This is a genomic window from Streptomyces pseudoechinosporeus (assembly GCF_054783935.1).
Genome location: NZ_BAAGPS010000035.1, coordinates 236,401 through 283,127, shown reverse-complemented (window position 1 = coordinate 283,127; position 46,727 = coordinate 236,401). Strand labels below are relative to the sequence as shown.

42 protein-coding genes (1 of these 42 running past the window's edge) are annotated in these 46,727 nt (G+C 67.6%); 18 read left to right on the top strand and 24 right to left on the bottom strand.

Annotation, left to right across the window (positions count from 1 at the left end):
- Positions 1 to 250: 250 nt before the first annotated feature.
- The 5 genes from ACYVO6_RS32380 to ACYVO6_RS32360 all read right to left on the bottom strand — a co-directional run bounded on the left by ACYVO6_RS32380 (position 251) and on the right by ACYVO6_RS32360 (position 8,397).
- Complete coding sequence (locus ACYVO6_RS32380; RefSeq protein WP_461067402.1) at positions 251 to 1,177, bottom strand: anti-sigma factor; 927 nt, start codon at positions 1,175 to 1,177, stop codon at positions 251 to 253.
- Complete coding sequence (sigM, locus tag ACYVO6_RS32375) at positions 1,174 to 1,890, bottom strand: RNA polymerase sigma factor SigM (RefSeq protein ID WP_461067400.1); 717 nt, start codon at positions 1,888 to 1,890, stop codon at positions 1,174 to 1,176. The genes ACYVO6_RS32380 and sigM overlap by 4 nt, the downstream gene beginning before the upstream one ends.
- 14 nt (positions 1,891 to 1,904) lie before the next feature.
- Positions 1,905 to 3,608, bottom strand: a complete 1,704-nt coding sequence (locus tag ACYVO6_RS32370; RefSeq protein ID WP_461067398.1) for a protein kinase family protein — start codon at positions 3,606 to 3,608, stop codon at positions 1,905 to 1,907.
- A 117-nt stretch (positions 3,609 to 3,725) separates the two neighbouring features.
- A complete protein-coding gene (gene murJ, locus ACYVO6_RS32365) occupies positions 3,726 to 5,954 on the bottom strand; it encodes a murein biosynthesis integral membrane protein MurJ (RefSeq protein ID WP_461067396.1) in 2,229 nt (742 codons plus the stop codon).
- Positions 5,955 to 6,000: 46 nt separating this feature from the next.
- Entirely contained in the window at positions 6,001 to 8,397 is a 2,397-nt protein-coding gene (locus tag ACYVO6_RS32360) for a DUF6049 family protein (protein WP_461067394.1), read from the bottom strand.
- 234 nt (positions 8,398 to 8,631) lie between these two features.
- Here ACYVO6_RS32360 and ACYVO6_RS32355 point away from each other — a divergent pair, with 234 nt between their 5' ends.
- On the top strand, positions 8,632 to 10,098 hold the full coding sequence (locus tag ACYVO6_RS32355) for a CCA tRNA nucleotidyltransferase (protein WP_461067392.1): 1,467 nt from the start codon (positions 8,632 to 8,634) through the stop codon (positions 10,096 to 10,098).
- 115 nt (positions 10,099 to 10,213) lie between these two features.
- Here the strand turns inward: ACYVO6_RS32355 and ACYVO6_RS32350 are convergent, their stop codons facing one another.
- The 4 genes from ACYVO6_RS32350 to ACYVO6_RS32335 all read right to left on the bottom strand — a co-directional run bounded on the left by ACYVO6_RS32350 (position 10,214) and on the right by ACYVO6_RS32335 (position 13,973).
- Entirely contained in the window at positions 10,214 to 10,705 is a 492-nt protein-coding gene (locus ACYVO6_RS32350; RefSeq protein WP_461067390.1) for an LppU/SCO3897 family protein, read from the bottom strand.
- A gap of 101 nt (positions 10,706 to 10,806) precedes the next feature.
- Positions 10,807 to 12,087: an MFS transporter gene (locus ACYVO6_RS32345; protein ID WP_461067388.1), complete on the bottom strand. Its 1,281-nt coding sequence runs from the start codon at positions 12,085 to 12,087 to the stop codon at positions 10,807 to 10,809.
- A gap of 77 nt (positions 12,088 to 12,164) precedes the next feature.
- Positions 12,165 to 13,247: an inositol-3-phosphate synthase gene (locus ACYVO6_RS32340; RefSeq protein ID WP_461067386.1), complete on the bottom strand. Its 1,083-nt coding sequence runs from the start codon at positions 13,245 to 13,247 to the stop codon at positions 12,165 to 12,167.
- A 42-nt stretch (positions 13,248 to 13,289) separates the two neighbouring features.
- Positions 13,290 to 13,973, bottom strand: coding sequence for a PadR family transcriptional regulator (locus ACYVO6_RS32335; protein ID WP_461067384.1), 684 nt, complete (start codon positions 13,971 to 13,973; stop codon positions 13,290 to 13,292).
- A 375-nt stretch (positions 13,974 to 14,348) separates the two neighbouring features.
- On the opposite strand from ACYVO6_RS32335, the gene ACYVO6_RS32330 reads away from it, so the two are divergent.
- From ACYVO6_RS32330 to ACYVO6_RS32320, 3 genes are all read left to right on the top strand, one after another.
- Positions 14,349 to 17,078 (top strand): transglycosylase domain-containing protein, encoded by a 2,730-nt coding sequence (locus ACYVO6_RS32330; protein WP_461067382.1) that lies wholly within the window; start codon positions 14,349 to 14,351, stop codon positions 17,076 to 17,078.
- Positions 17,079 to 17,249: 171 nt separating this feature from the next.
- Positions 17,250 to 18,764 (top strand): glycosyltransferase family 87 protein, encoded by a 1,515-nt coding sequence (locus ACYVO6_RS32325; RefSeq protein WP_461067380.1) that lies wholly within the window; start codon positions 17,250 to 17,252, stop codon positions 18,762 to 18,764.
- Positions 18,765 to 18,951: 187 nt separating this feature from the next.
- Entirely contained in the window at positions 18,952 to 20,100 is a 1,149-nt protein-coding gene (locus ACYVO6_RS32320) for a restriction endonuclease (RefSeq protein ID WP_461067378.1), read from the top strand.
- Positions 20,101 to 20,256: 156 nt separating this feature from the next.
- Here the strand turns inward: ACYVO6_RS32320 and ACYVO6_RS32315 are convergent, their stop codons facing one another.
- The 3 genes from ACYVO6_RS32315 to ACYVO6_RS32305 form a co-directional block, all read right to left on the bottom strand.
- Positions 20,257 to 21,288, bottom strand: coding sequence for an alanine racemase (locus ACYVO6_RS32315; protein WP_461067376.1), 1,032 nt, complete (start codon positions 21,286 to 21,288; stop codon positions 20,257 to 20,259).
- 65 nt (positions 21,289 to 21,353) lie between these two features.
- A complete protein-coding gene (femX, locus tag ACYVO6_RS32310; RefSeq protein WP_328770340.1) occupies positions 21,354 to 22,475 on the bottom strand; it encodes a peptidoglycan bridge formation glycyltransferase FemX in 1,122 nt (373 codons plus the stop codon).
- A 208-nt stretch (positions 22,476 to 22,683) separates the two neighbouring features.
- On the bottom strand, positions 22,684 to 22,986 hold the full coding sequence (locus ACYVO6_RS32305) for a hypothetical protein (protein ID WP_461067374.1): 303 nt from the start codon (positions 22,984 to 22,986) through the stop codon (positions 22,684 to 22,686).
- A gap of 275 nt (positions 22,987 to 23,261) precedes the next feature.
- On the opposite strand from ACYVO6_RS32305, the gene rpsF reads away from it, so the two are divergent.
- From rpsF to rplI, 4 genes are all read left to right on the top strand, one after another.
- Positions 23,262 to 23,552 carry a 30S ribosomal protein S6 gene (gene rpsF / locus ACYVO6_RS32300; RefSeq protein ID WP_033321285.1) on the top strand — a complete coding sequence of 97 codons (291 nt, stop codon included), beginning with the start codon at positions 23,262 to 23,264 and terminating at the stop codon, positions 23,550 to 23,552.
- Between the two features lie 78 nt (positions 23,553 to 23,630).
- Positions 23,631 to 24,230, top strand: a complete 600-nt coding sequence (locus tag ACYVO6_RS32295) for a single-stranded DNA-binding protein (protein WP_461067371.1) — start codon at positions 23,631 to 23,633, stop codon at positions 24,228 to 24,230.
- A gap of 45 nt (positions 24,231 to 24,275) precedes the next feature.
- Positions 24,276 to 24,512 (top strand): 30S ribosomal protein S18, encoded by a 237-nt coding sequence (gene rpsR, locus ACYVO6_RS32290; RefSeq protein WP_003949403.1) that lies wholly within the window; start codon positions 24,276 to 24,278, stop codon positions 24,510 to 24,512.
- A gap of 18 nt (positions 24,513 to 24,530) precedes the next feature.
- The gene (rplI, locus tag ACYVO6_RS32285; RefSeq protein ID WP_033321283.1) at positions 24,531 to 24,977 is read left to right on the top strand and encodes a 50S ribosomal protein L9; all 447 of its coding nucleotides are present in this window, start codon (positions 24,531 to 24,533) and stop codon (positions 24,975 to 24,977) included.
- Positions 24,978 to 25,189: 212 nt separating this feature from the next.
- Here the strand turns inward: rplI and ACYVO6_RS32280 are convergent, their stop codons facing one another.
- Positions 25,190 to 26,527 (bottom strand): MATE family efflux transporter, encoded by a 1,338-nt coding sequence (locus ACYVO6_RS32280; RefSeq protein ID WP_461067369.1) that lies wholly within the window; start codon positions 26,525 to 26,527, stop codon positions 25,190 to 25,192.
- A gap of 459 nt (positions 26,528 to 26,986) precedes the next feature.
- Between ACYVO6_RS32280 and dnaB the strand changes: the two genes are divergently transcribed.
- From dnaB to ACYVO6_RS32265, 3 genes are all read left to right on the top strand, one after another.
- Positions 26,987 to 28,459, top strand: a complete 1,473-nt coding sequence (gene dnaB / locus ACYVO6_RS32275) for a replicative DNA helicase (protein WP_461067367.1) — start codon at positions 26,987 to 26,989, stop codon at positions 28,457 to 28,459.
- A gap of 312 nt (positions 28,460 to 28,771) precedes the next feature.
- Positions 28,772 to 29,371 carry a class I SAM-dependent methyltransferase gene (locus ACYVO6_RS32270; protein WP_461067365.1) on the top strand — a complete coding sequence of 200 codons (600 nt, stop codon included), beginning with the start codon at positions 28,772 to 28,774 and terminating at the stop codon, positions 29,369 to 29,371.
- A gap of 178 nt (positions 29,372 to 29,549) precedes the next feature.
- Complete coding sequence (locus ACYVO6_RS32265; RefSeq protein ID WP_461067363.1) at positions 29,550 to 30,935, top strand: serine hydrolase domain-containing protein; 1,386 nt, start codon at positions 29,550 to 29,552, stop codon at positions 30,933 to 30,935.
- Between the two features lie 107 nt (positions 30,936 to 31,042).
- Here ACYVO6_RS32265 and ACYVO6_RS32260 read toward each other — a convergent pair whose 3' ends face one another.
- The 3 genes from ACYVO6_RS32260 to ACYVO6_RS32250 form a co-directional block, all read right to left on the bottom strand.
- Positions 31,043 to 31,498, bottom strand: coding sequence for a GNAT family N-acetyltransferase (locus ACYVO6_RS32260; protein ID WP_461067361.1), 456 nt, complete (start codon positions 31,496 to 31,498; stop codon positions 31,043 to 31,045).
- Between the two features lie 330 nt (positions 31,499 to 31,828).
- Positions 31,829 to 32,695, bottom strand: coding sequence for a GNAT family N-acetyltransferase (locus ACYVO6_RS32255; protein WP_461067359.1), 867 nt, complete (start codon positions 32,693 to 32,695; stop codon positions 31,829 to 31,831).
- Positions 32,696 to 32,700: 5 nt separating this feature from the next.
- The gene (locus ACYVO6_RS32250; RefSeq protein WP_461067357.1) at positions 32,701 to 33,237 is read right to left on the bottom strand and encodes a DUF2269 domain-containing protein; all 537 of its coding nucleotides are present in this window, start codon (positions 33,235 to 33,237) and stop codon (positions 32,701 to 32,703) included.
- Between the two features lie 76 nt (positions 33,238 to 33,313).
- On the opposite strand from ACYVO6_RS32250, the gene ACYVO6_RS32245 reads away from it, so the two are divergent.
- Positions 33,314 to 33,946 (top strand): HAD family hydrolase, encoded by a 633-nt coding sequence (locus ACYVO6_RS32245; RefSeq protein WP_461067355.1) that lies wholly within the window; start codon positions 33,314 to 33,316, stop codon positions 33,944 to 33,946.
- Between the two features lie 427 nt (positions 33,947 to 34,373).
- On the top strand, positions 34,374 to 35,849 hold the full coding sequence (locus ACYVO6_RS32240) for a globin domain-containing protein (protein WP_461067353.1): 1,476 nt from the start codon (positions 34,374 to 34,376) through the stop codon (positions 35,847 to 35,849).
- 28 nt (positions 35,850 to 35,877) lie between these two features.
- Here the strand turns inward: ACYVO6_RS32240 and ACYVO6_RS32235 are convergent, their stop codons facing one another.
- The 5 genes from ACYVO6_RS32235 to ACYVO6_RS32215 all read right to left on the bottom strand — a co-directional run bounded on the left by ACYVO6_RS32235 (position 35,878) and on the right by ACYVO6_RS32215 (position 39,591).
- Entirely contained in the window at positions 35,878 to 36,360 is a 483-nt protein-coding gene (locus ACYVO6_RS32235; protein ID WP_461067351.1) for an NUDIX domain-containing protein, read from the bottom strand.
- Positions 36,361 to 36,402: 42 nt separating this feature from the next.
- The gene (locus ACYVO6_RS32230) at positions 36,403 to 37,308 is read right to left on the bottom strand and encodes a LysR family transcriptional regulator (RefSeq protein WP_461067349.1); all 906 of its coding nucleotides are present in this window, start codon (positions 37,306 to 37,308) and stop codon (positions 36,403 to 36,405) included.
- A gap of 217 nt (positions 37,309 to 37,525) precedes the next feature.
- Complete coding sequence (locus ACYVO6_RS32225) at positions 37,526 to 38,665, bottom strand: cystathionine gamma-lyase (RefSeq protein WP_461067347.1); 1,140 nt, start codon at positions 38,663 to 38,665, stop codon at positions 37,526 to 37,528.
- Entirely contained in the window at positions 38,662 to 39,204 is a 543-nt protein-coding gene (locus ACYVO6_RS32220; RefSeq protein ID WP_461067345.1) for a low molecular weight protein-tyrosine-phosphatase, read from the bottom strand. Before ACYVO6_RS32220 ends, ACYVO6_RS32225 begins: the two co-directional genes overlap by 4 nt.
- Before the next feature lie 9 nt (positions 39,205 to 39,213).
- Positions 39,214 to 39,591, bottom strand: a complete 378-nt coding sequence (locus ACYVO6_RS32215; protein ID WP_461067343.1) for a phage holin family protein — start codon at positions 39,589 to 39,591, stop codon at positions 39,214 to 39,216.
- Positions 39,592 to 39,639: 48 nt separating this feature from the next.
- Here ACYVO6_RS32215 and ACYVO6_RS32210 point away from each other — a divergent pair, with 48 nt between their 5' ends.
- From ACYVO6_RS32210 to ACYVO6_RS32195, 4 genes are all read left to right on the top strand, one after another.
- Positions 39,640 to 39,957 (top strand): cupin domain-containing protein, encoded by a 318-nt coding sequence (locus tag ACYVO6_RS32210; RefSeq protein WP_033321271.1) that lies wholly within the window; start codon positions 39,640 to 39,642, stop codon positions 39,955 to 39,957.
- Between the two features lie 160 nt (positions 39,958 to 40,117).
- Positions 40,118 to 40,330, top strand: coding sequence for a DUF5326 family protein (locus tag ACYVO6_RS32205; RefSeq protein ID WP_461067341.1), 213 nt, complete (start codon positions 40,118 to 40,120; stop codon positions 40,328 to 40,330).
- A gap of 345 nt (positions 40,331 to 40,675) precedes the next feature.
- Positions 40,676 to 41,389: an IclR family transcriptional regulator gene (locus ACYVO6_RS32200; RefSeq protein ID WP_461067428.1), complete on the top strand. Its 714-nt coding sequence runs from the start codon at positions 40,676 to 40,678 to the stop codon at positions 41,387 to 41,389.
- A 99-nt stretch (positions 41,390 to 41,488) separates the two neighbouring features.
- A complete protein-coding gene (locus tag ACYVO6_RS32195; protein ID WP_461067339.1) occupies positions 41,489 to 41,929 on the top strand; it encodes an SsgA family sporulation/cell division regulator in 441 nt (146 codons plus the stop codon).
- A 30-nt stretch (positions 41,930 to 41,959) separates the two neighbouring features.
- Here the strand turns inward: ACYVO6_RS32195 and ACYVO6_RS32190 are convergent, their stop codons facing one another.
- Positions 41,960 to 43,390 carry a YibE/F family protein gene (locus tag ACYVO6_RS32190; protein WP_461067337.1) on the bottom strand — a complete coding sequence of 477 codons (1,431 nt, stop codon included), beginning with the start codon at positions 43,388 to 43,390 and terminating at the stop codon, positions 41,960 to 41,962.
- 221 nt (positions 43,391 to 43,611) lie between these two features.
- Between ACYVO6_RS32190 and thiC the strand changes: the two genes are divergently transcribed.
- Entirely contained in the window at positions 43,612 to 45,432 is a 1,821-nt protein-coding gene (thiC, locus tag ACYVO6_RS32185; RefSeq protein ID WP_461067335.1) for a phosphomethylpyrimidine synthase ThiC, read from the top strand.
- Positions 45,433 to 45,579: 147 nt separating this feature from the next.
- Here the strand turns inward: thiC and ACYVO6_RS32180 are convergent, their stop codons facing one another.
- Together ACYVO6_RS32180 and ACYVO6_RS32175 are read right to left on the bottom strand one after the other, a co-directional pair.
- Positions 45,580 to 46,449, bottom strand: coding sequence for a hypothetical protein (locus tag ACYVO6_RS32180; RefSeq protein WP_461067333.1), 870 nt, complete (start codon positions 46,447 to 46,449; stop codon positions 45,580 to 45,582).
- 183 nt (positions 46,450 to 46,632) lie between these two features.
- Positions 46,633 to 46,727, bottom strand: partial view of a metallophosphoesterase gene (locus ACYVO6_RS32175; protein WP_461067331.1) — the end only. Its footprint extends 1,030 nt past the window's final position; 95 of the gene's 1,125 nt are visible here — the last part of the coding sequence; its start codon lies off the right edge, out of view; it ends in the stop codon at positions 46,633 to 46,635.

The following is a 46,727-nucleotide window of genomic DNA, read 5'->3' as shown; positions in this document are numbered from 1 at the left end:
GTACAGCGCCGCCGTGTAGCCGGCGGGCCCGGAGCCGATGATGATCACGTTACGGACGTCGCTCACGGCTTGATTCCTCGTCTCTGAAGACTGCTTCGTACGACCGGTGGGAGCTTTTCTCGGAGCTCTCACTCCACCCAACGGATCCTAAGGGGCGTGCATTCCCACTGTGTCTGGGCACACGGCGACGCGTGACCGCACGGCGACAGCACGGATGCCATTGGATGCCATGGACCGGAGGGGAGGTCGCTCAGCGTCGCTCGTAGGACTGCCGCAGCAGCACCTTGCCCGCCGAGTCCGGGGACTTGGCCACGCAGGCGGAGTCGACGACGTAGGCCGTGACCCGTGCGGCGTTGGAGGTGTCGGGCAGCACCACGAGATAGACGTTCGTGCCTTCGTACATGCCTGTCTTGAAGGCGAGAGCGGCTTCGTTGCGACCGATGCCCTGCTGGATGCACTCGGGCACCGCGGCTTTGGGTTCCTTCAGAGTGCTCGGCTCGTCGGGGTCGGACTGGGAACCCCAGGGCGACTTGTCGTTGCGACTGCCGCTGTCCTCGCCCTCGCTCGTGGCGAGGAGATCCGCGACCTGACTCTCCAGCTTCCCTTCGGTGAAGGTGTTCACGGAGTCGGCGCGATCCTGCTCTGGAGTGGTGCCCGGGGTGTCGTCGCCCATCGACTGAAGGAGCACGCCACCCAGCCCGAGCGCGGCTGCCGTGAACATGGCGCCGAGGAGGACGGCGCCGCGACGGCCCGAGCGTGTGCGCTTCGTACGACCCGGTCCGGTGGCGGCACGAGGGCGTCCTGCCGGGCGGTCGGCTGCGGGCGATGTTTCACGTGAAACACGCGCGCCGTCGTTCTCGCCTGCTATGGGGTGGGAGGCACCTGCGGGCTCCCGGGCGTCCGCGGTATCGGCGTCTGGCTCCGTGGCATTGAGCAGTGCCTCCGCGGCGAGAGCGGCATCGATACGCTCCGCGACGTCGGCAGGCATGCGCGATGGGCCCGGCAGAGTGCCGAGCATGCCGCGGATCTCTTCCAGCGATGCGTACACGTCGGCACAGAGCGCGCAGTCCTCCACGTGCCGACGCACATCTGTCATACGCGAGGGCGGGAGCAGACCTTCGGTGAGGTCGGAGATCTCCGTGACTTCCGGGTGCCCGGCCGTGTCGGTCGATGTCACGCTCGCCCACCTCCGCCCTTCACAGCAGTTGAATCGCTTGGCCCTGCATCCTGTACTCCCGCTGCGGGTGGGACGGATGTCCCCTGCGTGCGGTTCCGTCCCTCGCCCGACTTCTTGCTGTCCTCGCCACTTCCGGCGTCCGTACGCAGGTGTCTGAGCAGCGGGAGGAGCCTGGCTCTGCCGCGTGCGCAACGGCTCTTGACCGTGCCGGTCGGCACGTCGAGCACGCGGGCGGCCTCCGCCACCGGGTAGCCCTGCATATCCACCAGGACGAGGGCGGCCCGCTGATCGGGCGGCAAGGTGCCGAGGGCTTCGAGAAGCTCGCGGTGCAGATCGTTGCGCTCGGCCGGCGCGGATGCCGACTCGTGGGGCTCCAGGAGTTGCTCAAGACGTTCCGTGTCGTCGACAGGAGACGTCTTCCGTGAGGCCGTCTTGCGCGCGCGGTCTAGGCAGGCGTTCACCGTGATGCGGTGCAGCCACGTCGTGACAGCTGACTGGCCGCGAAAGGTGTGGGCGGCGCGATAGGCGGAGACAAGAGCGTCCTGGACCGCGTCCGCGGCCTCCTCACGGTCTCCCAGAGTCCGCAGCGCCACTGCCCACAGCCGGTCGCGGTGGCGCCGCACAAGCTCACCGAAGGCGTCGGGGTCACCCTCGACATGGCGGGCGAGGAGATTCTGATCGCTCGCCCCGTCGTATCCGGCACCGTCTGCCATCGGACCCCCTCCCCTCAGCTGGTCAACTTGATGTCCGCTACCCGGCCACGGTAGTTACCGTCGTCGGTCAGCGGCAGTTCGGTCAGCCAGACCAGAACGTAGCGGGACTTGAGGGGTTCGCCGGGCTTGAGCGTCACGCTCGTACCAGAGCCTTCGGCGACCTTGTTGTAGGCGTCGAAGGAGGTAGGCTCCGAGCTCGCGTCACTGGAGGCGGCACGTAGCTCGACAGACGTGTCTCCTACGAAGGTGACGGTCACCTTCCCGATCTGCTGGACCTTGCCGAGATCGAGGATGACGCCGAGGCCCGGCTTCAGCCGTCCGAAGTCAGCGCTCCTGTAGAAGTCTGTCTGCCAGTAGGTGCCGGGAGTGCTGTCGTAGACCTTGTCTATGTCGCCTGGCTTTTCCGAGCCGTCGGGGCCGAACGGGTCGAAGTCCCGAGCACCACTAATGGTGATCGGTTTGACCGGGTTGGTCTTGCCGCTGCTCTTGTCGTTGTCGTCCGTCGTCTGCGTCTTGTTGGTGTCGTCGGGCTTACCACGCTCCATGAGGGCGTCCGCCAACTGCCAACTGCCAAGGCCCAGCGCGGCGATGAGCAACGCGGACACGGCCCACTTGAGGGCCTTGCCGGTACGGCTCTGCAATGGGGGCGGCGGGGTCGGCACCGGCTGGGTGGCACCCGGGTGGGCCGCGGGGCGGCCGTAGCTGCCCTGCTGGTACGTGGTGCGCTGGTAGTCCGGCGGCCTGGTGAACGCGGGCTCCGGCGGGCGGATGCGGGGCATCTCGCCGATCGCCTTCACCAACTCCTCCGGCGTGGTGCACGGCGGTTCCTGGCGGGACGCCGTCGCGCCGTCGTTGACGAGCGCGCGCATCGCGAGTTCCGCCAGGCCGCGGTGCACTCCGGCCCGCACCTGGTCGGGCGCGATGAGCCCGACGCCCTTCGGTAGCCCGGAGAGGCCGTACGCGTCGTTCTCGTACGGCCAGCGCTGGGTGAGGGCGGCGTACAGCAGCGCGCCGATCCCTTCCGTGTCGGTGCGCTGCGGGGTGTCAGAACTGATGCCGCGCAGCGCGGCGTTCACGGCGAGCCCACGGATGCGCCACTGGCCGGACGAGGAACGCAGCACGGCGCCCGGAGTCAGCCGCAGATGCGCCAGTCCTTCGCGGTGCGCGGCCGCCATCGCCTGGGAGACCTGACTGACCATCTGGTACGCGTCGTGCACCTCCAGCGGGCCGGCGGCCAGAAGCGTCGTCAGCTCCGTGGAATCCGGCAGCCACTCGTGCACCACGTAGACCAGGTCGTTCTCCTCGACCGCGTCCAGCACTTGGACGAAGCGGGGATCGCCCAGGAGGGCGGAGGAACGGGCCGCCGCCAGGACGGAGCGCGCTCGCGGATGGTCGGCGGGCAGCAGATGCACGCCGACGGCGCGACGCAGCTTCTCGTCCACGGCACGCCAACTGCTGAAACCGTCCAGACGGGTGACGCACTCTTCGAGACGGTAACGTCTGGCGAGCTTATGGCCGCTGTGCAACTCGGGCGGTGAGGTCCTGCCGGGGCTCTCGTCCCCGCCGCTCCCCTGTGCCTCTTCGCTCTCCGAGCTTTCCGTGTCCCGCTCCCGGTTCTGGGCCACCCCGTCGGCCGTGGACTGGTCCGCCTTGGCGGTCAGCGGCTCGTCACCGCTGTTGTCTGCCACGTCGACGGCAGCCGTGCTCCGTTCCGCCACCGTCGTTCCTGCCTCCCCATCCATTGCCCGCTGTCCGACGCCAAAGCCAATTGTGCCCACAGTCCGCCGCTATGCACGACACGCGGTCCCGGACGACGGTTGTGCGCGTACCCCGCCTCAGCGCCCGAGACGCCCGCGGACCATGCCGACCATTCCGTTCAGTTCCTCGATGCGCATACGCCGAGCCGCGACGAAGAAGACGCCGAGCAGGGCGATGCCCCCGCCGAGGAGAGCGGCCAGGGATCCGAGAACGCCCTGCCCCAGCCCCTGGGTGATTCCGTAACAGGCCGCGGCGGCGAGCAACGCCGCCGGTACCGAGGCGATGCCGAGGCGGGCGTACGTACGCAGGACGCGAGCTCCGTCCAGGTCGCCGCCCAGCCGTTTGCGCAGCCGCTGCCAGGCCACGCCCACGCCGATCGCGTACGCGAGACCGTAGGAGGCGGCCATACCTGCCACCGCCCAGAGAGGTGGCAGGAGAAGGTAGCAGAGCGCCGAGGCCGCTGCGTTGACGGCGGCCACAATGACCGTGTTGTAGAAGGGAGTCCGGGTGTCCTCGTACGCGTAGAAGGCGCGCAGCACGACGTACTGCACGGAGTAGGGGATGAGGCCGAGCCCGAAGGCCATCAGCATGTAACCCATCTTCGTGGCCGCGTCGGTGCCGGAGGAGCCGAAGATCAGGGTGCACATCGGGATACCGAGTGCGACAAAGCCGAAGGCGATGGGCACGATCGCGACGGCCGTGGTGCGCAGGCCCTGGGAGATGTCGTCGCGGACGGCGCCCGCATCGTTCTCGGCGGCCGAGCGCGAGAGTCTCGGCAACAGGGCAGCCATCAGCGAGACGGTGATGATGGCCTGCGGGAGACCCCAGATGAGCTGGGCGTTGGCGTAGGCGCTGAAGCCGGTACCGGCGGTCCCCGTGTCTGTGACCGCTGCGGTGGCCAGCTGGGCGACAACGACGGCGCCCGCCTGGTTCGCGAGGACGAACAGGATCGTCCACTTGGCGAGCATCGCGGCCTTGCCGAGGCCGTGGCCCTTCCAGTCGAAGCGCAGCCGCAGCCGGAACCCGGTCTCGCGCAGGTACGGGATCATCGCGAGGGCCTGGACGACAAGACCGAGCAGGACACCGATACCGAGCAGCCGCTGGCCCTCCGGCGGGATGTTCCCGACGGCCATCCCGGAGTTCGCCGAAGTGCCGTACACCCAGATGAACATGCCGAGCGTCACGATGATGACGATGTTGTTGAGGACCGGAGTCCACATCATCGCGCCGAAGCTGCCGCGGGCGTTGAGGATCTGGCCCATCACCACGTGGATGCCCATGAAGAAGATCGTGGGCAGGAAGTACTGGGTGAAGGTGATGGCGACCTCGTTGGCCGCGGGGGTGGTGGCGACGGAGTTCGACAGCATGCGGACCAGGAGCGGTGCGGCGAACATCGCGAGCAGGGTCAGCGCGCCGAGCGCCACCATGACGAGGGTCAGCAGACGGTTCGCATAGGCTTCACCGCCGTCCTCGTCCTCCTTCATGGCACGCACGAGCTGCGGTACGAAGACGGAGTTGAGGCCGCCTCCCACCGTCAGGATGTAGATCATCGTCGGCAGCTGGTACGCGACCTGGAAGGTGTCGCCCAGGAGGGCGGTGCCCAGCGCGGCGACGATCAGCGCGGACCGGATGAAGCCGGTGAGACGGGACACCATCGTGCCCGCCGCCATGACCGCGCTCGACTTCAGCAGACTCGACGCACGGCCCCCGGACTTCTTCGGCGCGGGCGCGGGCGCCGATGCGGGCGCAGACGGCGGAGACTGAGGAGCCGCGGGAGCCGGCTCATGTGTGGGCGACGGCACACCGGGCGAGCCCGCGGGTGGGTACGCGCCGCCCTGCTGCTGGTCACGGAAGAGATACGCGAAGGCATCCGGCTCGTGGCGTTGCTCCCCGGCCTGCGTCACCAGGTCGTCCACGCCCACGAACTGGGTCGTACGGGCGTCGTCACCGTAGGGAAGATGCTGCGACAGGCCCTCCGGCTCCGGCGCCGGGGTCTGCGCCCACACACGTGGATCGGGAGCGTACGGCGACTGAGGCGGCTGGGCGTAGAGCTGCTGCGGCGGCGGGTATGTGCCGGGCGGCGGCGGGGGATGCGCGGCGCGGTCGTAGAGCGCCTCGCCGACCGGGTCCTGTGCGGCGAGATCCCGAACCCCGTAGGGATCCTGTCCGTAGGCGTCCTGGACGTACATGTCGGCAGGGGGCTGTGGCGGCACCTGGCCGGGCTCCGGCGGCCCCTGCGGCGGGTCGTCGGGGTAGCCGGAGCCCCCCGCGCCCTCACCGCGGTCACCGTCGTACGGCGCGTTCATGGTTACCCCACCTCATCGTCCCCGGGCCCACCGGCCACGACATCGCTCAACGGTCCACTCTCTCACCCGTGCTGGATGGGTCGATGCTCTCCGGTGCGGTGTCCGGTGGAGGGTCACTCGGCTGCTCCGGGTCGTCTGCACCGGATTCCACTGGCGACGCCAACCCCGACTCCGCTTCGGACGCCGTCCCCGACTCCGAGTGGAACGCCTCTTCCCGACCGTCCTCGGCGTCGTCCTCAGGGGCGTCGTCCAGCCCCTCCTCGGCCTGCCGGGCGGCCGCGCGCTTGCGCTGGGTGTACATCCGGAATCCGGCGAGTACGAGCAGCAGGACACCACCGGCGATGACGAGCATCACCGTGGGAGTGATCTCGGTGACGTTCACGTCGAACCTGATGGAGTCGCCGTACAGCTGGCCGTCCTCCGTGTAGAGCTGGGCGGTCACCGCGTACTGGCCGTTGGCCCGGCCGTTGGCGGTGAACTTCACCGACTGGCTGTGCCCGCCCGACACCTCCACCCGCTGTTCCCAGTAGGCACGCTCACCGATACGCAGGCGCGACGGCTGCTCCGACGTCAGGCGCAGCACCAGATGGTCGACGCCCTGGACAAGGTTGTTCTGCACGGTGATCGGAATCGTGGCGCTGCGGCCCGACAACTTCGCCTCGGACTTCTCGATCAGTGCGACCTGCTCGGTGAGCTGGTCGATATACGCATCCACACCTCTGCGGTACACGACCTCGTCGACTTCGTGGCCGCGCCAGGACGTGGACATCGCCCGGTTCAGGGCCCGCCCGAAGGGGGTGATCACCCGGTCCTCCTCGGTGAGGATCACCCGGAATTTGTTGATCTTCCGCTGAGTCTCCTCGATTTGCTCGAAGGCTTCCCGCCGCAGCTCCTGCTTGCGCAGCGAGGGGGGGTACGCCGAGGGGACCCGCGTGGTGGCGCCGGGGTCGGGCTTGGCCTCGGTGGCCGCGGACAGGTCCGCCGACTGCGACCAGTTCCCGCCCTGGAGGGCCGTGAGCGCCTGCGCCATCGTCTGGGCCTGGCTGGCGGACGGCATGCGCTGCGGGGCGACCACGATGCTGCGCTGCTTCCCCGGCTGCTGAAGGGTGATCATCAGGGTCTGAGCGAGGAATTCCTGCACGGCGAGCGTGGAGTTGCCCGCCACCGCCATGTCGCCCTGGAACGCCGTCGACAGGCGGGCGTCCGCGACCACGGCCGTGGTGCCGCCGCCGATGGGGCGGGCAGCACTGGGCGTGTACGACAGGTCGCCGGTCTCCTCCAGGCTGTCGCTGCGGGAGATCACCGTGTCGGCGCCGGCGGAGGTGGCGACCTTGACGATCGACGGGTCGATCGCACCGTTCACGGGCCAGGCGTAGTCCGTGTTGGGCGTCACATGGAGGATGGACTCCACCGTGGTGGCGGCCACCTCCGTGGCGTCCTTGAGGTGGCTCAGCGACCCGGCGACCTTCGTGCCCTTGTGTGCCAGCGACGCCAGATCCGGGTCGGCGAAGGGGAGGGCGACGACCTCCTTGCCCTCGACCGCCTTCTCCAGCTCGGCGAGCCACTGCTCGGCGACCGCCTTGTGGGTGCCCGCCGTGGTGGTTTCGGTGCCGGTCTGGATCTCGTAGCCGCTCGTCATCGCGACCACGGAGGCCAGGAGGTCCGGATCGATCACCCATGTGACGTCGAGCTCCTTGCCAAGCGTGAGGAGCTGCTGCAGTCGGCCGCCGGGCGAGAGCTCCGCGGCCAGGCGGTCATCCTCGAAGACGGGAGTCTGCTGCTCGTTCGAACCTGTCTCGGCCGTCATATGGGGGGTGGAGATCAAGGGCCAGAGGAACGTCGTCCTGGTCTTCGTCTCCGCCGCCTCGGGCTGCCACGGCAGGAAGGTCCGCTCAATGCCGAGAATCCGCTCGTACGGCTGGGCGGCGGTCTCCCCGGTGAGCGTGACCCCGAGCTGGTAGACGCCATCGGCACCGAGGTCCAGGTCGTCGACGGGGACGGAGATGCTGAAGCTCTGCGGGACACCCGGCGTCAGCTCGGCGAAATCCTGCACGTATGAGCCGCCGACTTCGGTGCCCGCGTACGGGTTGCTCTTCGCGGCCGTGTCGATCGACGAGCGGCCGTTCATCGTCGGTCCCACGCGCAGACCGACTTGGGCATCCGTGACTGACTGCTTGCCCTTGTTGTTGATCCGGCCCGAGACAGTGAGCGTGTCCCCTTCCGAGGGGACGCTGGGGCTGAGCGAGTCCAGGGAGACGTCGACCGTGCTGGAGCCGGTGGCGTCGACCACGGCGGTGCGCTCGGTGGCACCCGCGGTGGGCGAGGCGGGCAGCTGGAGCAGGCCGGCCAGCAAAGGCGCTCCGGCGAGCAGTACTCCGGTGCGCCGAAGCCACCGGCGGGCAGCTGAGGCACTCGTCCCCTGGAAGTCTGCCGCCTCGGCCACGCGCTCGCCCGTCCCTCGTCGTCGTCAGTGGTCGTCGGAATGTGCGTCCACGCATGGTAACGATGCGCGCTGAGGGGAAGTGCCGCGGTCCGCCCCACAAGATCGGGGGGGGCGGACCGGGCTGTCGCCTATGTGCACGTATTGAGGGAGGCGCCCCACCAAGCATGGGGGAAGCACCGGTACACGATTAATGGAGGCGCTCGCCGTCGCCCACGCCACGTACCCTTTTCTGTTGTGCCGAACGCCAACGAAGACAATCCCAATGCCCTGAGCCAGGTGCAGCACCGCGCGGTGAGCGAACTGCTGCGGGTGTCCCCCGTCGCCGACGATCTCGCCCGTCGTTTCCAGGAGGCCGGATTCTCCCTCGCCCTGGTCGGCGGCTCGGTCCGGGACGCCCTCCTGGGTCGGCTCGGAAACGACCTGGACTTCACGACCGACGCCCGCCCCGAGGACGTACTGAAGATCGTGCGGCCCTGGGCGGACGCCGTGTGGGAGGTCGGAATCGCCTTCGGGACGGTCGGGGCGCAGAAGGAAGCCCGTGTCGGGGACGCTGTTCAGCGCTTCGACATCGAGGTGACGACGTACCGCTCGGAGGCGTACGACCGGACCTCGCGCAAGCCCGAGGTGTCGTACGGCGACTCCATCGAGGAAGACCTCGTACGCCGCGATTTCACGGTCAACGCGATGGCCGTGGCGCTGCCGGAGAAGGAGTTCATCGACCCGCACGACGGGCGCCGCGACCTGGCGGAGCGTGCGCTGCGGACCCCGGGCACGCCCGAGGCGTCCTTCTCTGACGATCCGCTGCGGATGATGCGGACCGCTCGCTTCGCCGCGCAGCTCGACTTCGAGGTGGCACCGGACGTCGTCGCCGCGATGAAGGCCATGGCCGAGCGCATCGAGATCGTCTCCGCCGAGCGTGTCCGGGACGAGCTGAACAAGCTGATCCTCTCCGCGCACCCGCGCAAGGGGCTGACGCTGCTCGTCGACACCGGACTCGCCGCGCATGTGCTGCCCGAGTTGCCCGCACTGCGTCTGGAGCGGGACGAGCACCACCGGCACAAGGACGTCTACGACCACTCGCTGATCGTGCTCGAGCAGGCGATGGGGCTGGAGGAGGACGGTCCCGACCTCACCCTCCGCCTTGCCGCGCTGCTGCACGACATCGGCAAGCCGCGCACGCGCCGCTTCGAGAAGGACGGCCGGGTCTCCTTCCACCATCACGAGGTGGTGGGCGCCAAGATGACCAAGAAGCGCATGACGGCCCTCAAGTACTCCAACGACCTCGTGAAGGACGTCTCACGACTGGTCGAGTTGCACCTGCGTTTCCACGGCTACGGCACCGGCGAGTGGACGGACTCCGCAGTCCGCCGCTACGTACGCGACGCGGGCCCGCTCCTCAACCGTCTCCACAAGCTGACCCGCTCCGACTGCACCACGCGCAACAAGCGCAAGGCCACCGCACTCTCCCGCGCGTACGACGGTCTGGAGGATCGCATCGCCCAGCTCCAGGAGCAGGAGGAGCTGGACGCCATCCGGCCCGACCTCGACGGCAACCAGATCATGGAGATCCTGGGCGTCGGGCCTGGGCCGGTCATCGGGCAGGCGTACAAGTTCCTGCTGGAGCTGCGCCTGGAAGAGGGGCCGATGGAGCATGACGCGGCGGTGTCGGCACTCAAGGAGTGGTGGGCCGCGCAGAGCTGAGTCGTGAAACGGGGCCATGTTTCACGTGAAACATGGCCCCGCACCGACTCGATCCGGATACGCCGAGGGCCGTTGTTTCACGTGAAACAACGGCCCTCGCGCGTCAGATGAGCTTCTACTTGGCGGAGTACTCCGACAGGCAGAGCGTGAAGTCGCTGCTGCCGCCGGTCTCGGTGTACTCGGCGTACTTAGTGCGGTCGCATCCGGAGTTGTCGGTCTTCTTCTGCTCGACCTTGTACGCGGCCTTGGAGTCGCCGCAATCCACGACCTCGAGCTCCGGGTCGGTACTGCTGTCCGGGTTGCCGATGCTCATGCAGTCGCCGACCTCGGCGGCCTGCGCGTCGTCCTGGCTCGCGATGAAGCCGATGCCCGCGGCGATGAGGGCGGCAACGACGATCCCGATGCGCAGGTAGAACTTGACTCCGCGCTTCTGCTGCTGGGGCGGAAGCGGGGCGTACGGCGCGTTCGGCTGCTGCGGGTAGCCGGGCTGGCCGGGGAACTGAGGCTGACCCTGGGGTGCCGTCTGGCCCTGGGCGAACGGGTTCTGGCCCTGAGGCGGTTGCCCCTGAGCGTACGGATTCTGGCCCTGGGGCGGCGGAGTGGTCACTTGAGGGTCCCCCTAGAACGTTAGGAGCGCGTAGCGCGAAATAAGACCCACGTAAGCTATCGGCCTTCACTGACAACTCAATGCTCCAGAGACGCTCTGTGTCACTGATGTGACACTCGACGCCGTTCAAAGCGGGCCATAGACGCAGCAACTGCCGCGTAGATAACGGCCACCGTGACCACCAGCGGGACTGAGCGGCCGTCAGGAGGCAGCATCAGGGCGGCCACTCCGGCGGCGCCGACGAAGGCGACGTTGAACAGCACGTCGTACACGGAGAAGATCCGGCCGCGGAAGCCGTCGTCGACGGACGACTGGACCACGGTGTCGGTGGCGATCTTCGCACCCTGGGTGGTGAGGCCGAGGACGAAGGCCGAGATCAGTACGGGCACTTCGGTGAACGACAGACCGAGCGCGGGTTCCAGGATCGCGGCGGATCCGGCGCAGACGACGATCCAGCCACCCGGTCCGAGCTTCCCGGCTGCCGTCGGAGTCACCACCGCCGCCACGAAGAAACCCGCCCCGGAGATCGCCACAGCCAGCCCCAGCAGAGCGAGACCGTCCTCTCCGGAGCCGGACGACCAGGCGTACCGGCAGAGCATCAGCACCATGACCGTCAGGGCGCCGAAACAGAACCGCATCAGCGTCATAGCGGTCAGCGCCCAGGCGGCCTCGCGGCGTGCGGGCTCGGCCAGATGGCGCACGCCGGCCACCAGACCACGTGCCGTACCCACAAGGGCCGACTTCAGATGCGGCTGCACCAATTCCTGGTCGGGACCCAGCAGTTCCCGCGCCATGCGCAGCGAGGCGAGCGCCGCGCACAGATAGAGCGCCGCCCCGACGAGGACGACCGCGGTGTCGGAGTCCGAGATGACGAGACGTACGACGAAGGCGATCCCGCCGCCCGCGGTCGCGGCGAGAGTCCCGGCCGTGGGCGACAGGGAGTTGGCCATCACCAGGCGCTCGGAGTCGACGACACGGGGCAACGCGGCGGACAGACCCGCCAGGACGAAGCGGTTGACCGCGGTGACGCTCAGCGCGGAGACGTAGAAGAGCCAGTCCGGGACGCTGCTCACGATCAGCACGGCCGTCAAGGAGGCCAGCAGCGCCCGCAGGAGGTTCCCGTACAGAAAGACCTGGCGGCGTCGCCAGCGGTCCAGCAGCACGCCCGCGAAGGGGCCGACGAGCGAGTACGGGAGGAGGAGTACCGCCATCGCCGAGGCGATCGCGGCCGGCGAGGTCTGCCGCTCCGGCGAGAAGACGACGTACGTGGCAAGCGCGACCTGGTAGACGCCGTCGGCGCCCTGGGACAGCAGCCGTACGGCGAGCAGGCGCCGGAAGTTCCGGAAGCGCAGGAGTACGCGCAGGTCACGTACGACAGCCATGCGGCACAGCCTCACATATGGGAAAGGTCCCCGGGCGCACGACCCGGGGACCCTCAACAGCCCATGAAACCAAGCGCTTAGCGCTCGACCTCGCCGCTGATGAACTTCTCGACGTTCTCGCGGGCCTCGTCGTCGAAGTACTGGACCGGCGGGGACTTCATGAAGTAGCTCGACGCCGAGAGGATCGGGCCGCCGATGCCGCGGTCCTTGGCGATCTTCGCGGCGCGCAGGGCATCGATGATGACACCCGCGGAGTTCGGGGAGTCCCAGACCTCGAGCTTGTACTCCAGGTTCAGCGGGACATCACCGAAGGCGCGGCCCTCGAGACGGACGTACGCCCACTTGCGGTCGTCCAGCCAGGCCACGTAGTCGGACGGGCCGATGTGGACGTTGTCGGCACCCATCTCGCGGTCGCGGATCTGGGAGGTGACGGCCTGGGTCTTGGAGATCTTCTTGGACTCCAGGCGGTCGCGCTCGAGCATGTTCTTGAAGTCCATGTTGCCGCCGACGTTCAGCTGCATCGTGCGGTCCAGGATGACGCCCCGGTCCTCGAACAGCTTCGCCATGACGCGGTGCGTGATCGTGGCGCCGACCTGCGACTTGATGTCGTCACCGACGATCGGGACACCGGCCTCGGTGAACTTGTCCGCCCACTCCTTCGTGCCGGCGATGAAGACCGGAAGGGCGTTGACGAAGGCGACCTTGGCGTCGATGGCGCACTGGGCGTAGAACTTCGCCGCGTCCTCGGAGCCCACCGGGAGGTAGCAGACGAGGACATCGACGCGCTGGTCCTTGAGGACCTGGACGACGTCGACCGGGGCCTCGGCCGATTCCTCGATGGTCTCGCGGTAGTACCTGCCGAGCCCGTCCAGGGTGTGGCCGCGCTGTACGGGCACACCGGAGTTCGGGACGTCGCAGATCTTGATGGTGTTGTTCTCGCTGGCACCGATGGCGTCCGCGAGGTCGAGACCGACCTTCTTCGCGTCGACGTCGAAGGCGGCCACGAACTCAATGTCGCGGACGTGGTACTCGCCGAACCGGACATGCATCAGACCCGGCACCTTGGCGGTCGGGTCGGCGTCCTTGTAGTACTCGACGCCCTGGACCAGCGAGGCGGCGCAGTTGCCCACGCCGACGATGGCTACGCGAACCGAACCCATTCCGGTTGCTCCCTGTGTACTCGGTGAAGCCCTAAGCGGACTTCACGTGGCGGTGTCGTCGGACGGATCCGGCCGGGGATTGCCCCCGTGCCGGGGCAGGCCGCCCGACTCTCCAGATGTGCTGTCCTGCTGAGCGGAGCCGTCCGAGGCGGGACGCCGCTGGTCCCGTCCGGCCCGCTCGCTCTCGATGAGCTCGTTCAGCCAGCGCACTTCGCGCTCCACGGACTCCATCCCGTGGCGCTGGAGCTCAAGGGTGTAGTCGTCGAGGCGCTCCCGGGTGCGCGCCAGGGAGGCGCTCATCTTCTCCAGGCGCTCCTCGAGACGACTGCGGCGGCCTTCGAGGACCCGCATACGTACATCCCGCGACGTCTGCCCGAAGAAGGCGAAGCGAGCGGCGAAGTGCTCGTCCTCGTACGCGTCGGGACCCGTCTGCGAGAGCAGCTCCTCGAAGTGCTCCTTACCTTCCGCCGTCAACCGATAGACGATCTTGGCGCGGCGTCCCGCGAGTGGAGCGGCAGGTGCTTCATCGCGGGCACCCCCCGACTCTTCGATCAACCAGCCGTTGGCGACCAGCGTCTTGAGGCAGGGGTAGAGCGTCCCGTAGCTGAAGGCACGGAACACACCCAGTGACGTATTGAGCCGTTTACGCAGCTCATAGCCGTGCATCGGGGACTCGCGGAGCAGGCCGAGTACGGCGAACTCGAGGATCCCGGAGCGCCGGCTCATTGTCGCCTCCTCTCTGCAGCAGTCTTGCCGTGACGGTCGTTATGCCGAGCTGATGTATCGAGTCGATACATCAGCACGATAGAACGGCCATCCGTACGCGACAAGAGGGGGCACGGTGAGCGGCGTCACATCACCGATTCGTGGGAAGCAAGTTGCCTGTTTTGGGATGGCCTTCGGCCCTCGGTAGGTTTTGCCGGTGCGTAGTCTGTGCGCCATGCACATCACCGGGAACCAAGTGACGTTTGGGGACGTCCCCGTCCTCGGTGCAGTACGGGTGAATGACAGAACGACCGCATCCGTACTTCGGGGGGACCGGGAAACCAGCCGCCGTTTCCAGGCGCGCAAAGGTGCGCCTGCCCGAGGAGTAACCGTTCGATGAGCGAGCACCGTCGCAAACCGCCGCAGCCGCAAGGCGGCGGACGCGCCGCGGCCCGACGCGGCCAAACCGGCTCGTCCTCCGGCCGCCGCGCGGCACCGCGAAGCGCCACCGGGTCTCCTTCCGCCTCCTACGGATCAGGGGGCGAGGAACGGCCGTACGGTGGCCGAGCAGAGGCCCGAAAGGCTGCCCAGAGAAGCACCAGCGGCGGCGGCCGGCGCAGAGCGGCCGACGGCGCGGGAGGCGGTGGCCACGGTGGTGGCGGCCGCCGAGGCGGTCCCGGCGGGCCGAACGGGCCCGGGCGTGGCAGGGGCCGCGGGGCCGAGCCGCCCAGGAAGCGGATCATCGACTATCCGCGCGCGGGCAAGTACGGCGCGGCGCGATGGGTGCCGTCATGGAAGCTTGTGACGGGTACGTTCGTCGGCTTCCTCGGCAGCATGATGGCCGTGGCCGGCATCGCGTACGCCATGGTGGGCGTCCCGAAAGTCGACGAGACGGCGACAGCGCAGAACAACGTCTACCAATGGGCCAACGGCGACACGATGGTCGCCACCGGCGGTGAGACGAACCGCCAGATCATCGGCTACGCCCAAATCCCCAAGGAGATGCGCTACGCCGTCATGTCGGCCGAGAACAAGACGTTCGAGACCGACCGAGGCGTGGACCCCATGGGCATCAGCCGCGCCCTGTTCAACATGGCCAAGGGCGGCGATACGCAGGGCGGCTCCACCATCACCCAGCAGTACGTGAAGAACGCGCTGCTGAGCGACCAGTCGCAGACGCTCACGCGTAAGTTCAAGGAGTTGTTCATCTCCATCAAGGTCGGCGCCACGGTCGACAAGAAGGAGATCATGGCCAACTACCTGAACACCGCCTACTACGGACGCGGCGCCTACGGAATCCAGGCGGCCGCGCGTGCGTACTTCAACAAGGAGGCCGAGAAGCTCAACGCGAGCGAGTGCGCCTTCCTGGCGGCGGTGCTCAAGGGAGCCACGTACTACGACCCCGCGGGCTCGGAATCGATCGACCCTGCCGCCACTCGCGAGGCCAACAGCAAGAGGGCCACGGAGCGATGGAGCTGGATCCTCGGCGAAATGGTCAAGGACGGTCATCTGCCGGCCTCGGAGGGCGCCAAGTACAGGAAGCAGGGGTTCCCCAAGACCCAGAACCCGCGGTTGAACACCGCGCTGAGCGGCCAGACCGGCTATCTCGTCGACCTCGCCAAGTCGTACATCATCAACAACAGCGACAAGACCGGGATCACCGCCGAGAAACTCCAGCGGGGCGGCTACACGATCCGGACGACCTTCGACAAGAAGATGGTCAATCAGCTCGAAGACGCGGTGAAGAAGGTCCAGAAGAAGAACATCAAGCCGGACGAGCGTCCCAAGACGGACAAGTACGTCCAGTTCGGCGGAGCCTCCGTGAACCCGGAGGACGGCGCCATCAGGGCCATCTACGGCGGCGAGGACGCGACGAAGCACTTCACCAACAACGCCGACCAGACCGGCGCCCAGGTCGGTTCGACGTTCAAACCGTTCGTGCTGGCGTCCGCCATGTCATGGGGTGTGCGCGATCCCGACGGCGACAAGATCCAGGCACAGGACGAGCGGACGATCGTCTCGCCGAAGAGCCTCTACAGCGGCAAGAACAAGCTCAAGATCAACGAGTACGACGGCAACGTCTGGCAGGACAAGGACGGCAAGGTGTGGCTGCAGAAGAACGACGGCGGTGAGTCGTACAACGCGCCGAGCTACCAGATCGACCTCCGCGAGGCGATGAGGGTCTCGGCGAACTCCGCCTACGTGCAGCTCGGCATGGACGTCGGTCTGGACAAGGTCAGGGAGGCGGCGATCAGCGCTGGCGTCCTGGAGGACAGTCTGGCCAGTGCGAACTATCCGTCCTTCTCGCTCGGCACGTCCGACCCGAGCGCGATCCGAATGGCAGGCGCGTACGCCACCTTCGCGGCCAGTGGCAAGCAGAACAATCCGTATTCGGTCACCGAGATCGAGGACGCGGACGGGATTGTCTTCAGGCACGCGGACGTCGCCAAGACCAGCACGGCCTTCACTCCCGAGGTCGCCGACAACGTCACCGACGTTCTGAAGACCGTCGTGGAAGACGGCACCGGCACCGCGGCGGCGCTCGACGACCGTGAGGTGGCGGGCAAGACCGGTACCACCGACGGCAACAAGTCTGCTTGGTTCGTCGGCTACACCCCGCAGCTCTCGACGGCGATCTCCATGTATCGCATGGACGACAACGAGAAAGCCAAGAAGCGCGAGTTCCTGGAGATGTACGGGACGGGTGGCCAGAAGAAGATCCACGGTGCCTCGTTCCCGGCCGAGATCTGGCACGACTACATGGAGGACGCGCTCAAGGGCAAGCCCGTGGAGAAGTTCCCGACGCCCGAGCCCATCGGTAAGGTCGTCAACGACATCCCGACCCCGACCCCGACGCCCACACTCCCCGAGCCCGAGCCCGAGGAGGAGGAGACCCCGACGCCGGGTCCGACGCCCAGCGAGCCGACGACGAGTCCCTCGCCCACGCCGAGCAATACCTGCGACCCGTTCGACTTCGAGTGCAACAACACCGGCGGAGAAGACAACGGTGGTGCTGATAACGGCGGAGTCGACGGAGGTGTGAGTGCTTCGCCGACGGAGTCCGATCCTCCCGGCAACAACGGCGGTAACGACAATGGAGGCCTCTTCGGAGGAGGCACCGGGTAGCCGTCACCGTGTGTGTTTCACGTGAAACACACTGTTTCACGTGAAACAAGGGCCGCCGCACCGACCAGGGTGCGGCGGCCCTTGTCGTACACAAGGCGAAGGCCTTCAGCCAGGCAACCAGTCACGGCCACGGCGACTGGACCCAGCACACCCTCAGCTACGTACGGCAGGATGGTCGGCATGCCCAGTGCAGAGACGAAGCGAGCGAGCTCGCACGAGCCGGAGCCGGTACGGCCGACCAAGGAGGACGCGGTCGCCGCAACCGGCAGCGAGCTGATCGGTGGCCCCATCGGACGGCGCGCGCTGCTCGGAACGTCCTGGTGGACCCCGGTACGCGTCATCGCGCTCGTCGCGATCGGCATGTTCGCCCTGGGCATGGTGCAGAAGCTGCCGTGCTACGACGGCGCCTGGTTCGTCGGGGCCAGCTCGCAGTACACGCACGCGTGCTACTCCGACATCCCGCATCTCTACCAGGGCCGCGGCTTCGCCGAAGGGCTCGTACCGTACTTCGACAAGCTCAGCGGCGATATGGAGTACCTCGAATACCCGGTGCTGACCGGCGTGTTCATGGAGGTCGCCTCCTGGCTGACACCCGGCAGCGGCAGCATCCAGGACCAGGCAAAGGTCTACTGGATGGTCAACGCCGGGATGCTGATGGTGTGCGCGGCGGTCATCGCGGTCTGTGCGACCCGCACCCACCGCCGGCGGCCCTGGGACGGTCTGCTGGTCGCCCTCGCACCCGCCTTCGCGCTCACCGCCACCGTCAACTGGGACCTGCTGGCCGTCGCCCTGACGGCCGCCGCGATGCTGATGTGGGCGCGGAGCCGCCCGCTCGCCTTCGGCGTCCTGCTGGGCCTTGCCACGGCCGCCAAGCTTTATCCCTTCCTGCTCCTCGGGCCGCTGCTCGTACTGTGCTGGCGCGCGGGCCGGTGGCGGGAGTTCGGCACCGCGCTGCGCGGCGCGGGGGGCGCCTGGCTGGTCGTGAACCTCCCGGTGCTGCTGCTCGCCCCAGAGGGCTGGTCGAAGTTCTACACATTCAGCCAGGAGCGCGGCGTCGACTTCGGCTCGTTCTGGCTCGTCCTGTCCCATCGCATGGACAGCCCGCTCACCACCGACACCGTCAACACGCTCGCCATGGTGCTGATGCTGCTGTCCTGCCTGGGCGTCGCGGGACTCGCGCTGACCGCCCCACGTAGGCCGCGCTTCGCCCAACTCGCCTTTCTGGTCGTCGCGGCCTTCATCCTCACCAACAAGGTCTACTCACCGCAGTACGTACTGTGGCTGATTCCCCTCGCCGCGCTGGCCCGCCCCAAGTGGCGGGACTTCCTGATCTGGCAGGCGTGCGAAGTCGCCTACTTCCTCGGGATCTGGATGTACCTCGCGTACACGACCAGTGGCGACGCCCACAAGGGACTGCCCACCGACGGCTATCACGTCGTCATCGTCATCCACCTCTTGGGGACGCTCTACCTGTGTGCCGTCGTCGTACGCGACATCCTCATGCCGGAACGTGACGTAGTACGCCGGGCCGGGGACGACGATCCGTCAGGCGGGGTACTGGACGGCGCGGAGGACGCCTTCGTCCTGGGAGCCGCGGCCCATCCGCCGCAGCATGCGGCGCACTTCGACGGGCCGCACGTGGAGTGGGGCAGCCGGGGCACGTCGGCGGGCGGCGGTTCGCCCTGAGCGAACAGGGCGGGGGCCGTGGGCTGCCCGTGGCGGTCGATGGGAGGGGCTGACGCGAGAGCCCCTACGTCCAGTGGGGAGGATAATCCAGCGGAACTACTTAATCTGCCACTAATGAGTGAAACAGTGTAAAACTCGCATAGTCGAGCCTCCGTCGATCTTACGTTCTGCTACGGAGGTGATCGCTGTGAGTGAACAGCGCTGGTCGTCCACCCGGACGACCGAAGAAGACCACGCGGACCACGCGAGCGGGACGTATCCGAAGGTCTTCGCTCATTGGAAAGACAACAAAGAGTCCATCGAAGGCGTACTCCTCGAATCCCCGACACTGCGCAGCCGGATGGCGCAGCGGACGGAGATCCTGGAGCGGGTCGGGGGACTGCGGCTGTTGCCGGATGGGGTGCATGCGACGAGTGCCATGGTCGCGGAGTACTACGGGGTGGGCATCAAGGCCATCAGGTCCTTGGTGCTCGACCACCGGGAAGAACTTGAGTCGAACGGCTACCACGTTCTGACAGGTACAGAACTGAGCTCCTTCAAGGAGCTCAGTCGGATTCAGTCGCGGACAGCATCCCTGGCTCTGTTCACGAAACGCGCCATCCTCAACACCGGAATGCTGCTCCGAGACAGCTACGTCGCACGTCAGGTGCGGTACGAGCTCCTCAATGACGCACAGGGAAACCGTCCACAGCCTGTGGAAAACCTGCCCGCCGCGCCGAGAGAGGAGGAGAGCCTGGACGCCCGCATCGTCCGCATCACCGAGCGCACTGTCTCCTCGATCCTGTCCCGGACCGTCATCCCGATGCAGAACGCGATGATCGAGACCTGCTCGGAACTGCGCCGCGACGTGAGTCGGCTCCGGGAGGACGTCGATGCCATCAACGCGACCCTGTACGAGGCCGCGCCCGGCACGTCCCGCCCAGAACTGGCGAGCCTGATGCCCGCCGTCGACGTCATGAGCTGGAAGCAGTTCGAGCAGCATGTCGCCGAGCTGTGCCGCCGGGACGGCTGCACTGACGTCGTCGTCACCGGTGGAAAAGGCGACTTGGGCGCGGACGTCATCGCCCTGCTGCCGGACGGGAGGCGGCTGGTGATCCAGTGCAAGCGGCAGGCCGCCCACCGCGCGGTCACCACCGCCGACATGCAGCAGTTCATCGGGGCCGCACGACCCGAACACCGCGCCGACATCGCGCTCTATGCGGTGACCTGCCGGTTCACGAAGAGCGCGCTGACTCTCGCGGCCCGGCACGGGATCACCGTCATGCCGCGTGAGCTCTTCGCGGCGTGGAACGCGGGCGCACGGCTGGAGACGCTCCTGCTCAACGCAGCCGCCTGATCACCAGCGCAAGAGAAAAGGAGGGGCTTGCCGCAAGGCGAATTTGCGGCAAGCCCCTCCGGTCTGGTGAGACCCTTCGTGTGCACCGACGGCAACAGAGTGACTCGATCTCACTCTGTCATCGAGAACAGACTCGCTTGAAGCGAGTCTGTTGCCCTACCTGTCCACAAGCCGGTCGAACTGCGTCGTCGTATGCCGCAGATGGGCCACCAGCTCCTCGCCCACCTTCGGCTCCGGCGCGTCCGCCGGCACGAACAGGATCGAGACCTGCATGTGCGGAGGCTCCGCGAACCAGCGTTGTTTGCCGCCCCAGACGAACGGCGAGAGGTTCCGGTTGACCGTGGCGAGGCCGGCCCGGGCGACGCCCTTGGCGCGCGGCATGACGCCGTGCAGGGCCTTCGGGGCCTCCAGGCCCACCCCGTGCGACGTACCGCCCGCCACGACCACCAGCCAGCCGTCAGAAGCCGCCTTCTGCTGCCGGTAGCCGAAGCGGTCGCCCTTGGAGACGCGCGTGACGTCCAGGACGGCTCCGCGGTACTCCGTCGCCTCGTGGTCCCCCAGCCACAGCCGCGTACCGATGCGGGCGCGGAAACGCGTCTGCGGGAACTGCTGCTGCAGACGGGCGAGTTCCTCGGCCTTCAGATGGCTGACGAACATGGTGTGCAGCGGCAGCCGGGCCGCACGCAGCCGGTCCATCCAGCCGATGACCTCCTCGACGGCGTCCGAGCCGTCGGTACGGTCCAGCGGCAGGTGGATCGCGAAGCCCTCCAGCCGCACGTTCTCTATGGCGGCGTGGAGCTGGGGCAGGTCGTGCTCGCTCACACCGTGCCGCTTCATCGAGGACATGACCTCGATGACGACGCGGGCGCCCACGAGGCCGTAGACCCCGTCGATCGACGACACGGAGCGGATCACGCGATCGGGCAGCGGCACGGGCTCCTCGCCCCGCCGGAACGGCGTCAGCACCAGCAGGTCACCGCCGAACCAGTCCTTGATCCGGGCGGCCTCGTACGTCGTGCCGACGGCCAGGATGTCCGAACCCAGCCGCGTGGCCTCGTCCGCAAGGCGCTCGTGGCCAAATCCGTACCCGTTGCCCTTGCAGACGGGGACGAGCCCCGGAAACTGCTCGGACACGTGCTTGTGGTGCGCCCGCCAGCGCGCGGTGTCGACGTAGAGGGTGAGCGCCATGGCCGGACCTGGAACCTTTCTCGTGGCTGCGGTGTATCAGAGGTATGAAGGCAAATTCTGATGCGTCAGCGGCGCGACATGTAGATGTCGAGCGCCTTGTGGAGCAGCTTGTTCAGCGGGAAGTCCCACTCGCCGAGGTACTCGGCGGCCTGCCCACCCGTGCCCACCTTGAACTGGATGAGGCCGAAGAGGTGGTCGGTCTCATCCAGCGAGTCGGAAATGCCCCGCAGGTCATAGACCGTGGCACCGAGCGCGTAGGCGTCGCGCAGCATGCGCCACTGCATCGCGTTCGAGGGCCGGACCTCACGCCCGATGTTGTCCGAGGCGCCGTACGAGTACCAGACATGCCCACCGACGACCAGCATCGTCGCGGCGGAGAGGTTCACGCCGTTGTGCCGGGCGAAGTAGAGCCGCATGCGGTTGGGGTCCTCGTTGTTGAGGGCCGTCCACATGCGCTGGAAGTACGAGAGCGGGCGGGGCCGGAAGTGGTCGCGTACGGCCGTGATCTCGTAGAGGCGCTGCCACTCCTCGAGGTCCTGGTAGCCGCCCTGGACGACCTCGACGCCCGCCTTCTCGGCCTTCTTGATGTTGCGCCGCCACAGTTGGTTGAAACCCTTGTGTACGTCCTCCAACGACCGGTTGGCCAGCGGTACTTGGAAGACATAGCGGGGTTGTACGTCGCCGAAGCCGGCCCCGCCGTCCTCGCCCTGCTGCCAGCCCATGCGACGCAGCCGGTCGGCGACCTCGAAGGCGCGCGGCTCGATGAAGTCGGCCTCGATGTCGCGCAGCCGCTTCACGTCCGGATCCTGGATGCCCTTCTTGATCGAAGCGGCCTCCCAGCGCCGGATGATGACCGGTGGGCCCATCTTCACGGAGAAGGCGCCCTGCTGCTTGAGATGCGCGAGCATCGGATCCAGCCACTCGGTCAGATTTGGCGCGAACCAGTTGATGACCGGGCCCTCGGGCAGATAGGCGAGGTAGCGCTTGATCTTGGGTAGCTGTCGGTACAGCACGAGGCCCGCCCCGACCATCTCGCCTGTCCTGTCGTCGAACCAGCCGAGATTCTCGGCGCGCCACTCCGCCTTGACGTCTGCCCAGGCCGGGACCTGCATGTGGCTCGCCGCGGGCAGGCTCTGGATGTACGCCAGATGCTGCTCTCGACTGATGGTCCTCAGGGTCAGGCTCATACGGGGCGCTCCTCGGGCTGGTGTGTCCCCATGGGTACAGGGGCTCCGGCTCTCGCGCCGAAGCCTACTGCGCCCTGCGAGCGCCCCGTCTGGCCCTAGGGAACTGGGCCCGGCGCATACGCGGCCGGGCGGTCCGGAAGGGGTGTCCGGCTCATGAGCCGGGAGTGGGGAGGCCGTTGGCCGACGTCCCCGTCCGCCGGGGAATCGCTCAGCCGAAGAGACCGCCGTGCGCCATGCCGAGCATGAAGCCGACACCCGCCGCACCGAGACCCAAAATCAGACCGAAGCGCTCCCGCGTCGTCACGGACACGAACTGTCCGGCCGCTCCCGTGAGAATCCCCAGCAGCCCCGTCCAGGAGCTGATCAGATGCAGGTGGTGGAACATCGCCGTGATGAAGGACGTCGCCCCCAGCACCAGCGTCACGGCGAGCAGCGTGTCCTGGAGCGGGTGGGGCTTGTGATCGGTGGCGAACAGGGATCCGGCGACGTTGGGGCGCACTGTCTGTGCCATAGGGCACCTCCTGCGGAAAACGGCGCATCATAGCGCCATACACACCCGATGTGTACAGATTGACGGCCCCCACCCCCGGATTTCAACCGGAAGCCGGTGTCCGGGTAGTCTGTACCGTCTGCACCGGTGTCTGCCCATGCCATGACGCGACTCCCACTCAATTCACTGAGTGACGAGCCCGATTGTCAGTGGCGGCCGATACCGTTGCTAACGCATCACAACCCTCCTGCCACGGAACGACCGTGGCCGCCGAGTCCAAAGGAGGTGGGTTCCACATGCGTCACTACGAGGTGATGGTCATCCTCGACCCCGATCTCGAGGAGCGCGCTGTCTCCCCGCTGATCGAGAACTTCCTTTCCGTTGTCCGTGAGGGCAACGGAAAGGTGGAGAAGGTCGACACCTGGGGCCGTCGTCGTCTCGCGTACGAGATCAAGAAGAAGCCCGAGGGTATCTACTCGGTCATCGACCTGCAGGCCGAGCCTGCGGTCGTCAAGGAGCTCGACCGCCAGATGAACCTGAACGAGTCGGTCCTCCGGACCAAGGTCCTCCGTCCCGAGATGCACTGAGCTCTCCCGCTCAGTTGATCTCGGGCATCGAGTAGCAGCACAAGCAGCCAGCAGCAAACCCGCCGAGAGGTTCCCCCAATGGCAGGCGAGACCGTCATCACGGTCGTCGGCAATCTTGTCGACGACCCCGAGCTGCGCTTCACCCCTTCCGGTGCGGCGGTCGCGAAGTTCCGTGTCGCGTCCACCCCCCGCACCTTCGACCGTCAGACCAACGAATGGAAGGACGGCGAGAGCCTCTTCCTGACGTGCTCGGTCTGGCGTCAGGCGGCGGAGAACGTCGCCGAGTCGCTCCAGCGAGGCATGCGCGTCATCGTGCAGGGCCGGCTGAAGCAGCGGTCCTACGAGGACCGTGAGGGCGTCAAGCGCACGGTCTACGAGCTCGACGTCGACGAGGTCGGCGCGAGCCTGCGCAACGCCACGGCCAAGGTCACCAAGACCACGGGCCGAGGCGGCCAGGGCGGTTACAGCGGCGGTGGCGGCGGCCAGCAGGGCGGCGGCTGGGGCTCAAGCCCCGGCGGCGGTCAGCAGCAGGGCGGCGGCGCTCCCGCCGACGACCCCTGGGCAACCGGTGCGCCGGCTGGCGGCGGCCAGCAGGGTGGCGGCGGTGGCGGCTGGGGCGGAAGCTCCGGCGGCTCCGGCGGCAACGGCGGCGGCTACTCGGACGAGCCCCCCTTCTAAGGGCGGGTTCGCACCCACACTTCTTGATCACACAGGAGATACACCATGGCGAAGCCGCCTGTGCGCAAGCCGAAGAAGAAGGTCTGCGCTTTCTGCAAGGACAAGGTCACGTACGTGGACTACAAGGACACGAACATGCTGCGGAAGTTCATTTCCGACCGCGGCAAGATCCGTGCCCGCCGCGTGACCGGCAACTGCACGCAGCATCAGCGTGACGTCGCCACGGCCGTCAAGAACAGCCGTGAGATGGCGCTGCTGCCCTACACCTCCACCGCGCGATAAGGGAAGGGTGACCGACAGATGAAGATCATCCTCACCCACGAGGTCTCCGGCCTCGGCGCCGCGGGCGACGTCGTCGACGTCAAGGACGGTTACGCCCGCAACTACCTGATCCCGCGGAACTTCGCGATCCGCTGGACCAAGGGCGGCGAGAAGGACGTCGAGCAGATCCGTCGCGCTCGCAAGATCCACGAGATCCAGACGATCGAGCAGGCCAACGAGATCAAGGCACGCCTCGAGGGCGTCAAGGTCCGCCTGGCCGTCCGCTCCGGCGACGCCGGTCGGCTCTTCGGTTCCGTCACCCCGGCCGACATCGCCTCGGCGATCAAGGCTTCCGGTGGCCCCGAGGTCGACAAGCGCCGCATCGAGCTGGGCTCGCCGATCAAGACGCTGGGCGCTCATGAGACGTCCGTACGTCTGCACCCCGAGGTTGCCGCCAAGGTCAACATCGAGGTCGTCGCTGCCTAAGTGCTGCGCTCGCTGAAACAGTGTGGGGCCGTGCCTTTCGGGGTTCGGCCCCACATGAATGTCCCTGCGCATGCGGTCCGGGTCCTTTGGAGGCAGACGCCTTGGCTGGGACGTATGGACACCCGTGTTTCACGTGAAACGGCGTGCACCGGTCCGCCAAGTGGTCGTCGTTTCACGTGAAACCGCGCGCATCCGGTTGTGCTCAGATCTGCTCAGCGCGTCGCCCCGGTGACGATCCAGCGACCTGAGCGGGAGCGCAGCCACAAGGTCAGCATGCGCATTGTCATCATCAGAGTCATTGCTCCCCACAGCGCCGTCAGGCCGCCGCCGAGAACAGGTACGAGCAGGGCGGCGGGCGTGAAGACAGCGAGCGTCACGAGCATCGCCCGTGCCAAGTAAGTGCCGTCTCCGGCGCCCATCAGGACGCCGTCGAGTACGAAGACGATGCCGCAGACCGGCTGAGAGAGGGCCACCACGACGAGAGCGGGCAGTGCTGCGTCCTTGACCACCGAGTCACTGGTGAAGAGCGGGACGAAGAGCGGCCGGGTGACGATCACTAGCACACCGAGCACGACGCCGACCGCGATGCCCCAGTCCACCATGCGGCGACAGGCGTCGCGGGCGCCTTGGGCGTCACCCGCGCCGAGATGGCGGCCGATGATCGCCTGACCGGCGATGGCGATCGCGTCCAGGGCGAAGGCGAGCAGATTCCACAGCCCCAGGATGATCTGGTGTGCGGCGATGTCCGCGTCTCCGAGCCGGGCTGCCACGCCGGTGGTGATCATCAGGATGGCCCGCAGCGAGAGCGTACGTATCAGCAGAGGCGTTCCGGCCTGGGCACAGGCGCGTATCCCGGCGGCGTCCGGTCGCAGTGAGGCGCCGTGCTTTCGTGCTCCACGGACGACGACAGCGAGATACACCGCGGCCATACCGCACTGGGCGATCACGGTGCCCCAGGCGGAGCCGGCGATGCCGAGGTCCGCACCGTAGACCAGGCCTGCGTTGAGGGCTCCGTTGGCGATGAAGCCCGCGATGGCGACGTACAGCGGTGTCTTTGTGTCCTGCAGTCCGCGGAGTACTCCGGTGGCGGCGAGAACGACGAGCATCGCGGGGATGCCGAGCGCCGAGATCCGCAGATACGTGGTGGCGTAGGGAGCGGCGGTGTCCGAGGCGCCGAAAAGCTCCACCAGGGCGGGAGCCGTCGGTATGACGACGGCGATGATGGCTGCCCCCAGCAGGAGCGCGAGCCAGATGCCGTCCATGCCCTGACGGATCGCGGCTTGGAGATCACCCGCGCCGACGCGGCGGGCGACGGCGGCCGTGGTGGCGTACGCCAGGAAGACGAAGATGCTGACGGCGGTGGTGAGGAGGGCGGAGGCGACACCGAGACCGGCGAGCTGCGGAGTGCCGAGATGGCCGACGATGGCGCTGTCGGCCATGAGGAAGAGAGGCTCGACGACGAGTGCGCCGAAGGCCGGGACGGCCAGCGCGACGATCTCTCGGTCGTGCCGACGCCGGGCGGCCTTGGGTGCCGCTGAAGCCTGTGTCATGCACATCAATCTAATCTTCCACAGGTAAGAGATGCAACTGCTGAGTGACCATTACTTCTCTCCTTGTGGAGGGTGCCGTCGCGGGCCGTTCGTAACGATCTTGGCCCTATTGCGGAAGTTTTTCTTCTGCACAGCCAGTGGACGGGATATGTGCAGGTCAAGGTAGGTGTGGAAAGTGGGGCGAAGGCTTGTTCACAGGCCTGTCCACCGGGTCGTGCACAGGTTTCGCGAGGTTCTCCACAGCATCCGGGCAGTCGTCCACATGGCCTGTGGATAACCAGATTGGCTGGCGGTGCCCGCAGGCCTACCGTGGTCCGGCGCCCGCTTCCCTTCCGTCCTCGGAAAACCTCGCAAAACCGACGCGTGAGAACCGGAGTTGGGCCTCTCATTTGTCAGTGCCGTGCCGTAGAAAGATGAGGCACGGCTAGGTCCGCTCGGCGGACGGGAGGAGGTGGCTCGGTGAGTATTTCCGAGCCCTTGGACGACCCGTGGGCCGACAGCGGTCCCAGTGATCGTCTGCCCGCCTCCCGTCGGCGTGATGGTGGCAGGGGTCGAGACGAGCAACACGAGCGCGGACGGGACAACGGCGTCTGGGACGGCGGAGGTTCGTCCTTCGAGCGCGTGCCGCCGCAGGACCTGGACGCCGAGCAGTCCGTACTCGGCGGCATGCTGCTGTCCAAGGACGCCATCGCCGATGTGGTCGAGTTGCTCAAGGGACATGACTTCTACCGGCCGGCGCACGAGACCATCTACAGCGCGATCCTCGACCTCTACGCGAAGGGTGAGCCTGCTGACCCGATCACGATCGCCGCCGAGCTCACCAAGCGTGGCGAGATCACCAAGGTCGGCGGCGCGTCGTATCTACATGGCCTTGTTCAGACGGTGCCGACGGCGGCGAACGCCGAGTATTACGCGGAGATCGTCCACGAACGTGCGGTGCTGCGCCGACTGGTGGAGGCCGGTACGCGCATCACGCAAATGGGATACGCGGCCGACGGCGACGTCGACGAGATCGTCAACAGCGCTCAGGCCGAGATCTACGCGGTCACCGAGCAGCGCACCACGGAGGACTATCTGCCGCTCGGCGACATCATGGAAGGTGCACTCGACGAGATCGAGGCCATCGGTTCGCGCTCGGGGGAGATGACCGGAGTACCGACTGGGTTCACCGATCTCGACCAGCTCACGAATGGGTTGCACCCGGGCCAGATGATCATCATCGCGGCGCGTCCTGCCATGGGTAAGTCCACGCTGGCGCTGGACTTCGCGCGGACCTGCTCGATCAAGCACAACATGCCGAGTGTGATCTTCTCGCTCGAAATGGGCCGCAACGAGATCGCTATGCGTCTGCTGTCGGCGGAGGCGCGTGTGGCTCTGCATCACATGCGTTCGGGCACGATGACCGACGAGGACTGGACCCGGCTCGCGCGCCGGATGCCGGATGTTTCGGCCGCTCCCCTCTATATCGACGACTCCCCGAACCTGTCGATGATGGAGATCCGCGCCAAGTGCCGTCGACTCAAGCAGCGCAGTGACCTGAAGCTCGTGGTCATCGACTATCTGCAGCTGATGCAGTCGGGCGGTTCCAAGCGGGCCGAGAGCCGTCAGCAGGAGGTCTCCGACATGTCGCGGAACCTGAAGCTTCTGGCCAAGGAGCTGGAGCTTCCGGTCATCGCGCTGTCGCAGCTGAACCGTGGCCCCGAGCAGCGTACGGACAAGAAGCCCATGGTCTCCGACCTGCGTGAATCCGGGTCGATCGAGCAGGACGCGGACATGGTGATCCTGCTGCACCGCGAGGATGCGTACGAGAAGGAGTCCCCGCGCGCGGGTGAGGCGGACATCATCGTGGGCAAGCACCGTAACGGTCCGACGGCGACGATCACGGTCGCCTTCCAGGGCCACTACTCGCGCTTTGTGGATATGCAGGCCTGAGTCTGATCCTTTGTCAGCTTGTCGCTGGCGGGGCCAGATTGGTGCCGGAGGTGGTCACGATGAGCCGACAACCCCAGCTCAGCTGGAGTGGCCCGTATGAGGTGGTGATCGTCGACGGCGGGTCGGCGCACGCGGCGGCAGCGATCAACGCTGACCTCAGCGCAGAGGACATCCGCCGTGCAGGCCCGGCAGCATCTCTTCTCACCGGATGCGGAAGCCCACCTCCGCGAACAGGTCATGGGCGACCGGCGCTACGGCATCCGACTGCTGACCGCACCAGATCACTGCCGAGGGTGAGGACAGGTGAGGACAATGGACGCACAGTTCTGGGACGACAGGTATCGCAGCCGTGACCGGCTGTTCAGCGGCGCCGCAAACGGGGTGCTCATCGCCGAGGTCACCGACCTGCCGCCAGGGGAGGCGCTCGACGTGGGATGCGGTGAGGGCGCCGACGCTCTCTGGCTGGCCCGGCGGGGTTGGCAGGTCACCGCGGTCGACATCTCACAGGCAGCCCTGCAACGCGCAGCAGCAGCCACGGACATCACTGGACGCGTGGCGTGGACACGGGCTGACCTGACCAGCACGCCACCCCCGGCCGGCGCGTTCGACCTGGTGTCCGCCCACTACTTCCCCCTTCCACACCAGCCGGACCACACTGCGCTGCGCGGCCTGCTGGACGCCGTCGCACCCGGCGGCACCCTGCTTTTCGCCACCCACGACCGCGCCGACCTGTCCCCGCGCCCGGAACAGGGCTTCGACCCCAGCGACTGCTACCAGCCCGACGACATCGCCAGGCTCCTCGATCACAACTGGACCGTTCTGATCAACGAAACCCGCCCGCGAACCGCTCCCGGCCCCGAGGGCACGCACCACACCCACGACACCGTTCTGCGAGCACAGCGTCTGCGGTGATCGGCGCCTCACGGCCCTCCGCCTGGAGGAGTTGTTGAACCCTCACCGCTGGTGAGCGAAGTGGCACATCACCTTGCGTACGCACGAGCGCCAGGTTGTCGTCTCAAGCAGCGGCTCCGCGGATGCGGTCACGCTTATTGAATTCGACGCGGGGCGGCCGACCAGGTGGACTGGGCTCATGACGACACCTCAGGAAGAGCTGCTGCCCAGTACGCGCCGGGCCCTGCTGCACCGTATTGCCACCGCTCAGGCCGAGGGACGGGCGCCGTCGATGGTGGCGGTGGTCGTGCGGGGCGGGGAGGCGGTGTGGCACGGGGCGCGGACCTCGGTGGACGGGCACGGGCCGGACGAGAACGTGCAGTACCGGATCGGGTCGATCACCAAGACGTTCACTGCGGTGCTGGTGCTGCGATTGCGGGACGAGGGAGTGCTGGACCTCGGCGATCCGCTGGAGAAGCATCTGCCGGACACGGGGGCGGGGGAGGCGACGATCGCCGAACTGCTCACGCATACGGGCGGGTTGGCGGCCGAGTCGCCTGCGCCCTGGTGGGAGCGCACGCCGGGCTCGCTACGTCCAGAGCTCGCCGATGTGCTGGGCGAACAGCCGCACCGGCATCCCGTGGGGCGGCGGCACCATTACTCGAACCCCGGCTATGCGTTGCTGGGCGCGTTGGTCGAGGAGCTGAGGGGCGCCCCCTGGGAGGAGGCTCTGCGGCGTGAGGTCCTCGAACCTCTGGGGCTGCACCGTACGAGCAGCCGCCCACAGGAACCGCACGCCGGCGGCTGGGCCGTGCATCCCTGGGCGGATGTGATGCTGCCGGAGCCCGCCGAGGATCTGGGCCGGATGGCGCCGGCCGGTCAACTCTGGTCGACCACAGGCGATCTGGCGCGCTTCGCCGCCTTCCTGGCCAAGGGAGACGACCGTGTGCTGAGTGCGCGGTCGGTGCTGGAGATGCGTACGCCTGCGGCACCGCCCGAGGCCGAGGAGGTGGTGGCCGGTACGGCCTATGGCCTTGGCATGCAGATTCAGCACCGGGACGGGCGGATCCTTGTGGGGCATTCGGGGTCCCTACCCGGCTTCCTCGCCGGTCTCGTGATCAGCGTCGAGGATGATCTGGCCTCCGTCGTGCTCACCAACTGCACCTCGGGCCCGCAGGTGACGACGGTTGCCGCGGACCTCGTGCGCATCGTCGCCGAGGCAGAGCCCCGGGTCCCCGAGCCGTGGCGTCCGTTGCCTGAAGTTGACGCATCCGTACTGGAGTTGGCAGGGCCGTGGTACTGGGGTACGCAGGCCTCCGTGCTGCGTCTCACAGCTGATGGAGGCGTCTCGCTCGGGCCCCTGTCGGGCAATGGCCGCCGCTCGCGCTTCCGGGCCAACGGCGACGGGACATGGACGGGACTCGACGGCTACTACGCGGGCGAGCTTCTGCGGGCCGTACGGCGTCCCGATGGGTCGGTGAGTCATCTGGACCTGGGGTCGTTTGTCTTCACGCGGCGACCGTACGACGAGGGGGCGCCGGTGCCGGGTGGCGTGGACCCGGAGGGGTGGCGCGGGGTGCGGTAGCCGCAGCGTCGGACGAGCAGTATCCCGCGCGACAAGAGTGTCCCGTACGACGGGAGGCGTCGTGTTTCACGTGAAACACGACGCCTCCGCGGGATGTATACACCGCCTCAGAGAGGCAGTTTGAACCCCACATGGGAGGCCGTGAACCCGAGGCGTTCGTAGAACCGGTGGGCGTCGGTGCGGGTGGCGTCGGAGGTCAGCTGGACCAACTGGCAGCCCTCGCGCTGGGATTGGTCGACGGCCCACTCGATGAGGCGGGAACCCAGGCCGCTGCCGCGCTCGTCGGCGTGAACGCGCACGCCTTCGATGATCGAGCGGGTCGCTCCCTTGCGGGACAGGCCGGGAACGATCGTGAGCTGAAGGGTGCCGACGACGCGGCCGCCTTCGCGTACGGCGACGACCAAGTGCTGGTTCGGGTCACCGCTCAGGCGGTCCAGTGCGGTCAGGTACGGGGTCAGGTCGTCCGGTGACTCGCGCTGGGCGCCCAGCGGATCGTCGGCGAGCATCGCGACGATGACGGGGACATCCTCCGCGACAGCGGGTCGTATCTCGAGGTCTCCCATGGCGGCAGCCTATGCGGGCACGCCCTGCGCAGGCGTGCCCTGTGCGGGCGCGGGGGCGGACACGCCAGCATCGTTGTGGCAGCCGCGTACAGGGCGGCTCAGCGTCTCTGATTGGCTTAGGGATCCTGAGCGTTGTTCAGGGTGTAGGCCAATCGCCTTCGTGCCCTGGTGCTGAGCGGCGGAAGCCGTCAGCCCGCGTGGCACGTCCCTCCGGACGCTGGTCGGTCAGGCCGCATGGTCTGACCGAGGAGGGTGCCCGACGTCGCCTGTGCGCCGAGCGTACACGTGACACTCTGCCGCAGGATCGCTACGTTTCGCTAATCCAGTAGGTCAGCCTGCCGCTACCGTCAGGGGAGCGAACCGGCGCGTCCAGTCGCCGGGGAGTTCCGCGATGCCGTACGTCATGACCGCGTTGAAGCTGGTGGAGGCGAGGCCCCGGGCCTTGACCCACGCCAGCAGTTCCTCGTGCCGTACATCGATATCGGTGCGCAGTACGCGGGTGGTGTGGGCGGCCAGCGAGGCGATGAGCGCCTTCGCCGTCTCCATGTCCCGGGCGATCAGCGGGCCCACGACATGGTTATCCAAATTGGGCCAGGCGGCCGCGTACCCGATGATCCGCCCGTCCTCCTCGGCGACGCGCAGTTGGTCGGCGAAGGCCGGCAGTCGCGTGATCATGTGCGTGCGGTCGGTGCCGAAGACTTCTTCGTCGAGCCGGAGGATCGCGGGAAGGTCCTCGGCCGTGGCCGCACGCGTGGTGGCCTCGGGCTCCGGGTCGCCGGGCGTGAAGTGCCCGCGGACCATCTCGGCCCGGCCAGTGGCCTTGAAGCCCAGCTCCTCGTACAGAGGGCGGCCGTACGGCGTCGCGTGCAGGGTCAGCGGGGTAGTGCCCAGTTCCGTGACGACGTGCTGCATCAGGCGGCGACCAACGCCTTGCCGGGCGTACCGTTCGGCGACCAGCACCATGCCGATGGCGGCCAGATCGGGGCGCTCCCGTGGTCCGTACGAGGTCACGACGCAGGCGCTGACAAGACCGCCGTCCGGGGCGTCGATGGCATAGCCCCTGCCCGCCGCCAGTAGCAGACCCCACTTGTGCTCCTCACGGGGCCAGCCCCGGTTCTCGGACAAGTCGGCGCAGGCGGCGAGGTCACGCGGCGTCAGACGGCGGATGGGCAGGGCGGCGAGGGAAGGAGTCGGCACGCTGGTCAGGCTGTCTGACGGGTGCGCTCGGCGTCCACCGGTTTCCGGGCAGCCTTGCGCAGATTTTGACCACGCCTAGTCAGTCCCCAGGGCTTGAGGACCGAGATCACCGTCATGAAGACATAGGCGGACAGCGAGACGATCGGCCCGGCCAGTACCTCGCTGACGTCGGGCAGTGGTCCGCCCGCGGAGACGGCGGCGACCGCGGAGTTGACTCCAGGACGCAGCGCGAAGACTGTGGCGGTCATCGTGGCCAGGGTCAGCCAGAACTTCGTGTAGACCCATCGGTGCCTCGCCAGACCCCATGGGGTGCCCAGGGACAGCACCAGACCGCTGAGGAAGGTAAGGAACGCTAGGGGGAGCAGGAGCCAGTCGGCGAAGAGCTTCATGGCGCGGACGGAAGCCTCGACGGTGACTGCGGAACCGGTGGTGGTCGCGGTGACCCCGAGCACGAGCAGCCCGAGCGTGAGCCCGAGCCAGCATGCAGAGGCGGCTACATGGACAACGAGGGTGGCCCGGCGTACGGGGCGAGTTAGTTTCACGTGAAACACCGTGCCGGGCGGGAGCAGCGAGGACGTCTGACAGCGGGAGTAACCCCGCGTACTAGCCTCGGCGTACATGGCGAGACTTCATCTCTTCGATATGGACGGGACGTTGCTGCACGGCAGCTCGGCGCCCGTGGAGATCTCCCGGCAACTCGGGCTGGAAGCCGAGACGGTGGCCCTCGACAAGGCGGTCGGCGCGGGGCGTATAAGCCCGCTGGAGTATGCGACGCATGTGCATGCCCTCTGGGCGGAACTCACCGAGGCACATGTGGCGGCGGCCTTCGCGGGGGCTCCTTGGCTGTCGGGCATTGAGGACGTCTGGGCGGAGATCAGAGGGAGCGGCGACTACTGTGCCGTCATCTCGCTGTCGCCGTCGTTCTTCGTGGAGCGGTTGACGGAGTGGGGTGCGCATGCGGCCCACGGTTCGCGTTTCCCTGCCGTGCCGTTCACCGAGCCTGTGGATCCGGCGGGGATTCTGAGCGCCGCCGCCAAGGTGCAGATCGCGGACCGGCTCTGCGCGGAGTACGGACTGGGGCGGGCGGACTGTATTGCGTACGGCGACTCGATGTCGGACAAGGACCTGTTCGGGGCGGTTCCGGTATCCGTCGCCGTCAATGCGGATCAGCATCTGACGGGTCTGGCCACGCACTCCTATGTGGGGCGTGATCTGGTGGATGCCTATCAACTGGTCCGAAGTTCCCGATAATTGAAGGAATTGCCGGTTCGGTCTCTCGCAATTCCGGGCGCAGGAAACTGGGGACTTGTGCGGCGGACCGTGACCGGTAGGGTCGACTCCGGTTCCGGTTCCGGTGTGATGTGCGCGTGTCGCGCGCATGTCCCGCGGGGAACGAGCGCAGGTCAACGCAGCCTAACGGGACAGAGAGATCGAAGACCCGCATTCTCCGTAATGCGGCCAGGGTGTTGGCGAAGGGTGGGACGCTGCGATGGCGGTAGTGCGGCCATTGTCACAATCTTGCCTTACTTGTCCATAGGGGGCGGGATTTCGGGCTTGAATGTGCCCGAATCGGCCGACGGGACAGAACGGAAAAACAAGCCGTCTGCGGGGAAAGCAGGCATCTTCCGATCGAGGAAGTGCGCAGACCGACCGAAAGATGTTCGAGGCGAGGCACAGCATGGACGCTCCGACCACCACGTCGGCCGACAACGGCACTTCAGGGGGCAACGGCGAGGGCGGCTGGTTCACGCCGCGCAGGCAGCCGGAGCCGCCCGTGGGCGGCGAGCAGGAGTCGGCCGAGGGAAGCCGTCTGGCCGCGTTGCGCCCCGTGGGCAGGCCGGCGACGGACAATGGCAAGGCAGCGCAGAAACGAATATCTCCCGTCGCGGAAGCCGGCCCGGCCAACGACGCCAACACCGAAGCCAGAGCCGACACCACCAACGCCTCCCCGACCGGCGCCCCCGGCGAGACCACCGCTCCGTACCAGCAGGACCCCCAACCCCGCGTCCCCGAACAGCGCTCCGCCCCCTCCCGTCCCGCGTCTCCCGACGCCGTCCGTATCCGCCGCACCATGGCCGAGGTGGCCCCCATTGCCGACAAGGTCACCTCGTACTTCTACGCCCTGCTCTTCGTGCGCCACCCCGACCTGCGCCCGCTGTTCCCGGCCGCGATGGACACCCAGCGGGACCGGCTGCTCAAAGCGCTGCTGACCGCAGCCGAGCACATCGACAACACCGAGGTCCTGGTCGCGTATCTGCAGAACCTCGGCCGCGGGCACCGCAAGTACGGCACCCGACCCGAGCACTACCCGGCTGTCGGCGAGTGCCTCATCGGCTCCCTGAGCCGGTACGCCTCGGCGATCTGGGACGAGGAGACCGAGGCGGCCTGGGTCCGGACGTATACGACGATCTCGCAGATCATGATCGATGCCGCGGCCGCGGACGAGCTGCTCGCCCCGGCCTGGTGGCACGCCGAGGTCGTCTCGCACGACCTCAGAACCCCCGACGTCGCCGTCATCACGGTCCGCCCCGACCAGCCATATCCCTTCCTGGCCGGGCAGTACACCAGCCTGGAGACGCCCTGGTGGCCGCGGATCTGGCGGCACTATTCCTTCGCCTCGGCACCCCGCTCCGACGGGCTGCTGTCCTTCCATGTGAAGGCGGTTCCGGCGGGCTGGGTCTCCAACGCGCTCGTGCACCATGCCCGGCCCGGCGACATCATCCGGCTCGGCCCGCCGACGGGCTCGATGACCGTCGACCACACCACCGACAGCGGGCTGCTCTGCCTGGGCGGCGGCACCGGGATCGCCCCCATCAAGGCATTGGTCGAGGACGTCGCCGAGCATGGCGAGCGGCGCCCGGTCGAGGTCTTCTACGGTGCCCGCACCGATCACGACCTGTACGACATCGACACGATGCTGCGGCTCCAGCAGATCCACCCCTGGCTCGCGGTCCGCCCGATCGTCGACCAGCAGGCGCATGTCCAGCTCCCCGACGCCGTACGGGACTACGGGCCGTGGAACGAGTTCGACGCGTATCTCTCGGGCCCGCCCGGCATGATCCGCAGTGGTGTGCACACGCTGCGGGACATCGGCATCCCGTCGGAGCGGATACGCCACGACTCGGTGGAGGAACTCGTCGCGGCCGTGGACTGACCCCGCCGCCCGCCTGAGAAGCGGGACGTCAGCCCAGGTCAGGAGCGTGCAGTGCCCGTACGCCCTCGATGTTGCCGTCCAGATAGTGCCGCAGCGACAGCGGTACGAGATGGACGGAGGCGATCCCCACCCGGGTGAAGGGAATGCGTACGATCTCGTACTCGCCAATCGGCTCGTCGATCTCGGGGCCATGACGCCGGGAGGGGTCCATCGACTCCAGCCGGCACACGAAGAAGTGCTGTACCTTCACGCCGGTCGCGCCGCCGTCCTCGCCAATGTGCTCGACGGTGTCGACGAAGCATGGCACCACGTCGGTGATCTTGGCGCCGAGTTCCTCGTGCACTTCACGATGGAGCGCGTCGACGACAGTCGTGTCCTCGGGCTCGACCCCGCCGCCGGGCGTCAGCCAATAGGGATCCACGCCGGGCTTGGTTCGCTTGATCAGGATCAGGTCGTCGCCGTCCAGCAGGACGGCGCGGGCGGTGCGCTTGACCACGGGTCGGACGGTCATGGAAGAAATGTGGCCCCGCTGGTTCCACGTGAAACATCCCCGTCATGACCAGTCGGTGGCGGCCTGAAGCAACCATTCGTGCGCCCGCGCGATATGCGGCATGGCGAGCGTGCCGGTGCGTACCACCAGGAAGTACGTCCGCAGCGGGGGCACCGCGGGTTCGAGCAGCGCCACCACGTCGCCGCACTCCAGCGCCGTTGCGCACAGATAGCGGGGCAACACCGCGAGCCCCGCGCCGGTGATCGCGCAGGCGAGGACCGCACGCAGGTCGGGGACGATGACGGTGCCCGACGCTGCCGGGCGGGAGTCGAAGACGGCGGCCCAGTAGCGAGCGACGAACGGCAGCGACTCGTGCACCTCCACCACGGGGAAGTTCTCCAGGGCGGGCGCGCCCTCGCAGAGCAGCTTGTCGGAGCCGATACGGGCCTCCCAGCGCGGCGAGGCGACCAGGACGTGCTCCTCGTCGCAGAGCGGAGTCGCCGTGAGCAGGGCACCGCGCGGACGGGCCGTACTGATGGCCAGATCGTGATGTCCGGCGGCGAGCCCCTCCAGCGTCTCCTCGGCGTTGCCGAAGGAGGCGCGCAGAGCGAGGCCCTGACCGTCGTCTCCGGTGAGCTCCGTCAGCGCGGGCAGAGCGCGTTCGGCGGTGAACTCCGGCGGCCCGGCCAGGTGAAGGGTGCGTACTGAGGAGGCTTCGTCGAGGCCGGTCTCGGCGATCTCCACAAGGGCGTCCAGATGCGGGGCGGCCTTGTGGGCGAGCTCGTCGCCGATGGTCGTGGGGGTCACGCCGCGGGCCTGGCGCAGAAAGAGGGGTCGCCCCAGCTGACGTTCCAGAGTGCGGATCTGGGAGGTGACGGCCGGCTGCGAGAGGCCGAGCAACGCGGCGGCGCGGGTGAAGGAGCCAGCCCGGTGCACGGTCACGAAGGTCCGTAGCAAGGCCAGATCCATGGTGTGTCGCCCCTCTCTCCAGCCCCACGGCAGCGCTCAACTATAAATAAGTCGATAGGTCTCTGTCGCTACTGTGATTGGACACTGACACAGAGTCAACTAGCCTTGTTCGCGCGGTTCTTCGCGCGCAGAACCGGGACGGTCCGAGCCACGAGGGGGGAGGCTCGGACCGTCCGCCGTCCGATTTCGGGTTACTGATCGGTCGCCCAGGAAGCTGTCACCGCGCCGACTCATCGAGGGCGCGGAGCACATCCGCCACCAGGTCCTCGGGGTCCTCGGCGCCGACCGAGAACCGGATGAAGCCCTCCCCGACCGCGTCCCCGCCCCACCGTCCACGCCGCTCGGCCGTGGACCGCACCCCGCCGAAGCTCGTCGCACCGTCCACCAGGCGCAGCGCCTCGAGGAAACGGTCGGCACGCGCGCGCGTGGGCAACGAAAACGACACCACACACCCGTAGCGCCTCATCTGCTGCGAGGCGATCTTGTACGAGGGATCGTCGGGCAGCCCCGGATAGCGCAGTCCCGTCACCTCGTCCCGGCCGCGCAGCGCCTCGGCCAGGACCAGGGCGGTGGCGTTCTGCCGGTCGACGCGCAGCTGGAGCGTGGCGATGGAGCGGTGTGCGAGCCAGGCCTCCATCGGCCCCGGAATGGCACCGACGATCTTGCGCCAGCGCCGCACGGCGGCCATGGCCGGGCCTTCGCCACCAGTGACGTACCCCAGCAGAATGTCCCCGTGCCCGGTGAGCTGCTTGGTGCCGCTGGCCACCGAGAAGTCGGCGCCGAGCTCCAGCGGGCGCTGTCCGAGCGGGGTCGCCAGGGTGTTGTCGACGGCGACCAGGCAGCCACGCGCGCGTGCCGCCGCGGCGAGCCGCCGGATGTCGCACACATCGAGCCCAGGGTTCGACGGGCTCTCGATCCACAGCAGCTTCGCGCCGTCGAGTACGCCGAGCTGGGCGTCGCCGCCGGTCGGCGCGGTGCGCACTTCGATGCCGTACGCCTCGAGCTGCGCGCGTATGAGCGGCAGCACCTGGTAGCCGTCGCTGGGCAGCACGACCGTGTCGCCAGTACCCAGCTGTGAGAAGAGGACCGCCGAGGCGGCGGCCACACCCGAGGCGAACACTAGGGTCTCGACGCCGCCCTGGCCCGGCGCCTCCAGCTCGCCGATGGCGCGCTCCAGGTGGGTCCAGGTCGGGTTCTCGTCGCGGCCGTAGGTGTACGGGCCCGTGGGGTCCCCCGGCAGGTGGTAGTGGGCGGCGAAGACCGGCCCCGGGAGGGTCGGCTCGTGCTTGACGGGGTCGGGCAGCCCGGCCCGCACCGCGCGTGTGCCGTCGCCCGGCCCCGTAACGGCATCCGTCATGCCGCTTCTCCCTCCACGTGTTTCTGAACCGCGGCGAACAGACCGACGCTCGCCGCCTCGACCATCTCAAGGCATTCCTCGAAGCCGTCCATGCCTCCGTAGTAGGGGTCCGGTACGTCGAGGTCGTGGCCTGCGGATTCAGAAGAGGCGTGCGAAGCACTCGTTGAGGGGGGGTGGTCGGGCGACGGGCGGGAGTACGAGCGCAGGAGCTGGACCTTCTCCGCGTCCGCCGAGGTCGGCGCGAGGCGTCGCAGGGCCTCCAGATGGCCGCTGTCGAGCGCGATGACCAGGTCGAGCCGGGAGAACCACGAGGCCCGGAACTGGCGGGCCGTGTGGTCGCTGTCGTAGCCGTTCGCCTCCAGGACGGAAACGGTGCGCGGGTCGGCGCCGTCCCCCTCGTGCCAGCCGCCGGTGCCGGCACTGTCCACCTCGATCAGCCCGTCGAGCCCGGCCTCCGCCACACGCGTGCGGAAGACGGATTCGGCCATCGGGGAGCGGCAGATGTTGCCGGTGCAGACGAAGCACACGCGATAGGGCATCAGGGTCGCTCAGTCCTTGTCGGGGAGGACGACGTTCAGCGCCCAGGAGACGATCGAGATGATCAGGCCGCCCAGGACGGCGGTCCAGAATCCCTCGACATGGAAGCTCAGGTCGAGCTTGTCCGCGAGCCATGAGGTGAGCAGCAGCATCAGAGCGTTGATCACCAGGGTGATCAGGCCGAGCGTGAGGATGAACAGCGGGAAGGTGAGCACCTTCACAATCGGCTTGACCAGGAAGTTCACCAGGCCGAAGATCAGCGCCACGAGAAGCAGTGTGCCGATCTCCTTGCCCGTGCTGTCGCCGGTCAGGGTGATCTTGTCGAGTATCCAGACGGCGACGGCGAGAGCACCCGCGTTGGCGATCGTCTTGACTACGAAATTCTTCATGTGTCTGATCGTGGCAGACGAGATCGGTAACTAGTGCGGACGAGGGCGATGAAGGCATTCCGGCTGGATGAACTGGAGGCGGAGCGCGCCGCCAACGATGGTGCGTATCTCCAGTTTCTACGCGAGAAGAACATGTCGGTCGGCCTGTACGCGCTGAACGCGGGCACGCAGGACCCGCAGCAGCCCCACCGCCAGGACGAGGTGTACTTCGTAGTGAGCGGCCGCGCCGCGATCACGGTGGGCATGGAGACGACCCAGGTGGCGCGCGGCAGCGTCGTCTATGTGCCCGCAGGGGTGGCCCACAAGTTCCACCACATCAGCGAGGATCTGCGGGTTCTGGTGGTCTTCTCTCCGCCGGAGAGCTGACGTCCGGTCTCAGGGTTCCCTAGGGGAACGATCAGGGGAGGACAAGGGGTGCCGGGCCCCCGTCAACACCCCCTTCGCGCCTAGCATCGAAGGCAGGACATTCGAGACCCGTCGCCCCCTCAGCAGGGGGCGACGGGCAGAGAGACAAGGAACAAGGGCGATGCGTGAAATCTTCGAGGGGATGCCGTGGTGGGTGAAGTGGGTCGCGGTGCCGGTCATCGCTCTGGTCGTGTTCGGCGGCGTGATAGCGAGCGTCGTCGGGTTCGTGATCGGCCTGCTCTTCAAGGTGCTGGTGTTCGTGGCGCTGGTCGGCGGAGTCATGTACGTCGTACGGAAGTTCATGGCGAGCTCGTCGTCACGGAGCGACTGGTAGAGCGCCTGGTGGAGCAGCTCGTACGCGGCGGAAGCGGGCAGACGGGCTGCCGCAGGGGGTTGCCGACAACCGGTCGGCAACAACAGGAATCAACGATTCCCTCGGGGGAGGGAAGTTTCGGGGCAGGCCGTCCGCGAGCGGTGGCGGGCGGTTAAAGTCCGGAATTCGACGCGGGGTTGATCCCCGCGGGCGGCGCACAGACCCCTCCCGTGACACCCCCGCACGGGTGGCCCCCTCGCGCTTAGGGAGTGACCCTTGGCCACTGCTGACACCGCATCCCCAGGACCGAACGCCCCCTCCACCGAGCCGCACCCCACGACACTCATCGGATCCGTGCAGCGTGCGATGCGCCTCCTGGAATCCGCCGCCCAGCACGAGCACGGGGCGCCCGCCAAGCAACTGGCCCGCGAGGCCCACCTCGCGCTGCCCACGGCGTACCACCTGTTGCGCACCCTCGCCCACGAAGGCTATCTGCGCCGCGAGAAGGGCCTGTTCTTCCTCGGCGAGGCGGCCGAGCGACTCAGCAGCAGCGCCGCCCGGCAGAAACGTCGCAGCACGGTCGTCGACGCGCTCGCGCAGTGGCGCGATTCGATCGGTGTGCCCGTGTACTACGCGGTCTACCGAGAGGGCGAGATCGACGTCCAGTGCGTCGCCGACACCCCGGCCAATCCGGCGGTCGAGGAATGGGCCGACTTCCGCGAGACCGGACACGCCCACGCGATCGGCCAGTGCCTGCTGTCCCAACTCGACGAGGAGGCCCGCCGCGACCACCTCGACCGGTATCCCGTGCAGTCGATCACTCCGTACACGGTGCGTGACGATCACATTCTGTTGCGGCGCCTCGAAGGGACCAAACGAATGAAGCCCGTGATCGAGCGTCAGGAATACGCGTTGGGGACGGTCTGCGCCGCAATTCCGATCATTGCGGGCACCACGGTCGGCTCGATGGCCATCTCGCTGCCCGCCCACCAGGCGGACCGACTGCTGCCTGCGGCACGGCAGTTGCAGAACGAGATCGGCAGGCTGCCAGGGACGCTCGCCCTCTCTATCAGCATCTGAAAAATCACTCCTTGTGATCTGGTGTGTACGTTCAGCAAGATGCCAGCAGTGTCAGGTGGATGGTTCCTGGCCAGTCGACGTCAGACGGCGGGGTAGGCGATGCGCGAGTCAGTAGTACAGGCAGAGATCATGATGAGCTTTCTCGTGTCGGAGGAGCTCTCCTTCCGCATTCCGGTGGAGCTTCGATACGAGACCTGTGATCCCTATGCCGTACGGCTGACCTTCCACCTGCCCGGCGATGCCCCGGTGACCTGGGCCTTCGGCCGGGAGCTGCTGATCGACGGGGTGGGGCGGCCGTGTGGGGTCGGTGATGTGCACATTGCGCCCGCCGACTCCGAGGGGTTCGGCGATGTGCTGATCCGGCTCCAAGTAGGCGCCGACCAGGCGCTGTTCCGCTGCGGTGCGGTGCCGCTCGTGGCGTTCCTGGACCGCACGGACAAGCTGGTGCCACTGGGCCAGGAGCACTCTCTCGCCGACTTCGACACACATCTCGACGAGGCCCTGGACCGCATCCTGGCGGAAGAACAGAGCGCGGGCTGAGTCATACGGCACTCAGGGTGCCGTAACGCTTCAGCGCTTGCGGCGGCGCCCCCTCCCGCCGAGTACCGGCGTCCTGACGCCTGCCTGTGCCTGCTCCGGCGGTTGTGCCTGCGTAGGCGTCTGCGCCGGGGACGCGGAGCCGGGGCGGTCCGCCGAGACCACGAGAGCGGCCAGGGCCGTAGTGACCGGTACGGAGGCGACCAGGCCGATCGAGCCGACGAGCGTACGCACGATCTCCTCGGCGACCAGCTCACTGTTGGCCACCGTCCCCACGCTGCTCTGAGCGATCGAGAACAGCAGCAACAAGGGAAGCGCGGCGCCCGCGTACGCGAGGACGAGCGTGTTGACGACGGACGCGATGTGGTCGCGGCCGATACGGATACCCGCGCGGTACAGCCCGCGCCAGCCCATCGACGGATTGGCCGCGTGCAGCTCCCAGACCGCCGATGTCTGCGTCACCGTCACATCGTCGAGCACACCGAGCGAACCGATGATGACACCCGCGAGCAGCAGACCGCTCATGTCGATGCTCGGGTACAGGCCATGGATCAGACCGGTGTTGTCGTCCGTGTTGCCGGTGAGCGCGGACCAGTCGATGAACAGGGAGCCGAGCACCCCGATCAGCAGGAGCGAGAGCAGGGTTCCGAGCACCGCGACCGATGTTCGGGCGGAGAGGCCGTGGCAGGCGTAGAGCGCGATCAGCATGATGGCGCTCGCCCCGACGACCGCCACGACCAGGGGGTTCGATCCCTGAAGTATCGCGGGCAGGATGAAGAACGTCAGGAGAAGGAAGCTGACGGCCAGCGCGATCAGTGCCATCACGCCGCGCATCCGGCCCACCACGACCACGGCGAGCGCGAAGATCCCGGCGAGCAGCGCCATCGGGAGCCTGCGGTTCACATCGGTGACCGAGTACTGAAGGTCCCTGGGGGCGTCGGGCGCGTACGCCACGATCACTTCCTGCCCCTGGCTCAGCTGCCGCGACGAGTCAGGCTGGACGATCTCCGTGAAGGTACGGCCCTTGTCCTTGCCGGTGTCGACCCGGACCGTCGCCTTCTTGCAGATGCCGTTCGCCTGCTGCTGAGCGGAGGAGCCCTCCGCGGTCGAGGTGTCGCCGGTCGGAGTGCCCCCCGAGGCGTTGACGGACTTGCAGTCCACCTCGTCGACCTTGGTCACCGTGGCCTGCTGGGTCTGCCGGTCGAAGCCGACGCCGGTGCGTTCATGAGGTGGAGCGCCGCCTGGCCACAGCACGGCCAGGCCTACGACGACCGCCGTGGCGAAGGGAATCAGCACCGCGGCGATGACCTTGCGCAAGTGTTTGGACACGGGGGCTGGAGGACCGTGGCCATGGCTATGCGCATGGCTGTGGCCATGACCGTCACCAGAGCCGTGGTTGTCGCCGGGGCCGGGCCCGTGCGGCGGTTCGGACGGGGGAAGCGGGGGCTGATGCGTTGTAGTCACCGACCGATCATCGCAAGAACGGAAGGGGCCCACTGTTCAGCGCGCCCAATATGACGCTAGCGTGGAGGGACCTTTTGCACACGCGGGAGCTCGGAGCACCGGGCTGAGAGGGCGCTGACCTCCGTCCCGGCGATGTTTCACGTGGAACATCGCCGTACGGAAACCGCTGCGTCGACCGCTGAACCTGTTACCGGGTAATGCCGGCGTAGGGAGTAGGTCTCATGACCAACAAGGACGTACGCACGCCTGCCTCCAGCCAGACGGACGGGGACTCTCCCTCGTCCGGGAACGGCGAGGCCGGGAAGTCCATCGGCTGGCACAAGGGATATGTCGAGGGCTCGCACCCCGGCCTACGGGTGCCGGTCCGTCAGGTGCACCTCACCAACGGGCAGTCAGTCACCCTGTACGACGCCTCCGGCCCGTACACCGATCCGACCGTTGACACCGATGTCCGCAGGGGCCTGGCGCCACTGCGCGAGAATTGGGTCATCGCCCGCGGCGACACCGAGGAGTATCCAGGCCGTCCCATCCGCCCTGAGGACGACGGGATCAAGCACACCTCGCCGCGTGGCGGACTGCGCAACCTCGACGCCGTCTTCCCGGGGCGTCCGCGCCAGCCGCGCCGGGGTCGCGGCGGTACGGCCGTCACACAGCTCGCGTATGCCCGACGTGGCGAGATCACACCGGAAATGGAATTCGCGGCGGTCCGCGAGAACGTCGACCCGGAGGTCGTACGCGAGGAGATCGCCGCGGGACGGGCCGTGCTGCCCGCGAACGTCAACCACCCGGAGATCGAGCCGATGATCATCGGCAAGCGATTCCTGGTGAAAGTCAACGCCAACATCGGTAATTCGGCGGTCACTTCCTCCATCGAGGAGGAGGTCGAGAAGATGACCTGGGCGACCCACTGGGGCGCCGACACGGTCATGGACCTGTCCACCGGCCGCAATATCCACACCACCCGCGAGTGGGTGCTGCGCAACTCCCCCGTCCCCATCGGCACGGTCCCGATCTACCAGGCGCTCGAGAAGGTCGACGGCCGCGCCGAGGAGCTGACCTGGGAGATCTACAAGGACACGGTCATCGAGCAGGCCGAGCAGGGCGTGGACTACATGACCGTGCATGCGGGCGTGCGCCTGCCGTATGTACCGCTCACCGCGAACCGCAAGACCGGCATCGTCTCGCGTGGCGGCTCGATCATGGCGGCCTGGTGCCTCGCGCACCACAAGGAGTCGTTCCTCTACGAGAACTTCGAAGAGCTGTGCGAGATCCTGGCCGCCTACGACGTCACGTACTCGCTCGGCGACGGGCTGCGGCCCGGCTCGATCGCGGACGCCAATGACGCAGCCCAATTCGCGGAGTTGAGGACGCTCGGGGAACTCAACACGATCGCCAAGCGTTTCAACGTACAGACCATGATCGAGGGCCCGGGACATATTCCGATGCACAAGATCAAAGAGAACATCGACCTTCAGCAGGAGATCTGTGATGAAGCTCCGTTCTATACGCTCGGCCCGCTGACGACGGACGTCGCACCGGCGTACGACCACATCACCTCCGGCATCGGTGCCGCGATGATCGCCTGGTGGGGCACGGCCATGCTCTGCTATGTCACGCCCAAGGAACACTTGGGCCTACCCAACCGTGACGACGTCAAGACCGGCGTCATCACCTACAAGATCGCTGCCCATGCAGCCGACCTCGCCAAGGGGCACCCAGGTGCGCAGGAATGGGACGACGCGCTGTCCGACGCCCGCTTCGAGTTCCGCTGGGAGGACCAGTTCAACCTGGCCCTAGACCCTGACACGGCCCGAGAGTTCCACGACGAAACCCTCCCGGCCGAGCCCGCCAAGACGGCCCACTTCTGCTCGATGTGCGGGCCGAAGTTCTGTTCGATGAAGATCAGCCAAAGCATCACAGAGCGGTTCGGTGGTGACGCGGCTGAGGGGGCGTCTCCCGAAGAGGTCGCTGAGGGGATGCTGCAGAAGTCGAAGGAGTTCGCGGCGAGCGGGAACCGGGTGTACCTGCCGATCGCGGACTGAACCTGGTCCGGGCACGGCGGCAGCGCACCGCTCCGGGCTCCGGCCCTCGACTTTGTGGTCGTGGGCCGGGGCGCCCGTGCGGCTTGTCCGTCCGGCCGGAAGCTCCGGGTTCCGGTTCGGCTGCTTTCGGTGTCGCCCCGGTTGCTGCTACTCCGGCTGATGCTCCGGTCCCCCGAAGTCCGGGCTGGAGAAGTCCGGGCTCGAGTAGCTGGGGCGGGGGCCCGCCGCGGGGCCGCCGTCGGGGCTGCTGAAGCCCGGGCGGTTGTAGCCGAGGTGGGGGATTCGGCTGGTCGGCTGCGGCGGTGTCGTACGGCCGAGGGCCACTGAGCCCGGGTCGGCGAGTGCCTCTCGGAGGAACGGCATGATGCCGCGCTCCAGGAGAGCCTCGCGCCAGGCTTCCCTGGCCCGGCTCACTTCCTCGCTGCTCTCGCTCTGTGCGCCGGCCTGCAGCGAGCTCTCTCCGTTGCGCAGGGCGGTGAGCAGCAGCCCGACCGCGGCGATCAGGATCGCCGCCGCGGTCACCGCGCCGAAGACCCACCCGGTGGTGAGGAGAGTCTGGGCGAACGCCGGCTCGGGGTTGAGCATCTTCAGGAGGTAGCCGACGAGCAGGAAGATCGCCGAGGCGGTACCGGCGAGGACGGGAGTGAGTACCGCGGCGACGGCGACGGCGCCCGCCCCGGCGGTCTCGGCCGCCTCCCCGACCGTGGCGGCGAGTCCCACCGCACTCGTGCCCGGGTCCGTGGATCCGGATCCTTCGTGGACGCGTGGGGTGGGCGGCGCCGGCTGGCGCAGTTCCTCGCGGACCTTCACGTAGTGCTGATATTCGGTCGCTGCGGCGGCCGTGATGAGAGCGGAGGCGTTGAGCGCCATGGTGCGCAGTTGTTCGGGGTTGAGCCGCTGGCCTACAGCGGCGAGTTCCGGACGGTGTGGTGCGGAGCGCAGCGCCTCATCGAGGAGCCGCTCGTACTCTTGGCGGTCCTCACTCAGCAGGTGCTGCGGAACGCTGTTCATGTGCATCCCCCGATGCTCCGTAGGGCTTGGGGCTCGGCATGCTGACGAGCCGTCGGGCAGAAACGGAGGGGAGCCTGCTACGGATAAGCCGATGGTAGAGCGGAGACAGCACGCGGTGACAGGGGGTTTCCGGAAATTGCCCCTTGGCCGGCACCGTCCCCGGTGGGAGAACGCCTGCCCGGAGAGGGGTCAGTTATCCAGGGGCAGTTGCTGGACCAGTAGCTTTCCGGCCATGGTCACGCCGCCGTCCATCGCGATGGCCAGCCCGTCGGCGTACACATGCG

Coding starts and splice junctions, on each gene's coding strand:
- sigM (WP_461067400.1), bottom strand. CDS start 1,890: ATGGCAGACGGTGCCGGATACGACGGGGCGAGCGATCAGAATCTCCTC.
- murJ (WP_461067396.1), bottom strand. CDS start 5,954: ATGAACGCGCCGTACGACGGTGACCGCGGTGAGGGCGCGGGGGGCTCC.
- ACYVO6_RS32345 (WP_461067388.1), bottom strand. CDS start 12,087: ATGGCTGTCGTACGTGACCTGCGCGTACTCCTGCGCTTCCGGAACTTC.
- ACYVO6_RS32340 (WP_461067386.1), bottom strand. CDS start 13,247: ATGGGTTCGGTTCGCGTAGCCATCGTCGGCGTGGGCAACTGCGCCGCC.
- ACYVO6_RS32335 (WP_461067384.1), bottom strand. CDS start 13,973: ATGAGCCGGCGCTCCGGGATCCTCGAGTTCGCCGTACTCGGCCTGCTC.
- ACYVO6_RS32330 (WP_461067382.1), top strand. CDS start 14,349: ATGAGCGAGCACCGTCGCAAACCGCCGCAGCCGCAAGGCGGCGGACGC.
- ACYVO6_RS32325 (WP_461067380.1), top strand. CDS start 17,250: ATGGTCGGCATGCCCAGTGCAGAGACGAAGCGAGCGAGCTCGCACGAG.
- ACYVO6_RS32315 (WP_461067376.1), bottom strand. CDS start 21,288: ATGGCGCTCACCCTCTACGTCGACACCGCGCGCTGGCGGGCGCACCAC.
- femX (WP_328770340.1), bottom strand. CDS start 22,475: ATGAGCCTGACCCTGAGGACCATCAGTCGAGAGCAGCATCTGGCGTAC.
- ACYVO6_RS32305 (WP_461067374.1), bottom strand. CDS start 22,986: ATGGCACAGACAGTGCGCCCCAACGTCGCCGGATCCCTGTTCGCCACC.
- rpsF (WP_033321285.1), top strand. CDS start 23,262: ATGCGTCACTACGAGGTGATGGTCATCCTCGACCCCGATCTCGAGGAG.
- ACYVO6_RS32295 (WP_461067371.1), top strand. CDS start 23,631: ATGGCAGGCGAGACCGTCATCACGGTCGTCGGCAATCTTGTCGACGAC.
- rpsR (WP_003949403.1), top strand. CDS start 24,276: ATGGCGAAGCCGCCTGTGCGCAAGCCGAAGAAGAAGGTCTGCGCTTTC.
- rplI (WP_033321283.1), top strand. CDS start 24,531: ATGAAGATCATCCTCACCCACGAGGTCTCCGGCCTCGGCGCCGCGGGC.
- ACYVO6_RS32280 (WP_461067369.1), bottom strand. CDS start 26,527: ATGACACAGGCTTCAGCGGCACCCAAGGCCGCCCGGCGTCGGCACGAC.
- ACYVO6_RS32270 (WP_461067365.1), top strand. CDS start 28,772: ATGGACGCACAGTTCTGGGACGACAGGTATCGCAGCCGTGACCGGCTG.
- ACYVO6_RS32265 (WP_461067363.1), top strand. CDS start 29,550: ATGACGACACCTCAGGAAGAGCTGCTGCCCAGTACGCGCCGGGCCCTG.
- ACYVO6_RS32260 (WP_461067361.1), bottom strand. CDS start 31,498: ATGGGAGACCTCGAGATACGACCCGCTGTCGCGGAGGATGTCCCCGTC.
- ACYVO6_RS32245 (WP_461067355.1), top strand. CDS start 33,314: ATGGCGAGACTTCATCTCTTCGATATGGACGGGACGTTGCTGCACGGC.
- ACYVO6_RS32240 (WP_461067353.1), top strand. CDS start 34,374: ATGGACGCTCCGACCACCACGTCGGCCGACAACGGCACTTCAGGGGGC.
- ACYVO6_RS32235 (WP_461067351.1), bottom strand. CDS start 36,360: ATGACCGTCCGACCCGTGGTCAAGCGCACCGCCCGCGCCGTCCTGCTG.
- ACYVO6_RS32230 (WP_461067349.1), bottom strand. CDS start 37,308: ATGGATCTGGCCTTGCTACGGACCTTCGTGACCGTGCACCGGGCTGGC.
- ACYVO6_RS32225 (WP_461067347.1), bottom strand. CDS start 38,665: ATGACGGATGCCGTTACGGGGCCGGGCGACGGCACACGCGCGGTGCGG.
- ACYVO6_RS32220 (WP_461067345.1), bottom strand. CDS start 39,204: ATGCCCTATCGCGTGTGCTTCGTCTGCACCGGCAACATCTGCCGCTCC.
- ACYVO6_RS32215 (WP_461067343.1), bottom strand. CDS start 39,591: ATGAAGAATTTCGTAGTCAAGACGATCGCCAACGCGGGTGCTCTCGCC.
- ACYVO6_RS32210 (WP_033321271.1), top strand. CDS start 39,640: ATGAAGGCATTCCGGCTGGATGAACTGGAGGCGGAGCGCGCCGCCAAC.
- ACYVO6_RS32205 (WP_461067341.1), top strand. CDS start 40,118: ATGCGTGAAATCTTCGAGGGGATGCCGTGGTGGGTGAAGTGGGTCGCG.
- ACYVO6_RS32200 (WP_461067428.1), top strand. CDS start 40,676: ATGCGCCTCCTGGAATCCGCCGCCCAGCACGAGCACGGGGCGCCCGCC.
- ACYVO6_RS32195 (WP_461067339.1), top strand. CDS start 41,489: ATGCGCGAGTCAGTAGTACAGGCAGAGATCATGATGAGCTTTCTCGTG.
- thiC (WP_461067335.1), top strand. CDS start 43,612: ATGACCAACAAGGACGTACGCACGCCTGCCTCCAGCCAGACGGACGGG.
- ACYVO6_RS32180 (WP_461067333.1), bottom strand. CDS start 46,449: ATGCACATGAACAGCGTTCCGCAGCACCTGCTGAGTGAGGACCGCCAA.